The organism is Bifidobacterium sp. ESL1130, assembly GCF_058507935.1.
The window spans coordinates 1-57,671 of sequence record NZ_CP196379.1 but is presented as its reverse complement, the minus strand read 5'-3'; the positions used below and the strand labels follow the sequence as shown (position 1 = coordinate 57,671).

The 57,671-nt window shown below is 55.0% G+C and carries 35 protein-coding genes, 1 tRNA gene, 6 rRNA genes and 1 pseudogene (1 of these 43 running past the window's edge); 24 read left to right on the top strand and 19 right to left on the bottom strand.

Annotated features, from left to right (window positions below; genetic code table 11):
- Positions 1–715, bottom strand: partial view of a thioredoxin-disulfide reductase gene (trxB, locus tag ACSYSO_RS00215; RefSeq protein WP_489799873.1) — the 5' portion only. Its footprint begins 284 nt before the window's first position; 715 of the gene's 999 nt are visible here — the first part of the coding sequence; its start codon is at positions 713–715; its stop codon lies beyond the left edge, outside the window.
- A gap of 468 nt (positions 716–1,183) precedes the next feature.
- A complete protein-coding gene (locus ACSYSO_RS00210; RefSeq protein ID WP_491701779.1) occupies positions 1,184–2,497 on the bottom strand; it encodes a class E sortase in 1,314 nt (437 codons plus the stop codon).
- A gap of 932 nt (positions 2,498–3,429) precedes the next feature.
- Between ACSYSO_RS00210 and crgA the strand changes: the two genes are divergently transcribed.
- On the top strand, positions 3,430–4,143 hold the full coding sequence (crgA, locus tag ACSYSO_RS00205; RefSeq protein WP_491701778.1) for a cell division protein CrgA: 714 nt from the start codon (positions 3,430–3,432) through the stop codon (positions 4,141–4,143).
- Between the two features lie 165 nt (positions 4,144–4,308).
- On the opposite strand, the gene ACSYSO_RS00200 is transcribed toward crgA, so the two are convergent.
- The 3 genes from ACSYSO_RS00200 to ACSYSO_RS00190 form a co-directional block, all read right to left on the bottom strand.
- Positions 4,309–5,922 carry a THUMP-like domain-containing protein gene (locus ACSYSO_RS00200; RefSeq protein WP_489760827.1) on the bottom strand — a complete coding sequence of 538 codons (1,614 nt, stop codon included), beginning with the start codon at positions 5,920–5,922 and terminating at the stop codon, positions 4,309–4,311.
- 654 nt (positions 5,923–6,576) lie between these two features.
- Positions 6,577–8,808 carry a mucin-binding protein gene (locus ACSYSO_RS00195; protein WP_491701777.1) on the bottom strand — a complete coding sequence of 744 codons (2,232 nt, stop codon included), beginning with the start codon at positions 8,806–8,808 and terminating at the stop codon, positions 6,577–6,579.
- A 428-nt stretch (positions 8,809–9,236) separates the two neighbouring features.
- Complete coding sequence (locus ACSYSO_RS00190; protein WP_489760829.1) at positions 9,237–9,476, bottom strand: hypothetical protein; 240 nt, start codon at positions 9,474–9,476, stop codon at positions 9,237–9,239.
- A 284-nt stretch (positions 9,477–9,760) separates the two neighbouring features.
- Between ACSYSO_RS00190 and ACSYSO_RS00185 the strand changes: the two genes are divergently transcribed.
- A complete protein-coding gene (locus ACSYSO_RS00185) occupies positions 9,761–10,408 on the top strand; it encodes an anthranilate synthase component II (RefSeq protein WP_491701776.1) in 648 nt (215 codons plus the stop codon).
- Positions 10,409–10,512: 104 nt separating this feature from the next.
- On the opposite strand, the gene ACSYSO_RS00180 is transcribed toward ACSYSO_RS00185, so the two are convergent.
- The 4 genes from ACSYSO_RS00180 to ACSYSO_RS00165 form a co-directional block, all read right to left on the bottom strand.
- Complete coding sequence (locus ACSYSO_RS00180; protein WP_491701775.1) at positions 10,513–13,083, bottom strand: mucin-binding protein; 2,571 nt, start codon at positions 13,081–13,083, stop codon at positions 10,513–10,515.
- 80 nt (positions 13,084–13,163) lie between these two features.
- Positions 13,164–13,379, bottom strand: coding sequence for a hypothetical protein (locus ACSYSO_RS00175; protein ID WP_489799784.1), 216 nt, complete (start codon positions 13,377–13,379; stop codon positions 13,164–13,166).
- A gap of 262 nt (positions 13,380–13,641) precedes the next feature.
- Complete coding sequence (locus ACSYSO_RS00170; protein WP_491701774.1) at positions 13,642–14,298, bottom strand: ATP-binding protein; 657 nt, start codon at positions 14,296–14,298, stop codon at positions 13,642–13,644.
- 185 nt (positions 14,299–14,483) lie between these two features.
- A complete protein-coding gene (locus ACSYSO_RS00165) occupies positions 14,484–15,023 on the bottom strand; it encodes an AlbA family DNA-binding domain-containing protein (RefSeq protein WP_489760836.1) in 540 nt (179 codons plus the stop codon).
- Positions 15,024–15,271: 248 nt separating this feature from the next.
- On the opposite strand from ACSYSO_RS00165, the gene ACSYSO_RS00160 reads away from it, so the two are divergent.
- The 6 genes from ACSYSO_RS00160 to ACSYSO_RS00135 all read left to right on the top strand — a co-directional run bounded on the left by ACSYSO_RS00160 (position 15,272) and on the right by ACSYSO_RS00135 (position 20,593).
- Positions 15,272–15,415: a hypothetical protein gene (locus ACSYSO_RS00160; RefSeq protein WP_489760837.1), complete on the top strand. Its 144-nt coding sequence runs from the start codon at positions 15,272–15,274 to the stop codon at positions 15,413–15,415.
- Positions 15,416–15,556: 141 nt separating this feature from the next.
- Positions 15,557–16,543: an ABC transporter ATP-binding protein gene (locus ACSYSO_RS00155; protein WP_489760838.1), complete on the top strand. Its 987-nt coding sequence runs from the start codon at positions 15,557–15,559 to the stop codon at positions 16,541–16,543.
- A complete protein-coding gene (locus tag ACSYSO_RS00150) occupies positions 16,540–17,364 on the top strand; it encodes an ABC transporter permease (protein WP_489760839.1) in 825 nt (274 codons plus the stop codon). The genes ACSYSO_RS00155 and ACSYSO_RS00150 overlap by 4 nt, the downstream gene beginning before the upstream one ends.
- Before the next feature lie 71 nt (positions 17,365–17,435).
- Positions 17,436–18,488, top strand: a complete 1,053-nt coding sequence (locus ACSYSO_RS00145) for an alpha/beta fold hydrolase (RefSeq protein ID WP_489760840.1) — start codon at positions 17,436–17,438, stop codon at positions 18,486–18,488.
- Positions 18,489–18,683: 195 nt separating this feature from the next.
- Positions 18,684–19,949: a MalY/PatB family protein gene (locus ACSYSO_RS00140; RefSeq protein WP_489760841.1), complete on the top strand. Its 1,266-nt coding sequence runs from the start codon at positions 18,684–18,686 to the stop codon at positions 19,947–19,949.
- A gap of 59 nt (positions 19,950–20,008) precedes the next feature.
- On the top strand, positions 20,009–20,593 hold the full coding sequence (locus ACSYSO_RS00135; RefSeq protein WP_489760842.1) for an LOG family protein: 585 nt from the start codon (positions 20,009–20,011) through the stop codon (positions 20,591–20,593).
- A 230-nt stretch (positions 20,594–20,823) separates the two neighbouring features.
- On the opposite strand, the gene ACSYSO_RS00130 is transcribed toward ACSYSO_RS00135, so the two are convergent.
- From ACSYSO_RS00130 to ACSYSO_RS00115, 4 genes are all read right to left on the bottom strand, one after another.
- Positions 20,824–20,906 (bottom strand) — tRNA-Leu (locus ACSYSO_RS00130).
- A 203-nt stretch (positions 20,907–21,109) separates the two neighbouring features.
- Complete coding sequence (locus ACSYSO_RS00125; protein ID WP_489760843.1) at positions 21,110–22,465, bottom strand: bacteriocin secretion accessory protein; 1,356 nt, start codon at positions 22,463–22,465, stop codon at positions 21,110–21,112.
- A gap of 17 nt (positions 22,466–22,482) precedes the next feature.
- On the bottom strand, positions 22,483–24,636 hold the full coding sequence (locus ACSYSO_RS00120) for a peptide cleavage/export ABC transporter (RefSeq protein WP_489760844.1): 2,154 nt from the start codon (positions 24,634–24,636) through the stop codon (positions 22,483–22,485).
- Between the two features lie 62 nt (positions 24,637–24,698).
- The gene (locus ACSYSO_RS00115) at positions 24,699–25,682 is read right to left on the bottom strand and encodes a CPBP family intramembrane glutamic endopeptidase (RefSeq protein WP_489760845.1); all 984 of its coding nucleotides are present in this window, start codon (positions 25,680–25,682) and stop codon (positions 24,699–24,701) included.
- Between the two features lie 314 nt (positions 25,683–25,996).
- On the opposite strand from ACSYSO_RS00115, the gene ACSYSO_RS00110 reads away from it, so the two are divergent.
- The 5 genes from ACSYSO_RS00110 (at position 25,997) to ACSYSO_RS00090 (ending at position 29,440) form a co-directional block, all read left to right on the top strand.
- Positions 25,997–26,272, top strand: a complete 276-nt coding sequence (locus ACSYSO_RS00110) for a hypothetical protein (protein ID WP_491701773.1) — start codon at positions 25,997–25,999, stop codon at positions 26,270–26,272.
- On the top strand, positions 26,248–26,904 hold the full coding sequence (locus tag ACSYSO_RS00105; protein WP_491701772.1) for a CPBP family intramembrane glutamic endopeptidase: 657 nt from the start codon (positions 26,248–26,250) through the stop codon (positions 26,902–26,904). Before ACSYSO_RS00110 ends, ACSYSO_RS00105 begins: the two co-directional genes overlap by 25 nt.
- A 134-nt stretch (positions 26,905–27,038) precedes the next feature.
- Positions 27,039–27,683 (top strand): hypothetical protein, encoded by a 645-nt coding sequence (locus ACSYSO_RS00100; RefSeq protein WP_491701771.1) that lies wholly within the window; start codon positions 27,039–27,041, stop codon positions 27,681–27,683.
- 15 nt (positions 27,684–27,698) lie between these two features.
- Positions 27,699–28,238: a helix-turn-helix transcriptional regulator gene (locus ACSYSO_RS00095; RefSeq protein ID WP_489760848.1), complete on the top strand. Its 540-nt coding sequence runs from the start codon at positions 27,699–27,701 to the stop codon at positions 28,236–28,238.
- Positions 28,235–29,440, top strand: a complete 1,206-nt coding sequence (locus ACSYSO_RS00090) for a sensor histidine kinase (RefSeq protein WP_489760849.1) — start codon at positions 28,235–28,237, stop codon at positions 29,438–29,440. Before ACSYSO_RS00095 ends, ACSYSO_RS00090 begins: the two co-directional genes overlap by 4 nt.
- A gap of 1,040 nt (positions 29,441–30,480) precedes the next feature.
- On the opposite strand, the gene tgt is transcribed toward ACSYSO_RS00090, so the two are convergent.
- Complete coding sequence (gene tgt / locus ACSYSO_RS00085) at positions 30,481–31,917, bottom strand: tRNA guanosine(34) transglycosylase Tgt (protein ID WP_489760850.1); 1,437 nt, start codon at positions 31,915–31,917, stop codon at positions 30,481–30,483.
- 318 nt (positions 31,918–32,235) lie between these two features.
- Here tgt and ACSYSO_RS00080 point away from each other — a divergent pair, with 318 nt between their 5' ends.
- From ACSYSO_RS00080 to ACSYSO_RS00070, 3 genes are all read left to right on the top strand, one after another.
- Entirely contained in the window at positions 32,236–34,191 is a 1,956-nt protein-coding gene (locus tag ACSYSO_RS00080) for a S1C family serine protease (RefSeq protein ID WP_489760851.1), read from the top strand.
- Positions 34,192–34,505: 314 nt separating this feature from the next.
- Entirely contained in the window at positions 34,506–35,939 is a 1,434-nt protein-coding gene (locus ACSYSO_RS00075; RefSeq protein ID WP_489760868.1) for an FAD-dependent oxidoreductase, read from the top strand.
- A gap of 69 nt (positions 35,940–36,008) precedes the next feature.
- Complete coding sequence (locus tag ACSYSO_RS00070) at positions 36,009–36,773, top strand: alpha/beta hydrolase (protein ID WP_489760852.1); 765 nt, start codon at positions 36,009–36,011, stop codon at positions 36,771–36,773.
- Between the two features lie 124 nt (positions 36,774–36,897).
- Here the strand turns inward: ACSYSO_RS00070 and ACSYSO_RS00065 are convergent, their stop codons facing one another.
- Positions 36,898–38,985 carry a cation:proton antiporter gene (locus ACSYSO_RS00065; protein ID WP_489760853.1) on the bottom strand — a complete coding sequence of 696 codons (2,088 nt, stop codon included), beginning with the start codon at positions 38,983–38,985 and terminating at the stop codon, positions 36,898–36,900.
- Positions 38,986–39,343: 358 nt separating this feature from the next.
- On the opposite strand from ACSYSO_RS00065, the gene ACSYSO_RS00060 reads away from it, so the two are divergent.
- Entirely contained in the window at positions 39,344–39,826 is a 483-nt protein-coding gene (locus ACSYSO_RS00060; RefSeq protein WP_489760869.1) for a nucleoside deaminase, read from the top strand.
- Here ACSYSO_RS00060 and ACSYSO_RS00055 read toward each other — a convergent pair.
- The 3 genes from ACSYSO_RS00055 to ACSYSO_RS00045 all read right to left on the bottom strand — a co-directional run bounded on the left by ACSYSO_RS00055 (position 39,816) and on the right by ACSYSO_RS00045 (position 43,615).
- A complete protein-coding gene (locus tag ACSYSO_RS00055) occupies positions 39,816–40,625 on the bottom strand; it encodes a sulfite exporter TauE/SafE family protein (protein WP_489760854.1) in 810 nt (269 codons plus the stop codon). The two genes, ACSYSO_RS00060 and ACSYSO_RS00055, sit on opposite strands and share 11 nt — an antisense overlap.
- Complete coding sequence (gene asnB, locus ACSYSO_RS00050; protein WP_489760855.1) at positions 40,622–42,580, bottom strand: asparagine synthase (glutamine-hydrolyzing); 1,959 nt, start codon at positions 42,578–42,580, stop codon at positions 40,622–40,624. The genes ACSYSO_RS00055 and asnB overlap by 4 nt, the downstream gene beginning before the upstream one ends.
- Positions 42,581–42,856: 276 nt before the next feature.
- Complete coding sequence (locus ACSYSO_RS00045) at positions 42,857–43,615, bottom strand: Sir2 family NAD-dependent protein deacetylase (RefSeq protein WP_489760856.1); 759 nt, start codon at positions 43,613–43,615, stop codon at positions 42,857–42,859.
- Positions 43,616–44,279: 664 nt separating this feature from the next.
- Between ACSYSO_RS00045 and ACSYSO_RS00040 the strand changes: the two genes are divergently transcribed.
- The 3 genes from ACSYSO_RS00040 to rrf (ACSYSO_RS00030) all read left to right on the top strand — a co-directional run bounded on the left by ACSYSO_RS00040 (position 44,280) and on the right by rrf (ACSYSO_RS00030) (position 49,571).
- Positions 44,280–45,803 (top strand): 16S ribosomal RNA (locus tag ACSYSO_RS00040).
- 406 nt (positions 45,804–46,209) lie between these two features.
- Positions 46,210–49,284 (top strand): 23S ribosomal RNA (locus tag ACSYSO_RS00035).
- Between the two features lie 170 nt (positions 49,285–49,454).
- Positions 49,455–49,571: ribosomal RNA gene (rrf, locus tag ACSYSO_RS00030) — 5S ribosomal RNA — on the top strand.
- The 16S, 23S and 5S rRNA genes sit together here, the layout of an rRNA operon.
- A 296-nt stretch (positions 49,572–49,867) precedes the next feature.
- Here the strand turns inward: rrf (ACSYSO_RS00030) and ACSYSO_RS00025 are convergent.
- Positions 49,868–50,011 (bottom strand): annotated as a pseudogene (locus ACSYSO_RS00025) (DNA topoisomerase); the annotation flags it as partial.
- A 282-nt stretch (positions 50,012–50,293) separates the two neighbouring features.
- Here ACSYSO_RS00025 and ilvA point away from each other — a divergent pair.
- The 4 genes from ilvA (at position 50,294) to rrf (ACSYSO_RS00005) (ending at position 57,638) form a co-directional block, all read left to right on the top strand.
- Entirely contained in the window at positions 50,294–51,559 is a 1,266-nt protein-coding gene (gene ilvA, locus ACSYSO_RS00020; RefSeq protein ID WP_489760857.1) for a threonine ammonia-lyase, read from the top strand.
- Between the two features lie 788 nt (positions 51,560–52,347).
- Positions 52,348–53,870 (top strand): 16S ribosomal RNA (locus ACSYSO_RS00015).
- A gap of 406 nt (positions 53,871–54,276) precedes the next feature.
- Positions 54,277–57,351, top strand: a 23S ribosomal RNA gene (locus tag ACSYSO_RS00010).
- Between the two features lie 170 nt (positions 57,352–57,521).
- Positions 57,522–57,638: ribosomal RNA gene (gene rrf / locus ACSYSO_RS00005) — 5S ribosomal RNA — on the top strand.
- Positions 57,639–57,671 lie beyond the last annotated feature (33 nt).

Sequence of the window (57,671 nt, the reverse complement as noted above, 5' to 3'; positions counted from 1 at the left end):
TAACCGACTTGGCACTACCGTCTTCACCTTTCACTTCTTCTACTACAGAGTCAAGCATGAAGGAGAGTTTATCGTTTGCCTTGGCTCGATCTACCATGATTTTTGTAGCGCGGAACTCGCTACGACGATGAATGAGTGTAACCGATGAACCGAATCGTGTCAGGAAATCGGCGTCTGTAAATGCGCTGTCACCACCGCCAATTACAACGATAGGTTGGTCTTTAAAGAAGAAACCGTCGCACGTGGCACAATAGGAGACACCGTGCCCTGAATATTCTTTCTCTCCGGGCACACCAAGTTTGCGTACTTCAGAACCGGTGGTAACAACTACGGCACGTGCCTTATATACATCGCCCTGATCGCACGTAATGGTCTTGATGCCATCAGAAGCTGAAAAATCTACTGAGACTACATCGTCCCACACAATCTCGGCACCAAACTTTTCAGCTTGCTGTTGCATGCTGTCCATGAGATCGGGGCCCATCACTCCATCGGGAAAACCTGGATAGTTCTCCACTTCAGTGGTGTTGACGAGTTGTCCGCCAGGGGTAAGTGCGCCAGCGATGACGATAGGCTTGTATCCTGCGCGACCCAAATAGATGGCTGCGGTGTAACCTGCCGGTCCTGAGCCAATAATGACGGCATCGTGGATGCTTTCTTGGTTGGTGTCGCTCGTGGTGGTCGCGCTGTCAGCTGAGCTGTTAGTGCTGAGCATATTAGTAGAGCTGGTTAGGTCAATCATAAGGCCACCTTAACATTGTCGATAATGGGTTCTGCAAAGCTCAAGCTTTAGGCACAATCACACAGCATTTGTCAATGTTTCACGTGAAACAATGGCAAAAGAGATTACTCTGCTGTGTGCGGCCGCCGGCCGTCTGCTACTTTCGGCCGCCCGTCCATCCGTCAGAGGCGACTCGCTGCTGGCAGCCGTGCCTGCGCATGCTCTGCTTATCTTAGCGTTATGGCAAGTCGGCGCGGGATGCATCTTTTAGTGAGTCCGTCAAAGGGCATCTTGCGAAAGACAATCCTGCGAAAAGACAATCGGACAAAAAGACAATACCTCTAAAACAGAATCTCGCAAAACTGAATCCAGAAAGAGGCAGTCCTACGCAACACAGTCCAGCAAGAGGCAGTCAAGAAAGAAGCAGTCAAGCAAAACACAGTCCAGCGAAACCAAATCTAGCTAAAAAGCGACGTTGGTCATCTGTTCCAGCAGCGGCAATGTCTCGGCAGCCCATGGGAACACCCACTCAAACAGCGCTGCTCCGCCCGCGACCATGAGAATCAGTACAAGCAGTACTCGGATGAGGGTTGGCCCTGGTTGTAGCCGTGAGAGACCGCCGTAGATACTAATATCAGGCTTGCGTACAAGATGCTGCCGTATCTCACGCCTTCTCGGCCAGCGCCACACCACAGCGGCCGCCAGATAAATAACGGCATACACAGTGAGGCATGAGGTTATGAACGGTACGAGTGAATCGACAGGAAGCTTGGTTTCCATCCGTTTGCTATTGTTGTAGAACTCAATTTCACCGTTCTGATTGGTGCGAGCGAGCTCTTCTGGTATGCCGTCTGCGACTTTAGCCCAGTAGGTGAGCTTGCCGAACGCAACCCAGCGGTGGGTGGGTTTAGAGTATTTCGGTTCGCATGTGGTGAGCGTTATCATTCTCTGCGTGGGCGCCAGCATAGGGCTCCTCGGATTCGGAGCCACTACACCCACCTGATCGGGTGTTACCACGGTATGGTCGGTGTACTCGTACACATACCAGTAGTCTTTGGTGCGAATCACGATGGGGTCGCCTTCTTTGAGTTTATCAATGTCGCCCAGCGGTTGCCCGTAGCCGTTGCGATGACCGGCAGCTGCGAAATTGCCGATTTGCCCAGGCATTTGTGTCTGCGGGTAGTGTCCGATGCCGTGCTCGTTGAGTTGTGGCTTGTCGGTTCCTTCCACCACGGTTCGCATCCACTGATTGCCGAACCGTGGAATGTACACAGCGCCAATCAAATCGCCAACCTTCGGGTTGATGGGCTGCACAGGTGGCTCCCCGTCCTGCTTGCTGGCTAAGCGTTTGTTTTTGCCCTTGCTTGGGTCGCTCCATGCGGCGGATTGCATCTGCTCATCTTGCTTGTGCTGTGCTACCACACCGGTCCAGCCCATAAGCCAGACAATGTAGAGCACACATACCAGCGCCATGGTGAACAGCGTTTCGGCCACTATGCCCATAATCTGCCAGGCAGGGCCGGTTGCACGCTTGGACAGGTCGGGCCTGCGCTCCACGTACACATATTTGACTTGCTCTTGGAACGGAACTGGGTTGCCGTCCGCGTCATACAGTGGAACGGGTGCGGTCTTGGTGTCGCTGTCGTTGTTGGCCGAAGAGGCGACCTTTGAAGCAACGCTGCCTGAAGCGGCGCTATCTGCTGAGTTACCATTTACCGAGGTGCCGTTTACAGTAGCACTGCCTGATGCCGTTGAGGGAGTGGATGGATCATTCACTGGCTGTGTCGAAGACTGCTGGGGGTCCACTGATAATTGCGGTTCTACTGGCAACTGTGATTCTGCTGGATCTGTGGATGACATCGTGTCTGCCTCCCGCGGTCGCTGTTCGCTTGTGGTCTGTTTGTTCCGGTCTCCCGGTGTGCTGTGTATCGAGGCTGTGCTCTGCGCTTGGTTAACGATCGGTAAGTTGCGCTGCCTTGTGCTTGCTTCAGATGACGCAGGTTCTGTTGTTGCGCCAGAATTGCTCTCTGCTGCACTGAGAGGGGGAACGTATAAAGAACTACTTGAACTAGCGTTTTGCGCGTTCTCGGGGCTTACAGGCGTGTTTTCGGCGCTATCTGTGGCGCTATCTGCGGACTTGTCTGCTGAGGTCTGCTTGTTATTGGCATTACGTCGGAACAATGACATGTGGCGCTCGCCTGAAGTGCGCACTGACTTGCCGTGTGACGCGGCCTTATGCTTCCCGGATGCCATATGTTCGCCCCTACCTAACTTCCTCCCGTGCGTCAGGGGGAACCGATACTTGCAAGCGTATGTTAGTTGGATGTTGCATGCAGCAGCGCCTGTATGCAGCCACAAGAAATCCGGCTTCCCCTATGTCTCTACGCCCAGCCTAGCCCAAACGCACTGACATATTTCGGGTGTGTCACATTCTCTGTGCTGTAGAAGAGGTGTTGCGCACCTCTCGAGTGCGTGCTATGGCTTGTGATTTGTGCTGTAAGAGGCACACTGGCCCGAGGTAGCACGTGCTATCGCGCAGATGGTGGCGCAGTCTTGTGCCATGCGCTCGGCCGCGGCTTATCCAATGCCTGCATAAATTCCGCCGGCGTGCATCATCTGTGTTGAGACTGGTTATATTGACTCGTTCGGAAGCGTTCGAGTGCACCTACTATTATGTGTACTAGCCTATTGAATGGAGACTTAAGCTTATGGCTGACGAAGAGTTGCATGAGGACACCTCGACCTCCGCTGATGCCGTTAATTCCAACGCGGCTGAGGCCGAGAGTGCAAAGAAGAGCGCAGGCGAGGCTGTGAAGGCCAGCGAAGATCAGGCCGATGGTGCCGCGGATCAGGCGGCTGGTAAAGCGCAAGCTGATACCAAGCACGATGACGACCAACTGCGCGACAACGCCGAGTCTTCCACGGATTCTGCACAATCCGCAGCGGATGAAGGCGACGAGGTCAGCCAAGGCAAGACCGACGAGTCGGGTAAGGCTAACGCTCCGGTTGGTGATGCTAAGAAGGCTTCCAAGAAGCGCAAGTCTTCAAAGTCCGGTGACGATGACGACGATGCCGATGCCGATGACATCACGGATGAGGATCTTGACCTGCCTATGGACGAGATTGAAGCGCTGTTGAATGCCGATAGCGCCGACCGCAAGGGCATGAGCGCCCAGATGCGCCGTGTGGCTCAGCGTCAGGCTGAAAGCAGCCGCCGGGTAGAAGAGACCATCAAGAACACAAAGGCCAACCCTCGCTGGTTTGTGCCGCTGTTTGTTACGCTGCTTGTTGTTGGCCTGCTGTGGGCAGTGGTCTATTACATGACTAACAAGTACCCGATTCCTGGCCTTGGGCAGTGGAATTTGGCGGTTGCGTTTGCCATCATGATGGTCGGTTTCATCATGACGGTGGCTTGGCATTGATTTCAGTGCAGGCTGCGCGGCCATAAACGCCGCTGTGTGCTGGTGTTGACCGAATGGCACGCTGCGGCGAATGGCTGTTTCAATTGCGCCTCTCGTGGTTTTAGCTGTGAGAGGCGCAACTGTATGCTCTAGAAGTAGGCGCGTGGCATGGTCGTTAGATGCCGGTCACTGGATTTTGTGCGTTACCAGCAGTACACGCTCGCCGTCAGCTGTGGTGGTGCCGAAGATATAGATATCTCCGCCATCGCGCAGCCCTAGCTTACGCCGCAACTCAGCGGTGCTGAGCGGGAAGTTACGTACTGCAATATTGGCGTGAGTTGCGCCATTGAGAGCAGGCTTAAGCACGGTGCGTAATTCGCGCTTGCCGAGACCGCTCACGGCATCAACGGCGAAGATACGGCCAGGGAAATCCATGATGGGGCCGCTGCAGGTGGTAATGGTGCTGCTGGTAACGGCGCTGTCGTCATGAACGCTCCGGGTGGCGCGGGAGCTGGTGTTGTGTGCGGGCTGAGAATCGGTGAAGTTATTGGAGTCGTCGTAACTATCTGAATCAGCACAACTGTCTGAATCGGCAAACCCGACGAACAGGTGGCTGTTGTGGCTGATCTCCTCTATGCCATATTGCTGCGCGAGTAGGTCGAAGCAACCGGCCTTCATGATGGAAGCATTGGGTTCGTACAGGTACTGAGGTGTTGCAGTGCTGATTGAATCAGCGGTATTGGTATGAAATGGTACAGAACGCAGCGGTTCCAGCGGTTCCAGCGGTTCGCGTTGAACTGTGAACGCGAAACGCTGAGCATCATTCACGCAGCATACGCGCACAGTCTGTGCGGTCTCACGCTGACCCTCGGCAGGTGCTGTTCCAGCCGCGTCTTCTGCTTGCCTCACACGTTCATCGCGCCCGAGCACGATGAGTAATTCCTTGCACTCGTTGCCGGTGGAGACGATATGCACCTCCCGCACAGCCGTACCAAAATCGGCGACGGCTTTATGCCAGTCAAGCATGGGGGAGAGTTTGACCATCACATGCGCGGATCGCTTGAGCAACAGCGGCGCCAAAGCCACGGCGTTTGGCGTGCAGTCGGCAATGGCATAGGTGCGCGCTCCGTGGTTGTCTCTGCGGGCAGGGTCAATGAAAATAAGATCGACCGGTGCGGCCGTGCTGTCTAAATATGCCTCGGCTGAGGTATTGATTACCGTGACAGTGCCCGTAGCCGAGGCGTTGGCTTGACTTTCGGCGCGTTGCGTCTTGCCTCTTGTGCCGCCTGTAATGCTCGCATCTGCGGCCGATTGGTTTGCGGCAACATTGAGGCCGAGAGCGGCAAAATTATGTTCTGCGATTCGGCACAGCTCGGCCTGTTGCTCTACGTAAGTGGCGTTTGCAAAGCCGCGTGCCATATAGGAGAAGTCAACTCCGAATCCTCCGGTCAAATCCACCATGCGACTCTCATGGCGCTGCGGGTGTGCGCTCGCTGCCAGTCGCTGCGCCAATGCTGCTTTGTATTGGGCGGTGAATTGTGATGAGCATTGTTCCATGGCGAGATGAGGCGGGTACACGATGTCCTCGCACACGGCCCATTCGGGGAGTTTTCGCTGTGCCCGCTGCCAGCCTTCGATTTGGTTGAGTGCGAACGGCAGGTCGAGGGTTGCATCGGCGCTGGTGTCGGCATTGGAACTGGCATGGGCATGGGCGCGGGTGCGGGCATGCAAGGCTACGTCGTTCACGGGTTCGTTGCGGTGGTCATGGACGAACTGCCAGGTCGTTTCGCTGATGTGCATAGGTTTATTGTACGAGTGTTGGCGATGTCTGCTTACTGTTTATGCTGCTGTTGCAGTGTGAGTGTGAGTGTGAGTGTGAGTGTGAGTGTGAGTGTGAGTGTGTAGTTTGGGTTTGGGGCGCGCATGTAGTTTTGGGGTCGGATTTGGTTCGGGATCGCGATTGGATTCGAGCATAAGCATGAGTGTGTGGCTTGGGCATATAGTTTGGTGATGTGTGGCTGTGGCGGTAATTGGGAGGAAGTTTGGGGACTGAAAAGTGAGTTATCCACAACGAGGATGGTGGATATTGTGGATTGTGGATAAACTCTCGTCCACATTATCCACCGCCTGTAACCCCTGCAAAATGTGGACTTGTGAATAACTTTGTGGATAAGTTAGAGAGTTTTCCTCAACTTATCCCCGGGTTACACCCAACTTGTCCACAACGTTGTCCACAGATGTGGAGAACTACATGTGTGTAGTTTTGCTTGCTGGTTGTTGTGTGGGGTTGAGGAGGACTGGTAGGGAAGAGTAAGGGGTGAGCTTGCGCTGGTGGTGTGTGGGTTCGTTCTCTTGTGGTTATTGGTTGGTGTGCCGGGTTTGGGGAAGGCCCGCACTGTTGTAGTGTGGGCCTTCTGGTTATGGTTGCCGGCTGGGTTGCCGGTTGTTTAGTGGTTATTTGTTGGTTCGTTTGTTGCGTAGGTGGGTGAGCATGGCTGCTATGGCTAGGAGTGCCAGGGCGATGAGGGTGCCGAGCAATACTCCGGTGCCGCCGGTGAAGGGCATGCGGGCGATGGTCTTGTTGTAGACCACGGTCACGGTCAGGGTGCGGTCGGAAGTGTCCGGGTTGGCCGGGTCGGTTGGGGTGAAGGTGGTGGATGGGTTGTCGGTGGTGCCGTTGTGTTGGATGCCGGTGATCTCGCCCACGACCGGTGTTTTGGCGGTATACCCGTTGATAACTGGGCTGTTGACTTTGGGCATGCTGGTGGCCGGGGTGTTGCCGCTGTTGGCCTGCCATACGTATTTGCTCCAGTTGGCGGTACCGTCGATCGAGTCGTAGGCGGTGTTGTGGATTTGGTGTTGTGTCCAGGTGATGGTCTGGGTCACGTCGGCTGGTGGGGTGTCTATGGTGTTGTGGTTGAGTTTGTAGTGGATGGTGCGTGTGGTGGTTTTGGTGATGTCTTTCTCGGGGTTGGCTTGGATGTACACGTACTCGTCTTGGTCAAGGTTGTTGTCCATGTCGTAGGTGGTGTTCAATTTGAAGCTGATGGTGCGTTTGGTGCCGGCGGTGCTTGGTGCCAGTTGGGTGATGCCGTCGCTCATGCTGACAGGGTGGTTGTTGCCGCCGAGTTGCACGCTGTATTTGGTGAGCGTGTCGGTGGCGGCGCTGCCGGACAGTCCGGTGAACGTTTCGCTCAGACTGGTGACCTCGTTGCCGTCGGATGGCTGCCAGCTGGTGCCGTTGGCGGGTTGCGCGTCGCAGTCCTTGCCGCTGTCGGTGTCGGCACTGTTGACATAGCAGGGCACGGCGATGGCGTGTACGTTGAGTGTTTGTGTGGCGAGGGTGTAGAAGTAGTAGACGTCGGTGGTGCCCCAGCCGGTGCTGCTGCCTGCGGTTCCGGCTGTGACGATGTCACCGTTAACGTTGTAGGTTTTGCCGGTTTCTCCTGGGTAGGGGACGGTGAGGTTGTTGGTGGCCCATATGGTTTTGCCGGTGGTTTTGTTGGCCAGGGCGGTCAGTCCGGTCACGCTGGAGTCCGTGGTGCCCAAAGTTGTGGCTATGGTCTGCCGTTGTGCTGCGGTCAGCGTGCTGAGATCGGCGACGGTCAACGGCCGGTAGCCGGCCACATCAGCGGGCGTGGCAGGAGCGGAAGCAGTACCCTTGGTACCACTGACTGAGTTGGCTTTACCGGTCGGGTATCCGGCTTGCGCTGTAGTAGGTGAGAGTGAGCGACCGTCCGATGACAGGTAGTGAGATTTCACCACTGTTTGGCCGGAGCTTCCTGCTTGGACTGGCAAACTGGTTTCAGACCCGGCTTTACCGCTCATCGAGGTGTCGTCGAGTGCATCGATGGTGGAAGTGGTGGCCTTGTATTGGTCCGGTGTGTCGAAGCGGTACTGGATGTAGAAGTAGCTGGCGCGACGTCCGAGAACGGAATTGTAGTAGTTGACTGTGGCGTTGAGGTCGGCAGTCGGGTTTGCGCTGGAGGCAAGGGCCATATTGTCTTTGGCGTTGGCTTGCAGTTCGTCGTTGGTGAGGACAGTGTCGGCGGCCTTAATGTTCACCGCTACGAAATAGCTGTATTTGCCGTTGGCTTGATTTTGCCGAGAATAATAGGTCACGGTGGTTGGTGAGTTGGCTGCGGTCGATTTTAGAGTAGTCCAAGGTACGTTGTCGCCAGCGTCCTTCATGGGCACGAGGGACGTGCAATGGGTGGGGTCAGGCCATTCAGCAAGAGTGCCTGAGCGCCGCGATGAGGTTTGGATTTTGTTTGTAGCTGCGGAAACGAAGTAGCTTCCCTTAAAGAGCATCAAGCTGTTAGGTGTGAGGTCTTGGGTGGAGGTGAACTTATAGGCGCGGACAATGTCGGTTTTGGCGCTGACAGAGCCGGAAGTTCCAGCACTGTTTTGCAGCTGGTTGAAAACGGTGTTGTTGGGGATGCTGGTATCGAAAAGCATTGGCCTGCCTAGGAAGTAGTTTGCTGATGCTTCTTCGTAGATGTAGTTGGCCTGTTGGGTAGTGGCATCACTTGTGGCTGGAAGTTTATTGAAATGGAAGGGGTAATCGCGTCGGGTGCCGAGTGTCCCGTTGATACCGGTTTCCGGGTCATAGACGCCAATCTGAATGGTGTTATCGAAGGGCATTTTTGCTCGGATCGTATTGTCGGTCCAATTATTGAAAGTCATGCGGCTAGGGATGGAGAAGCTGAAGGTTTGCACGCCGATTGCATTTGAGGTTTTGGTTACGGAAAGAGTCAGCGAGTGCCCCCAAGTTGCATGTGATTCGTTGAACTTGATGACACCGATGGCATCTCCGTTTGCATCATTCAGTGAAGGATTTCCACCGATTTGGGTTAATTGGACTTTTGCGTCGGCTGAGCCGGAGGTTGCGATGGAAAACGGTGTGATGAGGATTTCGTTGCCAGCGACCAAATTGCTGGCGTTGACTGAAAAGGTCCCAGCGACACCGAAGTTAACGTTCTGGCTTCCGCTGAGCGTTTGCTGGGTATTGACAGGATAATCAGTGGAAGTGTTGTGTTGAAGCAGCCGAACGTTGGGGCTGGTGGCGGTGATGAGCGCACCGCGTGTGGAGATTGAGGCTGCTGGTTCAGTTCCTAACGTGCCAGGTTTGCTGGGGGGGGGGTAATCTCATTGCTATTTTGAGCTGCTGCAGCTGGAGCTTGGGATTGTGCTGAAACCTCGGTGCTGTTGCCGGCGAATGCGGCAGTGCCCGCACCGAAGGCTGCGAACAGAGTGGCCGCAGCGGCGATGCTGGCCACGAGGCGGGTGCGTGCGGACTTGGTTGTGCCGCTGGTTGCGCCTTGTCGGCGACCTGCTGTGTGAAGCATGTTCATGGGTGCGTGTCCTTCGTTCCGGTGTCGGTCCGTCCGCTGCGTGTGCCGGCATCATGCACAGTGCCATGCGCGGAAATCGTATTCGGTTATGCTGCGGTATCCGCGTAAATCACACCGCGGACACGTTCTGTAAGCAAGACTACTTGGGAATATTGACAATCTATGCATAATTACCGCATAGCTAGGTGAATGCCGCGACCACAGACTGGGCGCTGCGGCCGACGGACGGCCATAACCGGTAGGATGGAACCAGCAGACAGTTCAGCAGCAGAGCGGAGGCGGCAGTGGAACACGCACGGATTTTGGCGGTCGACAATTACGACTCATTTGTCTACACCATTGTGGGATATCTGCACACTTTGGGCGCTGAAGTGACGGTGGTTCGCAACGATGTGGACGCTGCGCAAGTGAGTCCCGAGGCGCTCGCCGACTATGATGGCGTGCTTATCTCCCCAGGTCCGGGCACTCCAGCAGAGTCGGGCGTGAGCAAAGACGCCATTCGTTCATGCGCGCAAACCGGTACTCCCATGCTCGGGGTGTGCCTGGGGTTGCAGGCGCTCGCAGAAGTGTATGGTGCCAACGTGAGCCACGCGCCCACCATTATGCATGGCAAAACGAGTGTGATTGAGCATGAGGACGGCGGCCTATTCGATGGCGTGCCGAACCCGGTCAACGAGACTCGATACCACTCCTTGGCCATTGAGCCTGAATCGCTGCCTGCTCAGTTATGTGTCACCGCGCGTGCGACGGATGATGGGACTGTGCAGGCGGTGCAGCATGAGTCGCTGCCGCTCTATGCGGTGCAATTCCACCCCGAGTCGGTGCTCAGCGAGTCAGGCTACCGCATCCTCGCGAACTGGCTGGCGATCTGTGGGCAGGAGTCCGCGGTTGATCGCTCGGCAGGTCTCGCACCGAAAGTGTTGCAGCAGTAAGATTAGTGGTGGATTGCGGTGTGCTGGGTTTGAGAAGGCCCGCACTTTTACAGTGTGGGCCTTCTGGTTATTGGTTGCCGGCTGGGTTGCCGGTTGTTTAGTGGTTATTTGTTGGCGCGTTTGTTGCGTAGGTGGGTGAGTATGGCCGCCATGGCGAGGAGTGCCAGGGCGATGAGGGTGCCGAGTAATACCCCAGAACCTCCGGTGAAGGGCATGCGTTGGACGGTCTTGTTGTAGACCACGGTTACGGTCAGAGAGCGGTCGCTGGTGTCCGGGTTAGCCGGGTCCGTTGGAGCGAACGTGGTGGATGAGTTGTCGGTGGCGCCGTTGTGTTGGATGCCGGTGATTTCACTGACGACTGGGGTTTTGGCGATATAGCCGTTGATAACTGGGCTGTTGATCTTCGGCATGGTAGTAGCCGGAGTGTTGCTGCTGCTGGCCTGCCACACGTATTTGCTCCAGTTGGCAGTACCATCGATCGAGTCATACGCAGTGTTATGGATCTGATGCTGTGTCCAGGTGATGGTCTGCACGTTGTCCGCTGGCGGAGTGTCTACGGTGTTGTGGTTGAGTTTGTAGTGGATGGTTCTGGTGGTGGTTTTAGTAATGTCTTTTTCGGGGTTGGCTTGCACATACACGTACTCGTCTTGGTCGGTGTTGTTGTCCATGTCGTAGGTGGTGTTCAGCTGGAAGTTGATGGTGCGTTTGCTGTCGGTGCCGGGGGCAAGCTGTTGCAGGCCTGCGCTGAGGCTGGCGGGGTGGTCTTTGCCACCGAGCTGCACCGTGTATTTCGCGAGAGTACTAGTGGCAGGGGTGCCGGAGAGTCCGGTGAACGTTTCTCCTAGACCAGTGTTTTCGGTGCCGTCGGACGGTTGCCAGGAGCTTCCGTTGCCGGGGGTGGCGTCGCAGTCTTTACCGCTGGTGGCGTCTGCAGAATTGGCGTAGCAGGGTACTTGCACGACGTGTACGTTGAGTTTCTGGGTGGCGAGGGTGTAGAAGTAGTAGACGTCGGTGGTGCCCCAGCCGGTGTTGCTGCCGGCTGTTCCGGCTGCGACGATGTCACCGTTAACGTTGTAGGTTTTGCCGGTTTCTCCGGGGTAGGGGACGGTCACATTGCCTGTGGCCCATACGGTTTTACCATTGTTCTTGTTGGCCAGAGCGGTGAGTCCTGCAACACTGGAGTCTGTGGTCCCGAGGGTAGAAGCGATGGTTTGCCGTTGCGCCGCGGTCAGCGAACCCAAATCAGCAACGGTCAACGGTCGGTAGCCAGCCACATTGGCAGGTGTGGCAGGAGCGGAAGCAGTACCCTTCTCCCCGGTAACCGAATTCGCCTTACCAGTAGGATTCCCGGCAGTCGCGGTGACTTGGCTCATCGACTGTCCGTTGATGTCGAGGTAGTGGGATTTCACCATGGTTTGACCGGACGAAGCGATGCTGGTCTGTGCTGTTGAGTCGGTGGTTGATTGCAACACGGTTCCGCTGTTGTTGTCGAGCAGCTGGGTGGTGGCGTGGGCTACTTTGTATGGGTCGGTCACCGAGAAGTTCGCATACGGGTAGACGTGGGTGGCGCTGTTGTGGAGCACACCGTGGTAGTAGTCGAGCGTGGCTTGCACATCGGCGTCAATGTTCACGCTGTTGGCTGCGACGTTTGCGTACAGTGTGCTGCGGGTGCTGTCTTCTATTTGCGCGTCGGTGAGGATTGTTTCGGTGTATTTGACGTATGTGACGACGAGATAGCTGCCGTCGGCTTGCGTTGAGAAGGATACGTTGCTGGTGTTCTGCGCCTGCGCCGACTGCTGGGTTTGTGCCAGCGTCAGGTTGTTTCCGGCATTGTTTATTGGTATAGAGACGGCGTTGACTTCAGGTGCGGCTGCATACAGTGAGTTCGGGTAGGATTGCACCTTGTGGGTTGCCGCGGAAACGTAGAAGGTTCCTAGGTGCATCCATGCTCTGTCTGGCATGAGGGGCTGGTCGGCAGTCAGATGGTACGACCTGATGAAATCGCTGCCTTGATCGGGCACGCCTGCTGCGCCGTTGGTGTTCTGCAATGTCAGGAACTGGGTGTCGTCGGCGATGCGGGTATGCCGCAGCTGTTCGGAGGGCCGGATGCCTTCTGCGGTGTAGTCGAACAGATAATCACCGCCCAGCATGGTTGCGTCATAGGTTGGAGCGGGGGCGTTGAAATGGATGGTGTAGGCATGTTGCACCGCGCCGGCTTGGTTTTTACCGGTGGTGAAGGTGGCATCGAACGGCATGTTGTGCATCACCGAAGCCGAGGTGGCATAGTTAAGCAGGAAGAGCAGGTTCGCTTCAAATTGGAAGGTGATGGTGCCGACACCGCCCAGGGTGTTGGTTACGTCGAGCACAATAGCTGGTCCCCAAGCGGCGGTATCTGCAAAATGTAGGTTGCCGACGGTGGTGCCGCTGCCGGTGTTGAGCGGCATGTAGCTGCCGTGCTGGAAGAAGGTGACTTTGTTGCCGGCTGGATCGGTGGTGTCTTGCGCGATGGTTGAGATGAGAATGGTGTTGCCTGTTACCAGGTCGCTGTCGTTGACGGTGAAGGTGCCTTTGGCGCCGCCACGTTGGACGGTATCTGCCTCGAAAGTTTGGTAGGTGGGCAGCGGAGTGCCTTCGGTGTTGCAGAGACGCCCGTCTGACGTGGAATGGCACAGCAATGTGACATCGGCACTGATGGCAGACCGGTCTGTGGCGCTGCGGGAGAGTACGGGTTCGGTGGAATCAGTGGTCAGCGTTCCTAGTTTGCTGGGGGGGGGGTAATTCCGTTGCTATTTTGAGCCGAGCTAGCTGTGGTTTGAGTTTGCGAGGTGGTGTTGCCGGCGAATGCGGCTGATCCCGCTGCGAACGTGGCGAGCAGGGTGGCCGCCGCGGCGATGCCGGCCACCAGGCGGGTGCGTGCGGACTTTGCGCCAGTGTGTGCGGCGCGGTTCGCCGGGGTGGGGGACATGCTCATGGTTGCGTCCTTTGCTGCGATGCTGATGGTTATTCGTTTATGCGTCTTCGTTTATGTGCTTGTGGCATCTGCAGCATAACTTCCGACCGCAAATCCCGTGCTACATCTCACAATATCCTTTAATATTGACAATTAATGCATATACTGCGAATAGAATAAGATGCTTGGCTCATACGCAACCTGCCGGCAACCAAATTCCCGTTGGTATTCCAATGTTTCTCCGTCTGCAAGCCCTAAATTGTTCGTTACTGGCGCCAATTTATCAAGCCCAATTTGGTATGTATCGCATTGATTTTGAAGCCGCGTCTTTTTCGAATGGACGGATTAAGTTCGCTCTTACGCAATCTTTGATGAGACGTGAAATTTGTGAACTACTACTTGTATCTAGTCCAAATCTAGTGCGTAAGGAAGCATTGGTGAGCTGTTTGCCGTCTACGTACCTTAAGCAGGCATGCCAGTAGCAAGCTGCCCGTTTTTCTTGGACGCTGAGATTTTTGAAAGGCATATATGTACGTATTTGCACTTCGATTGATGGGGATCCATCTGTAATCTCTCGTATCTGTGGCGATGGGAGTTGTGAGAGTTCACATGCCGTAATAATCTTGTCCCAGCCGGTGCCGGCTTCTTCGCAAAGTCCCAGTCTACGTGATAAGTGTGCAAGTTCGGGGTTTCGTGATTTTGAGGGGTCATTGACTAATCCGGAGACGGGTATTAAAGATGTGCCGGGATTGGTCATGACTATGCGGTTAGGGAAAATTTCAAGCATTGGTCCGGTGCCTTTGATTGAAAAGTCTTGATGAATTAGCATATTGGCAATTAACTCGCGTAGTGCGAGAACTGGATACCCTTGCACGGTTGTACGCAGTGCTTTATTGATGGTTTCTCGATCAGGAAGCAATGCTATGACGTAATCGACCATGGCGTCAAAGTCGGCATATCCTTTATCGAAGGTTAGCAGCCTAGCTTCGCTGGCTTTGCTGTCTTCTTCATATTTAACAATTCGAAGAGCTTTAGTGCGTAGGTCGTTAAAATCCGAAAGACGATTTGCGAAAAGAAGTGCACCAAGATTGGTGATGGAATATTGTCCACTATCTTCATGGATGATTATTCCAGCTTTTCCGAGCCCTGCGGCAGTGAGTGGGTAGAGCTACCATTCCGGATGTATGCGTGCCCGTTAAAGGAAACTGGGTATCTACTAGCAGGCATGACACGTAAGAGGTAAACACTGGTGCCTTCTAGATTGACTTTATAGAACCTGAAATCGGCATTTTTTGAGAGCGTCTGTTCGAGCCAGAGTAGAAGTTCCTGCTTGCTTTGCCCCTTTTTGCCTTGTCCCTTGGCGGTGTACGGGTTGAAGTTTGTTCCTATGATGTTGTGGGTGGTATCGTCGATACCCCACACCATGTATCCGCATTGTTCGTTGTGCAGCGCTGCTGAATTTGCCAAGGCTGATATATCGCGGCCGATCATCTCCGGCTCGTTGTAAGAGTCTTTGAACTCGACTGTTTCTGTTTCGCTGGGTAATTGGCTTAAATTCCGTATCAGCGCGCTTAAGTCTTCAGGCATGACTTCAGTATACAGTATGCAAACTACTGTCAAAGAAATTTTTGTTGGAATTTCAACGTTTTCCTGTTCTGAATCCATAAGTTGTGCATTACTGAGCAAACAAATTTGGTCTCCACTTCCGTTTAGAGCCTGTAAGAGCGCTATCTGTAAGGGTTGCATATGATGCATTAGTCAAGTTGACGTAAATGGATTTACAGTGTATTATAAAACTTGCGTTCGCTGTTTTAATACGCATAGTAAGAAGCTGTATCCAACTACCACTGGGGAAACCATGGCAGAAATATCCAATAAAACAGTACAACTCTTCTGTTGAGTGAGTGGCATTTATGGCAGAAACAGAAGAAGAACTCAGGGATTTGGCCTATCGGAAAGCGCGAAAACAGAAAATTGTACGCAGGGTAGTGCTTATTGGTGGAGGCGTTCTGGTGTTCATCATTGGTAACTGGTCTTTGCTTATGAATTTTCTGTGAGTGGCAGACTACTGGAATGCCTGCATCCGATGTCCAAATCCGGTGTGAGCGAGACGAGTCTGTCATGTATCAGTACCTGTTTGTTCCGGGAACATCTGTGGTCAGCAATCAGAGAACACACACCATCGAAAGGCCACTATCGTGACTGATTTCGCCATCAGTGCTGAGCATGTAACCGTAAAGTACGGTGATTTCGCGGCGCTCAATGACTTATCATTTGCCGCTGAACCCGGACAGATTATCGGGCTGCTTGGGCCTAACGGAGCTGGCAAATCTACATTTGTAGATGCGCTCATTGGCGCTAGGAAAGTTGCCGGCGGCCAGATTCGCACCCTCGGTCTTGATCCTATAACCCAAGCCAAAGAGTTGCGCCCCCAAATCGGCGTCGTTCTGCAAAGTGCGGGATTTCCTACTGGAATGAAGGTCAAGGATATCCTGTTCAGTTGGAAACGCTATATTCCTGCCATGTCTAAGGATGACGTGCTAGACATTGCCAAGAGGGTCAATTTGGTCTACTTGATGGACCGTCCGCTCAGTTCTTTGTCGGGCGGCGAAAGTCGTAGAGTCGACATTGCAATGGCGCTGTACGGCAATCCGCGGCTGATTGTTCTCGATGAGCCCACCACTGGTTTGGACCCCATCTCTAGGGAGAATGTCTGGGACATCATCCGTCAACAGCGCGATCAGGGTTCTACCATATTGCTCACAACGCATTATCTAGATGAGGTCGAAGCACTATCCGATTCCATTAGAGTGATCAATCACGGCCATATTACGGCTACGGGTACTGCTGAGGAACTGGCCGTGTCTGTTCCTGCTCCAAGGTTGAGCGCTGTGTCGGCGGCGCCTGAAGTACTGCAGGGTATCGAGCGGATATTGCCAGCTGACAGTGATGTGACCTATCGCCAGCACCGCTTGGAATGGCAGGCGCAAGACCCGGCCCGCGATCTGGCAGCCATATACAGTGCCAGTTTTGAGCAGCAGTGGGTCATCAACGACGTTCGTGTAGAGCCGCCGTCACTGAAGATGGCTTACGCATCATTGGTCGAAGTGGCGGACGGTGTGACCGAATCTGACCAAGTAGCAGGCAACCATGCAGTTTCAGGTGCAAAGGACAATCTTCAATGAACACCACCGTATTACCTCAATTTCATTTGCAGACTCTAAGTTTTCTGCGCAATTCCAAGTCTGTTTTCTTCACTTTGGCTTTCCCTGTGGTGCTGGCGCTCCTCTTTGGAATGGCATACAAGGACGAAAAGCTGCCGCTCGCTGGCGGTGCTCAAGTCCCGTTTCGGGATTGGATGATTGTGGGATTGACAGCTTACGTTGTCCTCATGGGAGGGTTTATCAAGGTAGCTGGCGACATCACCTCGCAGCGGGACTCTGGCTTGCTGAAGCGCATCAGGCTGAGGGGACAATCTGACAGTGCGGTGCTGCTGGGGTATGCGCTCTCGGGTTTGGTGGTGGCGTTGGTGTGCGAGGCCATCTTGCTGCTGGCAGCTATGCTTTTCCTTGGCCTTAAAGCACCAGCGAATCTTCCGGGCGCCGTATTGGTGGGGGTCGCCGGTGCGCTGCTATGCGTCGTTATTGGCGTAGCTTACTCGTCCTTCATTCCATCCGCAGATTCCTCGCAGATGATGCTGCTGGTGCCTGCCCTCATCCTCATGTTCCTCTCAGGTGTGTTTACGCCGTCTTGGCTTATCCCCTCATCGTTGCGTACGATTAGCCAGTTGTTCCCAGTCGGGTATCTAGCTGATGCCATGCGCTCCGTGTGGCTTGGTGAGGATTTTGTTCATGCCACAATGCAAGCCGATGGTATGGCGCCGGGCACGAATCAGGGACTGAACGTGCTGGTTGCCCCGGGGTTGGGTGTTTGCGCCGTCTGGTTGGCTGCCTCAATATTTGTAGCATTCAAAATGTTCCGCTGGGACGTACGAGAAGGACGCTGATACGCGAGATAATCGGGCGCGCGTTACCTGTCCGGCCCCTCCCGGGCACGGCCACACGCTAGACTGAAATCATGCAGATTCCGCTGATTGACGACGACGGCAACGCCTACGTGCAGGCCATGCGCTCGCAGGTGCTCCCTGCCTTGGAACAGTGCGGCATCGAGGGGTGGATGGAACCTGCTGCGGCTGCAGGATTGGCTCAGCCGCCCACGTCGGGGCGGTTGCACTATATGGTCTACGACGCGCAACGGTTCAACGAGCTCAACGTCCCCGGCGCTTCGGCACAATTCCGTGGGGCGGTGGTGATTGCCCACGGGTTCACTGAGTTTGCTGAGAAATATAGCGAAATGATCTGGTATTTCTTGCTCGCAGGTTTCTCTGTTTGCGTTATGGAACATCGTGGGCATGGGTATTCGCCGCGCGACGTGAGCAATCCGTCCTTGGTGTGGATCGATGACTGGCATCGGTATGTGGCCGATTTTGCGCAGTTCGCGCGCACGGTCGGCAGCGAGGCCGCGCAGGGCAGCCCCCTCTACTTGTACGCTCATTCGCTGGGTGGTGCCATCGGTACCGCGGTGATGGAACAGCATCCCGACCTGTTCGACAAGGCTGTGTTGAGTGCGCCGAGCATGTCCCCGAACTGTGGCTTGCCTAATTGGCTTGCATTCCCGTTCACCGGCGCAGCCACCAAGCTGGGGTTGGGCAAGCGGCATGCGCCCGGGCAGCACGACTACTCACCGAGCGCACCGGACAAGGGGCATGACGCTTCGGCTCCGGCTCGCGCTCGCTGGTACATGGGTTTGCGGCGCAACAACGAGCATTACCAAACCAAAGCTGCTAGCCTGGGCTACACGTTTGAGCTGCTGAAGATAGGGCGTGCGGTGCAGCGTGAGGAGGACTGTGCGAACATCGAGGCGCCGATTCTGCTGTGCCAAGCCGGCCGTGATGCGTGGGTGCACGAGGATGGGCAGTTCCGCTTCGTAGAGCGTGTGCAGGGTGGTGGTGGCCAGATTGATCTGGTGCGTTTCGACACGGCCGAGCACGAGATTTACAGCATGCCCAACGAGGTGCTGCGCGAGTATATCGACAATATTATGGACTTTCTCATCCCCGATATTGACTGATATGGTGGGCTGGTGGGCCTGCGTTGTGCTTGTCTGTTTGGCTTCTGCGTGCCCGCACCGTTCCCGCCAACTTGCTGTGGGACGCCCCAAAAAATTCGCATTGAGATATGTGAGCTGGGCTGAGCTGTGCCAGCGTTTCTCTGATAGGATAAACGCAACCAGCACCGATAACAAGGCGACGATAAGGCGGCGAACATGAGCAATTCCAACGGTTCCACAGGCACAACAGCAGGTTCCACAAGCCAGACAACATACGATTTCACCACCGTGGTGGACCGTCGAGGCAAAGATGCCGTCGCTTATGACGGGCTGGGCAACGAGCCAGGTTTCGCCCCGGAAGCTCCGCAAGAGGGCTTCGATATTATCCCTATGTGGGTGGCGGACATGAACTTCGCCACCGTGCCTACTATCCCCGAGGCCATTATCGAGCGTGCCAAGCACCCGTTCTACGGTTATTTCCGCCCCACAAGCGAATATTTCAATGCCATCATCGACTGGCAGCGCGACCGCAATGGCGTGGAAGGTCTTACTCCCGAGGCTATTGGCTATGAGAATGGTGTGATCGGTGGCCTGGTGTCTGCGCTTACTGCGTTTGCTGCTCCCGGTGATTCGGTTTTGGTGCACAGTCCTACGTATATCGGCTTCACACGTTCCATTGAAGGCAACGGTTATCACATCGTCCACTCGCCGCTCAAGCGTGATAGTGAAGGCGTGTGGCGCATGGACTTTGAGGACATGGACCGTGCGATCAAGGAGAACAACATTCATGTGGCTGTGTTCTGCAGTCCGCACAACCCTTGCGGGCGCGTGTGGGAACGTTGGGAGATTGAGCAGGCCATGGAGGTGTACCGTAAGAACGATTGCATGGTCATCTCCGACGAGATTTGGTCCGACATCATTCTTGCCGGGCATCAGCACATTCCCACTCAATCGGTGAACGATGACGCACGCAACCGTACTGTTGCGCTCTACGCACCGAGCAAGACCTTCAATTTGGCTGGATTGGTCGGTTCGTACCACATTATTTACAATTCTTATCTGCGTGACCGGGTCACCTCCAAGAGCGAGAAGGCGTTCTATAACGAGATGAATGTGCTCTCCATGCATGCGCTCATCGGTGCCTACACGCCCGAGGGCCGCCAGTGGACGGACGAATTGCGCAGCGTGCTCACCGGTAATGTTGACTATGCCACGTCTTATATCGCTGAGCATTTTGACGGCGTGGACTTCGCCAAACCGCAAGGTACCTACATTCTGCTGCTCGACTGTGAGCGTTGGTGTGCCGAGCATAGTGTGAGCATTGACGAGGTGCTGCGCCGCGCTTGGGCTGTGGGTGTTGCGGTGCAGGACGGCCGCCAGTTCAAGGTGCCGCACGGTGTGCGCATGAACTTGGCGTTACCGCTCTCTCGTGTACAGGAGGCTATGAGCCGCTTGAGCAAATATGTGTTCATTGACAAGTGAGGCAAAACGCACACCGTTCGTAGTATAAAGAGATGTAGACCACATAAGAAGGGACTGGTATGCGAGTTACGGTGTATTGCGGTGCGGCGAGTGGCAAGGATGGCAAGTATCAGGAGGCCATAGAGCGGCTGGGCGAGCAGATTGCTCAGGCCGGCGATGAACTTGTGTATGGCGGTGGCGGAGTAGGGCTGATGGGTGCTGTAGCGCGAGCGGTATATAGCCGTGGCGCTCGCGTGCATGGCATCATCCCTGAGGTGCTGCTGGATCGTGATGGCGTTGACGAAAAAACCATCACTGAGCTGGAAATCGTGCCCGATATGGATGTTCGCAAGCGCCGCCTGATGGAGGCCAGCGATGTTCTTATTGCGTTTCCTGGCGGTGCTGGAACGCTTGAGGAGATTGCGCAAGCCTTCTCATGGGCACGTATCGGACTGAACGACAGGCCCTGCGTGTTCTATGACCTTGATGGGTTCTGGCAGCCGCTGCGCCAAATGCTGCAGGACATGGTGTCGAACGGCTTCGTTTCAGATGTGGACTTTCATAAGATGCTTTTCACCACGTCGTACGACGAGATTCGAGAGTTTGCAGCCTCGTATGAGCCACCCATTCCACGCACTTACCCGAAGGCTGATTCTCAGCAATAACAGGGTGGGAGTAGCGTAAGCGGTTGTGTACGGTTGACGTGCGCAGCCCCGGCGTTTGTTGGTGACGGTGAGCTGCGCTGCAGCACGGCTGCTTGCGCCGGTGCGGACGTGTCGAGACACTGCATGATACAAGAGAACTGCGAGGGAATGCGGGGTATTGACATGCCCTATTATTTATGTAAACACGAAGTACTATGTATGATGCCAATCGCGTATCAGAACAATCAAAGTGCGAGTAGAGGGAGTTGAACCCTCACGAGCATTCGCTCACTGCCACCTGAAGACAGCGCGTCTACCATTCCGCCATACTCGCAGACAAAGAACAATTATATCGTAAATGAGGACAAGGTGCAAGGCCTGCAAGCAGCGCCGCGTGTTGCATCGTGCAATGGCGCAATCCAACCACGCGTACATGAAGGCGTCGCTTCACAACTGTATCAACGTACATGAAGCACACACATCAATGCCGTGCTTCATGGGAAGCGCACGCAAACTGCTGCGCATTCCCTAAAGTATCTACGGATGAAGCAGCTTATCTTTGTAATAGTTGAAGAACGTTTTCTGCCCGGTAACGATGACCGTAGCACCCTCAAACCCATAGCGAATACGGTCATTTTGTTCGTCGCTGGTGTTGGCGCGAGCGTGTATCTCATAGTAGTTACCCTGCTCGGTGCGCGTGGGCGAGGCAGCAATAGTGGTGATAGCACCGTCGATGATCAGTGGTTTGGCGCTGTTCTGATAGCTGGACAGGCGCACCGTCTGCCCGTTGCGGATGCTGTCAATATGCTCGACGGGCAAGTGCAGCACGATATCTAACTTAGTGGCCTTGTTAAGCGTGGGGTAGATTTGCGCCACAACGGTTCCGACCGGAATGGAATCCATCCCTTTGACTTCCGCATTGATGTGCAGCACGCCGGTACTGTTGGCTTTGACCGTGGACTTGGCATCTTGCGATTGTGTCAGCGCAATCTTGGTTTCGGTCTCAAGGCGCGTGGATGAGATGGATGACAGATCCTTGTTGACGTTGAGCAGATACTGAGCATTGAGTTCATCGATTTTGCTGCCAGCACTGGTCGCCTGCGCGGTTATGCTCGTAGATGTCTCCTGCGTTTTCAGTGTCTTGTTGGCTTGGTTCAGTTCTTGTACAGAGTTGTCGATTTCGCTGCGCAGCTGACCGGTGACCGCGCTGCGCTGCGCTGAGTCGGAGGCATTGAGCTGAGCCTGATACAGCTGGTATGTAGCGGTGAACACGTTGTCGCCTGGCAGGTTTCCGCCGTCGATGGCCTGCGCCAGCTCGTGGTAGTCATCGATCCTGGCCTGATTTTGGGCGATCTGCTGCGCGATGGCATCCCGAGTAGACCTGACGGCTTGGTTTTGGTTGGCGGTAGTCGCGTTGTCGCGGCTGTCGTCCTTGTTGATGACGGCGACTTGCGCATTGTAATTGTTGAACATATCCCAATACCCGAACTCATCGGGCGTGCTGAACGTGTTGGTTCGCTTGGTAAGACTGGATTTGAGCTGTTCTGCCGCTGCCTGTTGGCGTTTGATAGTGTCAAGCTGCTGCCGGAGCGCATTGAGCTGTACCGAGTTCTCACCATTGTCATAGGCGAGCAGGGTGTCACCTTTGTGAACGGTTTTATTCTCTTTGAGATTGTTGGTGATGATGCGCTCGCCGCTGGTCGACTGCACTTGCCCGATGGCATCAGCGGGCTCAATCTCTCCGACGGTCTTGACGGTCACCTCGGTCTTGCCGAAGAGTGAAAACACCAGAAGGCCAACGGCAAGTAAGGAGATGGGAATAATGATGAGCGTGGAGAAATTATCGTACCGACGGCGATAAAATTCTGAACTTTCAAAGATATCGGGGTTCATGCTTGGGGTCCTTCCGTTCACGATGTGAAGAGGTCGTAATATTCGCCCTTGCGATTCATCAGTTCGTCGTGAGAGCCGTGCTCGATGATGTGACCGTTGCCCAGCATCAGGACGTTCTGGCAGCGGCTGGCCACAGTCAAGCGATGGGCGATGAACACGATGGTTTTGTCGGTGAGCGCGAGCAGATTGTCGATGACTTTCTTCTCGGTGGCTACGTCTAGGTTGCTGGTGGCCTCGTCGAGAACGAGCACCGGAGTGTCGGCTAGGATAGCGCGTGCCAGCGCGATGCGTTGTTTTTGGCCGCCAGAGACGATGGTGGCGTCGCTGGTGAGCTGCGTCTGGTAGTTCATCGGCATGTGGTAGATGTCGTCCGATATTTCAGCGATCATTGCGGCCCGCTCAACGTCGTTCATCGTGGTTCCCGGCTTGGCGCCGAGCATAAGGTTGTCCAGAATGGATCCCGAGAAGATGTATGGGTCTTGCGGCAGGTAGTTGATGGTATGGCGCAGTGCCGCGCGGTCCACATTGCGCACGTCCGTACCGCCTATGGTGACGGTGCCCACGCTCGCGTCGTAGAAGTTCACCAGCAGTTTGGCGAGTGTGGTTTTCCCCGATCCACTCATGCCGACGATCGCCAGCTTCTCTCCGGGTTCAATGGTGAGGTTGATGCCGTGCAAGGTGTCTTTGCCGTATCCGAACTTGTACGAGAGATTTTCGACCACGACAGGGCCGTTGAGCGCTTCCGGGTCGTCGACGGTCTGCCGGTCGTTGGTTTCCGGCTCGACCAGGAACACCTCGTTGAGCCTGTTGTTGGCTACTTTGGCTTGCTGCAGCTTGGTTTGCAGGTTGATGATGTTGAGCAGGGGCGTGGTGAAGTAGCTCAGCAGTGTGTTGAAGGTGACGAGTTGCCCGACGCTGATTTCTCCCGCCATGACGAGCTGCGCACCGAACCAGAGCACGGCCACGTTGAGCAGCAGCTGTGCGCCGGCTTTCAGCACACTTTGCAGAGTGCTGGTTTTGGCGTAGGTGAAGGACTTGTCGAGGTAATCCACGAATTCATGATCGATTTTCTTGTAGCGGTTTTCCTCGCTTGCCAAGGATTTGACGGTTTCGATGCCGTTGATGTCTTCGATGATCGAGGAGCTGACGATGGAGTTGGCTTGCATGGTGGCGTTGTTCATCTTCTCGAAAGGCTTGACAAACGCGAAGATGATGACAGCGTAGACGGGCAGCGCCACGAGCGCCAGGAGCAGAAGTTTCTGGTTTTGGAAGCCGAGCATGGCTCCTACCACCACGACTGTGCCGGCGTCGAGGAACACCGAAATGATGGTGCTGCCCAAAGCGTCGATGATGGAATTTGCATCGGTGAACCGGGATATGATTTCACCGGTGCGGCGAGTAGAGAAGAAACTCATCGGCAGTTTGAACACGTGGCGGATGTAGGAGAGCAGCACGTCTATGGTGAGGCGCTGGCCAAGCACGGTGAGCAGATATTGCTGCGCGAAGGAGAGGACTTGCTGGATGATGTAGGCGACGACCAAGCCGATGGAGATGATGCCGAGCGTTGAGCGCAGTCGGTCGGGGATGTACGTGTCAATCAGCCCTTGCAGGTAGTAAGAGCTGACCACGTTGATGATGGTGACCAGCAGGGCCGCCAGGGTGATGTTGAGTATCAGCTTCTTGTTTTTGAAGAGCAGCGGGACGAAGCTCCACAGGCTGTTGCTCTTATCTTTGTGCGGCTTGTAGTCGGCGGCCGGTGCCATGAAGAGCGCTACGCCGGTCCACTCTTGCTCGAACTTGGCTTTCGGTTCCTCGTGGACGCCGTCGTGCGGGTCCGGATCCGCCACAATGATGCTGTCTTCCGTGGCGCCGTACACCACAACGTAGTGCATCAGTTTGCCGTCTTTGATGATGTGTGCGATGAACGGGTAGGGGACGTGGTCGTCGAAGATTTCCATGTCTACCTTGAGCGGGGTGACCTCAAAGTTGATTTTCTTCGCGGCTTCTACGATGCCCAGTGCGGTGGTGCCTTCCATATCCGTTTTCGCCAAGGTTCTGAGGTAGGCGAGCGAATAGGTGGAGCCGTAGTGCTTGGCGAGGGTGGCCAGTGCGGCCACCCCGCAGTCGCGGGAGTCTACCTGCGGCACATAGGCGTAGTGATGATCGAGCATGGTGGTCCTTTTGTTAAGACTGGTGAGATGGGATAGTCAGTATGTCAGGTAGAAGGTGTGTTTCAGATATTGAACCTGCTGAGCATGGTGAGCACGCAGTACACCAGAGTGACGATGAACAGTGGTGAGCGCCACGAGCGCCAGATGTGTTCCGGCGGTCGATGGCTTTTAATAGTTGCCTTGATGATTGAGCGTTTGACGATCATAAGAATGAGCAGCACTACTGTGGCTACTGCAGAGAGGATGTTGAGACAATCAGAAAAGGAATGGCTGGGAATTAGTGTCACCATGGAACTTAGCGTGTTGTTGAAGATGTGCAGCGCGATGGACCATGTCAGTGAATAGCAGTAGGCAATATAGCCGAACAGGAATGAGGAAGTGATGATAGCGAAAATCGGGCCGTACTGGCGCAGATTTTCCATGATAACTCCGCGGAACAGCACTTCTTCGCAGATTGGTCCTACGATGCATATGGCCAGTATGCCAGGTATGGAATATGTGATGGAATCAAGCTGGGACAGTGAGGTGGTGGGTTTCCAATGCATGGCATCGGCAATTGCTTGCACCATGGCGTCAACGACGCTGCTGAATCCACCGATGGCGAAGATAACCAAGACAAACACCGTCAGCGCCGAGGCGGTCATATTGGTGCGTGAGTGCCAGTGCAGGTGCAGTGCGGTGCCTTCTGGGGTAACGGTATTGTCGTCAACGCGCAAAGACATCGCCACGGTAAAGATGATGGCTACAGGAAGCGGGTCGGTAAGGAGCTGTACCCACGCCATCACATCTGTGCCGTCATCATTTCCGCTGAATGCAAGGACGCCAAGTATGAGGATGGCGCTGACGATGGTAGTGCCAATCAGGAAAGCGAGGGTAAAGCCTGCCTGTCTGCCGACAAGCCTGCGCGGTGTGGGAGGTCTGTGGTTGTTTGCGCTGCTGGTGGCTGAGGTTCCTGTGTTGGATTCCACGCTGAGACTCATGGCATCGGTGGCCTCAGATACCCCAGATGGAGGTTCGTTGATGCTGAGATACTTGCTCGCAGTCATGGTCATCGCTCCTTATACCACGTTTCGGTTTTGGATTACTACAGACCATAAGACCATAATCGTGCGCTGCTGGAGCGAAGGTTGACGGACTGTGTAGCCATATGTGTACAACGCCGGTATTGGTGGAAAACGATGAGGCAGTAGGGCGGAAGTGCAACTTCAGAAAATTGATTAGACATCCGTTGACGTAGTTGTGGCTGACGGCTTCAGGACCTCGTTTTTGTGATTTTCTTATGGTAAATCCGAACTACCTCGGATTCGGCAACACGAGCAGGTTCAGGAAGTTCATTATGCAAAAGTCAATGAGACGGGCCGTGAACCAGAGTGCGTTCATTGTTCTGGCATTCTCTATCATCTTCGATTTTGCGACGATTATTGGGTCGCAGTTTGCGGGGATATTGCCCAACGGCGACAGTGCAGTACTTGTGGGATGGGTAAGCATACTTGCAGATGTTGTAGCGTTGTGTTGCATCCTTGTCGTCGTCAACAATGTTGGGGCGCGCCATACTTTGCATGATGGTTATATGCTCAACGTTCGTGTTTGTTCTCGTCAAAAGATGACATTTTGGGGTTTATTTTTAGTGTGCTGATGGTGATTGCGTTTGCGGGTGTCGGTGGGCTACTCGGAAGCGGGATTGAACAAGTTTTCCGTATGTTGGGAATCGCTGCTCCGACCAGCAATGACATCCTCACGCAAAGAGGCTTAGCATCCAACGTAGCTCTTTTTGGCTCAATATCTGTTGCTCCGGTTGTGGAGGAGCTGGTATTCAGAGGTGTTGTGCTTTCCCGCCTAGAGCGGTTCGGCGGGCTTTTTGCCATAGTCACGACTTCAGCGTTATTCGGCTTGCTGCATCAGGATTTCTCGCAAGGCATGGCTGCTTTCTTTATGGGACTTGCATTTGGATGGGTGGCGAATCGCTACTCGGTTGTGTGGTCGATGGTGATGCACGCTTTTAATAACGTCGTTCTTGCCTATGGTGGCGAATGGTTGGATATGCAGATCGGTGAAAGAAACTGTACTATCGTTCAGCTGGTTTGCATGGTTGCAGCTATTGCAATTGTATGCACTGTTTTACTATGCAATCGTAAGAGTGTGAAAGCGTACCTTACTAGCAGTAAGAGTGTTGAGGTGCACCCCTATCGCTCGTGGATTGCCCCGGTATTTCTCATCTTTGCTCTGCTATCTTTGGTGACTGCTGTTATCAAGCTGTTCGTGCTGTAGGCGCGGCCTAGATTCCAGTATGTCGTTTTATGTTGTCAACAGTTGTCCACGGTTTGCGAATATTGACGGTGAGAGTGTCGTGATATCTGCTTATGTGGAATGTGCGCAACCCAATTCAAGTTTGTGGCAAAGGGATGGCGCAGATTCGACTCAAGGCGGGAGATGGTATGGAATACCGGGATACGGCGGCTGTGGTCATAGCTTATGTCATGAAATTTATGGAGCTGATCAACTTCGCAGGGGCGCTTATTACTATGGCGGTGTATCTTGCTGCGGGAGTCTTCTCGTACGAGCCGCTCATCAATAAATACTCAAAAGAGACCATACCTGCGCTGTATGGGTTTTCCATGGATCTTCCGTTTGGTGAACTTGTGCATCACGAAACACTCTTTGCCGTGGCCTCTGTGAGCGTGATTGCCATCTTTGTGGTTATGACTTGGGCTTTTCACCTGCTGTACAGAGCGTTGATGACGCTTGGAAAAGTCCGGGGCGATACCGATCAGAGAGGTGCCGTGAGCGTTACCAAGGATTTGCGATATGCGGCAAACCTCATGTTGGCGCTGTTTGTTGCCAATATCGTAATGACGGACGTGATATTGGTGTTGCAAGACCAGCATCTCGTCCCTGCTTTTTCTATTACACAGGTAAGTTACGGATGGTTGATGCTGTCTCTCGTGGTGTATGGCTTATCCAAGCATATTGGGGATACGCCGCATACTGGTGCTGACCGCGCTGATAGTCCTGACCGTGAGATTTCAGAATCGATTTATGGTGAATAGGGGTATATTGGTGCCATGAGCGAGAACACGACAGTTCCTAAGCAGGAGAGGCCCGAAGCGGCGCCACTCCAGCCGCTCCGACTTGCGATCGTAGACAACGACGGGTTCACCTTGGCCGCGTTGACCAGTTTTGTGCCCAAGGCCGTGCCGGCAAGTGTGATTCACTGGAAGACGAGCTCGCCAATTGAGGCGATGGAGAAAGCGATTGACCCGGTTACCATGCCGGACATGCCGCAGATTGCGCTCGGTGTGAGCCGGTTGAGGTGCGGCAAAACGTTTTCACCACTGGAAGAGGTCCACTTTGACAGCGCTGGAGTTGCGTATGAACGCATAACGCATGAACCTAAAACACGGCCGCGCAAGCCGATGCTGAGCGTTCACGAGTCGCGCATCATGGAGCTGCTGTCGCAAGGTTTCAAATACTCGCAAATCGCTGCTGAATTAGGCAACAGCGAATCATCCGTGCGGACCGAAGCTCGTCGCGCCGTCAAAAAGCTTGGGGCTGCTACTTTGAGTCAGGCCGTGGTGATCTGGGTGTTGGGGCAGCGGACATGACATTGCGTGCGCGGGGAGCAAGGTTGTGGGGGTTGGCCCAAGGTGCGGGATACTGGTTGCGGACCCACGCCGTCAAGGACAAGCTTGTCATTGTTGTTGCTTTAGTTGGCGCAGTTGGTGCGGTTTTGTTGAGTTTTTTCGACACTGAAACCACCACTTCTCCTTTGCGGATTGTTATCGCCATTATTTGTGCGGTATTTTTGTTGTTGTCGTTGTTTTTCCCCGTGGCTGGTGCGTCTATAGCGTTCATTCTTGCATTAATTTTCAGTGGAACGAATTATGCCTCTTCCTCATCATGGTTGGCTATTGATGTAACAAGTATGTTTATCGTCGGACTTGTCAATGAACGTCCCACAATCAAGGTTCTACCATTTTTTGCAGTTATTTTTTTCTGCACGATCGATATCATTTTTGATAAACCCAGCATAGTGGGATTAGCCCTATATGCTTTTATGTTTCTTGGGCCGTGGGCTGCTGGTGTACTGATAAGACAACAACGTGAACTTCATAGCAAGCTGCAGGTTGCGCATCAGCTTGAGATGGAAAATGCACTCTTAAAACAGCAGCAGAGAGATATCCGGCTTGCTCGCGATATCCATGATTCAGTGACCAACGAGCTGTCCTATATTATCCTGTTAAGTTCTGGTAATAACAGCAATAATGGCGAAGCATCTTTGACTGCCAGTCAGCAGCAGTTTATTAGTGATAAGGCCAAAGCAGCGCTTAACAGAGTGCATCTCATCATCTCGCTGCTTGACGGGAAAACCTCTGCACAGCAAGTGCAGTCAGCTGAGGCACCTTCTTCTTTTATGGAAGTCGTACGTGCTCTCTGCCAAAAGCAAGATGAAGCTTTGCTGCAAGCTGGGTATCAAGGCGCTTCTCGGGTCTCAGGAGATGGCAAAGAACCTCCTGAGCTGGTAGTGTCAGCAATCAGGCATGTACTGGTTGAAATCTACGTAAACATTGCGCGCCATTGCGAGCCTGATGTTGATCAATATACAGTTGTTGTCGCGTGCACAGAAGAAGCAGTGACTGTCTTCCAAACCAATACCTGCCTACATGGGGTGCACCAGGTTGCGGATGTAAGTCATGGTAAAGGACTCGCGTTGCAGCAGCAAACTGTGGAAGGGCTGGGCGGCAGTCTCAATACATCATTTGAAGACGGCACATGGATTTTGAACTGCGCTATTCCATTACCATAGACGGGCAAATCTATGTAGCCATCTGTGTACAGAATCGCAATGTTTTATTATGTGCAGTGCTGTTACGGCCTAACTTTATATAGAAGTTAAACTTCCATTTAACTTCTTGAGCGATAGCAATGATGTCATCAATGAGGAGGTTCGCACAATGCAACAGAACGATACGCGCCCACAAATGAGCAGTGAGCAGTTAGCGCAAACTGTGGGAGGTTTCTCATATTGGCCATGTTTTGAGTCCATTAAAAATCATTTTCTCTCTCTCGGATGGTGATGTCAGCAGCTTAATCATTTTCATCATAAGGGAGTAACCATGAACCAACATACCGCTATGACCGATGAAGCGCTCGCATCCTGCACAGGTGGGGTAAGAACATGTCTGCCGGTGCACGTCAACCGTCTGCGACCGCCCCATTACACAACGCTGCCGGTTAGGCCAATCCTGCTGTAGTCTAGGCGCATCCCAGGCGGCGCTCGCAGCGCAGCATCACTTATCCGGGTCGAAATATCTCCCAGTATTCCGACCCGGATTTTTCGCAAATTTATTCCGTGAGTACTTTTACTGCGTTCATCGCAAATTCCAATTTCAAAAACGTTGGAATTTAGCCGTTCTTGTTTTAGAGCTCGCGCTGAACGAGCGTAAAAGTACTCACGGAACGTTCAGCGAGGCGGGGAGTATGTATCAGCGTAAGAGCTCAGATTTTTCACAAGAAATCATTCAGTAGGGATGATTTTGGGTGTTGTTGCCGATGCCTAATATCAAGAGTGGCTATATTCCGCCATTCTCGTGTTGCGGCGCATGAGCGATTCAGGCTAAACATCCCTACTGAACAACAATGAGGTGGTGGGAAGCAGTTTGCTGACGTTGCGGTGCATGTCTGTCTGACTGCTGCCATTGTTGACGTGCATTCACTCCATGGTGCTACCGGTGCTGGCTGATTGCGCACTCGCGCAATCGCCATATAGTCACCTGACAGTCATGACTGTGAGCGTGCCTGTCAGGTGACTGTGCGATTGATTGTGTGGTCACTGTGTAACTCCACTCACCCCCTGGATCCGTTCTCGTAGTAGCGTGTCAAGGTTTCGTCGCGGAAGGCGTCGAAATACCCGCCGTCGATGGAAGCGCGGATATCATCGAGCAGTTTGATGAAGAAGTGCTCGTTGTGGATGGTGGCCAGTGTCGCCCCGTTCATCTCGCCGGCGCGCAGCAGGTGGTCCACATAGGCACGCGTGTAGTGCATGCACGTGTAGCAGGTGCAGCCCTCTTCCAGCGGTCCGAAGTCATGCTTGTGAGCGGCGCGCTTGATGTTGTAGCGACCACGCCTGGTGAAAATGGCGCCGTTGCGCCCGCAGCGGGCGGGGGAGACGCAGTCGAAGGTGTCGCCGCCGTTCTCTACGCACGCGAAAATGTCATCCACCGCAGCGATTCCTAATACGTGCCGCGGCCTGCTCTGTGGCATTTCATCGCAGATCCATGCGCAAGTGTCGCCGATGAGACGCTTCTCGATGGCACCGCCAATGCCCACACCGTCAAAGTCAAGCGAAGCAATCTCGCTTGCCGCTCGGCGTCGCAAATCCTCGTAGTTCGCGCCTTGCACCACGCCGTAGAGCGCCTGGTAAGGCTTGCCTACGCGCTCGGCAGTCAGCCGCTGATGCTCCTCAACGCACCGTCGTGCCCAGCGGAACGTGCGCTCCACCGATCGCTCCTGGTAGCCGCGCGTGTTCATGAGTGTGGTCAGCTCGTCGAAGGCAAACATGATGTCGGCACCGAGCTTGTGCTGAATGCCCATGGAAATTTCCGCGCTGAAGCGGTGTTTGTCACCGTTGAGCGGGGATTTGAACGTCACGCCGTCCTCATCCACGAACGCCAAACGTTCTTTGCCTTCGGCGATCACGTCATCGTTTTTCATGCCAGTCACGTCCATGGCCAGCGTCTTCTTGAACCCGGCACCCAGCGAGAGCACTTGGAATCCGCCGGAGTCGGTAAAGGTCGGGCCGTCCCAGTTTTCGAATCGGGCCAAGCCGCCGGCCTCGTCGAGCACGTCGGGCCCGGGGCGCTCAAAGAGATGGAAAGCGTTGGAAAGTAGCGCTTGCGCGCCCAGATCCTTCATGGTTTCAGGCAGCACACCTTTCATGGCGGCTTGCGTGGAGACCGGTATGAACGCGGGGGTGTTAATGTCGCCGTGCGGGGTGTGGATGGTGCCGGTGCGGCCATAGCGCGCCCCGCCGCGGCCCTTGCCGGAAGCGGCGTCGTCAAGCCGTGTGTGCTGCTCGAACCGGAATTCTGATCGATCTCCCGGCTGCCCGGGCTCGGCCCCGCGCGGATGCTCCAGCAGCCCGGAGGCACTGCGGCTCAAGTGAGTGGCTCTGTTGCTACGGGCTGAGGCTGTGCTATCGGTGTCATTGCTGTGCGTGGTTCTCGTCGTGCTGTTTTGCGCGCCGTCTGGTCGGGCTGATTGATGTTCGGTTGCTCTCGTCATGCCCCCACTTTAGGTGAAGCCCTGCATTGGCAGTGCACCTCAAACTACGATACTGGAGCGTGACCCACCTTGCGCCTAGTTAGAGCGTAATTCCTCCGCCTCCCGCGAACAGTGGCGTTTATGCTGCTTATTAGACTGTCAATGTAATTATGCACTGGTAAAAGCTAGGGATACGGGGGATTGCAATGAAAGGTAAATTGTTCTTTCAATGAACATTCAGGAAACCTCCAGTCTGACTATCTTTACTCGTACAGTAGAAGTGGTTATCAACGGCGCGGCTTACCGGCCGACGGCGTGCTAAACGTAAAAGGAGCAGTCATGGCTGAAGATGACAACAAGGAGAGGTTCGACGCACAGTCCGCGGCGCCCGAGCAGAATGATGCCGGCGGCAGTGACAGCGCTTCGCACAGCGGCGCGGAGAGCAGCCCGTTCTCCGGGCTGTACGGCAGTCAGTCCGATTCGAAGGACTCTGCTGGCGGCGTGCAGGCACACGATGCGCAGTCGGCTGCGAGCGAGAGCACGACTGATGCGGATGCGGCAGCGCAGGGCGTGTCCCAGAGCGGGGCGGAACAGTCCACTGAACGTATTGCTCAGCCGGCCTCGTACACCGATAATCCTTATGAGACCAACGATTTTCTAACCACGCGCGTGGATGCTTCCCCAGCTCCTCAGTATGGTGCTCAGTACAACGCTCCGTACGGTCAGCAGACGGCCCAGCCGACCACTCAGCAGTACAGCCAGCCGGAGTACGGCCAGTACGCTTACAGCCAGAACATGCCGGAGTATGGCCAGTACAGCACGGCTTATACACAGCCTGACCAGACTGCGGGCGCTGGCGGGCAGTATGGCGCTCAGTCTCAGCAAGCTCCCACAGACGGCGCAAACTTCGGTGGCGCTGCAGGGCCCGCAGGCCCGGTGGATCCGAACAATCCCAATGGTCAGCAGTTCGCTCCCGGCAATGGCGGCAACGGCTCCACGGCAACGCGGCGCAAGCTCAGCAGCAACACGGTCACGGCCATCGTCTCGGCTGTGATTACGGCGGTGCTGTGCCTTGGCATCGGTTATACGGCGCTGGTCAACGGCTGGGTGCCGATTCACAGCTCCAGCTCCATGACCGGTATCAGTTCGAACACGTCCGGTGAGGGTACGGCCACACCCAAGGGCGGCGCCGCTCCGGATTGGGTTGCCGTCTCCAAGCAGGTTTCCAACTCGGTGGTTTCCATCCAGACCCAGGTACAGGGCGGTGAGGCCAAGGGTTCCGGTGCTGTTCTGGACACTGAAGGCCACATCGTCACCAACAACCACGTCATCTCCGGCGGCCAGGACATCCAGGTCACGCTCGCCAACGGTCAGATGTACAAGGCGAAGGTGACGGGCACCGACCCCACCACCGATTTGGCGGTCATTCAGCTCGAGAACGCGCCCAAGGATCTTACTCCGGCCAAGTTCGCGAACTCCGACAAGCTTGCCGTGGGCGAGAACATCATGGCCGTGGGCAACCCGCTTGGCTATGACGACACCGCCACCACCGGCATCGTTTCGGCACTCAACCGCCCGGTGAGCGTGATGGACGACAACCAGTCGCAGGTGGTCACCAACGCTGTGCAGATCGACGCGGCCATCAACCCCGGCAACTCCGGCGGTCCTACGTTCAACGTGGCCGGTGAGGTCATCGGCATCAACTCCTCCATTGCCACGGCTTCCTCGTCGTCGCAGGGCCAGTCAGGTTCGATTGGCATCGGCTTTGCCATCCCTTCGAATCTGGTCAAGCGTATCGCTGACGAGATCGTTTCCGACGGTTCGGCCAAGCACGTCATGCTTGGTGTCACCATCAAGGACGCCACAGTCGAAGCTGACGGCATCAACCGCAGCGGTGCTCAGATCACCAAGGGTCAGAGCGGACAGGCCGTCACGCCCGGCAGCCCGGCCGCCAAGGCAGGCCTGAAGGAGGGCGATACGGTCGTGGCCTTCAACGGCAACGCTGTGGGCAGCAACTCTTCGTTGCTCGGCTTCGTGCGCGCTGCAGGGCTGAACGATAAGGTCAAGCTCACTGTGGTGCGTAGCGGCAAGACCATGGACGTAGACGTCACGCTTGACAAGGAAGAAAGCCAGGTTTCCGGCTCCAACAAGCAGGAGAACGGTCAAAACGGACAGGGCGGTCAAGGTCAAGGTCAGCAAGGTCAGGGCCAAGGCGGCAACGGTTTGGGTGGTGGCCAGGGCCAAGGCCAGGACGGCAATGGCGGTGGTCTTTTCGATCCGTTCGGCCTGTGGTAAACCAAGGTAACAGTAAGCGTAGATAGATTCGAAAACGGTAGTTGCCGCCAGACGGCACACGGTTATCTGATAGGCCCCGAGGTGATTTTGCCCGGGGCCTGCTTACATCTTGGGGGCAAGTGCGATATGGTAGAGGCATATTGTGCGCGATGAGCATCGCGTGTACGAGTATGACGTATTGATTAAGGGAGAAAGCAGTGAGTGAGGCAAGTAGCGTAGCGAATGCGAGCGGAGAAGCGGCGACGGGGCAGGCTGGCGCTGCAGCGGCTGAGGCTGAGGCGGGAGCGCAGGCTTCGACGGCGGATACTGGAGAACTGCGCATCGCTGTGGTAGGCGCTGGCCCTGCAGGAGTCTATTCTTCTGATATTTTCCTGCGTGAACTCGCCAAGCGTGGCGAAGAGCTCGGCCTGCCCACATCGGCTCGCATCGACCTGTTCGAGAAGCTGCCGGTGCCGTTTGGTTTGGTGCGCTATGGTGTGGCACCCGATCACCCGGCTATCAAGTTCATCACCGGCGCGTTGGAGAAGACGCTTGACAACCCGCGTATCCACTTGTATTGCGATGTGACGTTCGGCAAGGATCTGACGCTGGACGATGTGCTGCAGCGTTACGATGCCGTGCTGTTCGCCACGGGCGCGGTGGCCGATAAGCCGCTGTGTCTGTCGGGGGCGAACCTTGAAGGCGTGTTTGGTGCGGCACGGTTTGTGGAATGGTACGACGGCTATCCGACCGGTGCCAAGCAGTGGCCGTTGGAGGCTGAGCAGGTTGCCGTGATTGGCGGCGGCAATGTGGGTATGGATGTGGCACGTGAACTGATGCGCCGTGCCGACGATCTTAGGGAAACCACGGATATTCCTGACAACGTGTATGAGGGCATCGCGGGCAACCGGGCCAAGGAATTGCACATGTTCATTCGCCGCGGTGTGGCGCAGGCCAAGTTCTCGGTGCAGGAGCTGCGCGAGCTTGAGCAGCTGCCCGGTGTGCAGCTCATTGTGGACGACGCTGATTTCGAATTGGATGATGACACGATTGCCGAGGCGGGCACCGATAAGCTCACCCGTCAGATGGTGGAGGAGCTGTTCGCAGTGCGTGACATGGCTGAGGATATGTCCGATGGCACTGATTTCGAAGGCAATCCTGCTGACCGTAAGTACTACCTGCATTTCAACGCCGACCCTGTGGAAATTCTGGGACAGGACGGCAAAGTCTCTGCGTTGCGCGTGGAACGTACATGCACCAGCGCCGACGGTGTCATGAAACGTACGGGTGAATTCACGCAATACCCGGTGCAGTCGGTGTATCATGCCATCGGTTACCAGCCGGCGAGCGTGGACGGTGTGCCCTACGACGATCGCCGTGGTGTGTTGGCCAACCAGGACGGTCGCATCGTCACCGAAACCGGCGTGGAGACAGGTTCTGCCGCTGAGATATGCCCAAGGCTGTATGCCACCGGTTGGGCCAAGCGCGGACCGGTCGGCCTCATTGGCTCCACCAAGTCTGACGCGCTCGCCATCGTGGGCAACATGCTTGATGATTTCGCCGCTGCAGGTCATGCTGGCCAGGTGGCGCCTGACCGTGATCCGGAGTCCATCGACCGTCTTTTGGCTGAGCGTGGCATTCGACCCATTGACTTCGCTGGATGGAAGCGCGTGGATGCGTTTGAGCGTGAACAGGGTGCCCAAGAGGGGCGCGAGCACAAGAAGGTAACTGATCCTGACCAGATGCGTTCGCTGGCACACGGAGAGTGAAACAATGGTGATGCGGCCACGGGTGAGCTGAATAGCTTCCCTGCGGCCGCCGCGCAGGAGGGTACTGACATGAGCGGTTTGGACGAGGAACCAGAGGGCTTGGTGGGGCGCGAGTCGTCGGCTCTGCCGGGAAGATTCGGCGAGCCGCTGGAAGTCACACATGTGTTGACATCGCGAGGTGGTGGCAATGCGGTGCCGTCGCGTCCATTGTTCCTGTGCTTGCATGGCTGGGGCTCGAATGAGCAGGATTTGGCCGGTATCATGCGCTATGTCGCGCCCGATAACGATTTTGTCTCCTTGCGGGCACCCTTAGTGCTGCAAGCTGAGGGGGCGGGGGAGTTTGGCATGGGTTCCGGCGCGTTCAGCTGGTTCCATGACTCAGTCCCGGTGGGTGAGGATTTGGACCGCGATGCCTATGCGGCGAGCCAAGCCATTGACCGCTGGGTGGCTGAACATGTTGATCAGGGTCGCCCGGTCGTGCCTATCGGTTTTTCGCAGGGCGGTCTGCTGGCCGTGCATTTGCTGCGCATACATCCCGAACGTTACCGTGCCGCTATCTCGCTATCTGGTTTTTTGGCTCCTGGCGGTGTGCCCGGCACCGCTCCTGCGGACGACCGTTTGGCAGGGTTGAACATTCCGGTGTTCTACGGTTATGGGCAGCAGGATGCCGTGCTGCCCAAGTATGAGATGTCGGCGATGGCCGCTTGGCTTGGGGAGCACTCGTGGCCGACGGTCAAAGCATATCGTTCGCTTGACCATGCGGTGAGTCTTGAAGAGTTCTCCGACATTCGCCAGTGGCTCATTCTGCACAATCTGTCATCAGGCGTAATCTGAAACTACGGCTATGCTGCCTGCGTCGCGTCGCGTCGCGTCGCGTCGCGCCGGCATGGCACATGGCACCACAGCAGCGTAGCCGCAGATTCGTCAAGCGGATGAGGTGCCGATGGTGATGCTGCGTTTATAGCTCGGAATCTGCATCCACCTGCATCACATACACATTGCGCCGTAGCTGTTTGGCTTGAGCGCGTGTGATCTCCTCGTTTTCCAGCATGTCTTGAATGATGCCCAACTCAATGGTGTAGCTCTCGTGCCGCGCCTCCTGTACTTTGGCGGAAGCAGTGGCATTGGCCTCCAGTGTGGGGCGACTGCGTAGCGACGATTCCGTGCTGCGATAGTCCAGCAGCAAGGCCGAATAGTATGCGGTCAGCGCTGTGCTACCGCCCATGGCTTCTGAGATACGGTTGATGACGTACTCCACGGCCTCAATCTGGATGTCGTGGACATACTTATAGATTTCATCTTCCGTCAGCATTGGGGCCGTGCGTCGTATCTTGCTGTTGAGCCTGTGCATAACGAGCTTGAACCTGTGCCAGTTGGCACGTATACGTCCGAGTATCTTAGCTACCAGGCGGCTGCCGGTCTTTTTGGCCTTCCGATTTTCGGTGTGGCGCAGCGAGTTCATGATCTGATCCATCATGCGCTCACATGCCTCGATCTGCAGGTTGCGCACATGCTCGCTGAGCGAGGTGTCGGCTTTGACTTGTGCAAGGCGGTTTTTAATGTAGTCTTTCTCCCAACGCAATGCTTCGATCTGCAGGTCTTGGAATTTCTCAGCGTCAATGGTGCCAGTGCGCTGTTTCAACCTAGTGATGCGCTTGTTGTAGGAGTCGATAACGGGCAGCACGATGCGCCGGTTTTCCGACGTTACACCGCTGGACAGCTCCTCCACGGTGCGCTTGAGCACGGTGATGGTGACGTTGGCCAGTTTGGCCGCACCGTCGTCAGAGCTTTTGTTAGGCGCCAGCAGGGGGAGGAGGAAGTTCGCCAGCAGCAGCGTGACGATGATGACGCCCGAGGCGATGAAGATGAGTTCCGAGCGTAGGGGGAACAGCTCACCGGTGTCAATGACGAACGGGATGGTGAACATCAGCGAGAGCGTGATGGTGCCTTTGGCTCCGCCGAAGGTCATGATGGCGGCGCTACGCCAACGGTGGCCGTCCATCTTCTTGCGCTTGCCGGTGGCTGGGTCCTTCGAAGTGCCCACCATCACCGCCACCCACAGGAAGCGCAGTGCGAGCACGACTGCCGAGACAAGCAGAATCAGTTCCAGCAGTGTGCCGTTTGATACCGCTTGGTCTTCCCAACTGGCACGGATGGTATCGGGCAGTTGCATGCCGAGCAGAATGAACACGGTGCCGTTCAGGCTGAATGAGACCACGGACCATACGCTGTTGGAGACGATGTTGGTACGTGCCGTGTTCGGGCTGATGCCGGTACGGTCAAAGTGCACAAAGAGGCCGAATGCCACTACGGCAAGTATGCCGGACACGTGCGCGACTTCATCGGCTACCGAGTAGACGAGGAAGGGGAGGAACAGTTCCATGAGAATGCGGCTGGTGGTGGTTTCCCACCCGGCTGCACGTACCGCTTCAAAGAGTTTGTTCGTCAGGAATGCGGCTACGACTCCTATGATGGCTCCGCCGACGAAGGAGACCACGAAATTTCCTGCTGCATCGGCAAAGGAGAATGAGCCGGTCACAGCGGCCAAAATCGAGAACTGGAAGCCCACTACGCCCGAGGCATCGTTGAACAGGGATTCTCCGGAAAGGATGCCTTTTTGCCGTTCGGTCAGTGATGCTTCATGGCTCAATGACGAGACTGCCACTGCGTCTGTGGGCCCAAGTGCCGCTCCCAAGGCGAATGCTGCGGCCAAAGGGATGCCCGGCCATGCCCAGTGCAGTACGAATCCAATGACTGCCATGGTTATCAGTGCCAGTCCGATCGCGAGTTCCAGCGACGGCTTCAGTGTTTTAATCAACGTCTGCTTGTTGATCTGGTGCGCTTCCAGGTACAGCAGAGGCGCGATGAACAACACCATGAATAGAGATGGGTTGAGTTTCACCACGGGGAACGAGGGCAGGAACGTAAGTGCAACGCCGAGTGCTATTTGTACCAACGGCGTTGAGATACGGGGAATGAAGCGGCTCACGAAAGACGAGAGCACCACCGCCCCCAAGATGGACAGGATCAGTTCGAGTATTTCCATATATTGCTCCCCGTTGACTGTATTCGTGATGTTGTGCTGACAGCATATTGGCACGCTTCGCCACGGTACGTGCGTAGGCGCACCGTACACTGGTGTGTCCGCGTTTTATACTGGCTTTTCATAGGTCTCCTCCCATTATAAAGGATTGTTCTTTCCGTCTTATGTCTATTATTTGCCCTTCTACATTTTCTTTGGGCGGACATGCGTATTTTCTTGGGAGACGATCGCGTTAATGTTCGCCGAACCCTGTCGTTACCGCTAGACTACCCGTATGAGCGATTCTCTTCAGCCTGCTGCGATTTCCACGACCGCAAAGACCACTAAGCCTGTCCGAGGTACAAGCGGTTTCACATCGGCTATGCATCGGGCTCTGAGTTTGGCTGAAGACGCACAAGCCGCCGGCGAAGTGCCTGTGGGAGCGGTGGTGTTAGATGCCGCAGGCGAGATTATCGGTGAGGGGCGGAACCGTCGTGAGACCAGCGGCGACCCTCTGTCTCATGCTGAGGTAGAAGCGTTGCGTCAAGCAGCTGTATCTCGTTGTGCAGCGTCCGCCGATACCTGCGGCACAGGCACCACTGCTTCGTGGAACTTGTCGGATTGCACGTTGGTAGTCACTCTTGAGCCGTGTCCCATGTGTGCAGGTGCTGCACTTCAAGCGCACATCGGCCGCATTGTGTTTGGCGCTTGGGACGAGAAACTGGGGGCCTGCGGGTCAGTATGGGACATTCCGCGTGACCCGCACATCGGCTCACGACCTCAGGTGTTTGGAGGGGTATGCGAGTCCGAGTGTGCTGCAGCATTGCAGGACTTCTTCTCGGCTCGCCGTCGTGTTACTTCCTAGGCAGCTTCGGGCCAATGCCCGGCGTAATTTTCAGCGCGGTCCACACACATCTCAGCAGTATTATGCACAGGTAGGCCGCCAGCAAGTAAGATCCTGTGCGAGCTGACACCATTGTGGCAAGATGAGTGCCGATTGGTGCTGCTATGGCTGCCACAATTCCAATGAACAGTCCTTTTCTTACGTCAACCAAATGCCGCTTCCAATTGGAGAGGGTGCCGGTGATGGAACTGGGGAACATGGCCAGCAATGACGTGCCTCGAGCCACTAGGTCTGAAGCACCGAACAGCAGTGAGAGGGCAGGCACTGCAACAGCGCCTCCACCTACTCCCAGCAGAGCTGACAGCATACCGATGATTACGCCGAGCACTATGAGACTGACTGCCGTGCCTGTGCTCATGGTGATGCTCGAGTCGCGAGAAGGCGTATACACGAGTTGCGAAATCACCACGAAGAACAGGAATGCCACGTATACCCAGCGCAGCAACAGTTCTGATAGACGCGAGAGCAGCCAACTGCCGATGAGTGATCCGATTACCGTGCCGCACACCATGAGCAGCGCTGCCAACCAGTCCACATGCCCGTCTGCAGCGTACGAGATCACGCCGGATATGGACATCGGAATGATGGAAGCAAGCGATGTAGCCGCCGCGTGCCGCTGCGTCATGCCGATCCACACCATCGCCGGCACAACAATTGATCCACCGCCAATACCGAACAGGCCTGAGAGTACGCCTGCCAGAAGGCCCACCGCCACCATCACAATGGTGCGCTTCACTGTGGCAATTGGCATACGGCTCATATCAGCGTTCCGTTTTCCGTAAAGCGTTGCACATCCGGCTGCAAGCGTTCGTACTTGCGTCGGGTTTGTGCAAAATCAACGAAGAAAAGCTTGTACCAGGTCAGGAAGGTAAAGATATTCCATATCTGACGTCTGGCATCCCTCACGCCGTCAAAGTTTTCCTGCAGCAGTTTTAGGATTGCCTGCTGATCGAAGAACTGAGCGACCCAATCCTCGTTGAACAGTGCACGAATCTGACTGCAGTACTTCTCTTGTCTCAGCCAAGATTTGATGGGCACCGGGAAGCCGAGCTTGCGTCGGTTGGCACACTCATCGGGCAGGCGCCGGTTGGCAGCCCTGCGGAAGATGTCTTTCGAGTCATGATTGTTGATGAGTTTGCTTGAGGGGATGCCGTTCGCCAGTTCCGCCACTTCGCGGTCGAGGTATGGCACACGCAATTCGAGCGAATGCGCCATGGAAATCTTGTCGGCCTTCTGCAGGATGTCGCTGAGCATGAAGTGGTGCAGGTCGATGTACTGCATCTGTTTCACATCTTCGGCACCAGCGACCTTGTCGAAGTCGCGTTGGTATAGGTCTTGTGCGGTTGGACCGTTGCGATAGGCCGGCTTCAGCACTGCATCAGCCTGCTCGCCGGTAAAGATGGTGGGCTGGTCCAGATCATAGATGTATGACTGACCGGCATAGTATTCCCGCGGTTCGGCGGTCTGCGTGTACATTTGCGTGCGCCCCGGGAAGTTCGGCATCTTTTTGAGCGCGCTGGCCACGGCCTTGCGTGCTGGGGCGGGCAGTTTGTGCATGGCGCTCGCCGCGCTTCGCAGTGTTTTGTTGTTGGTATGAATGCCGTAGTTGACGTACCCGGCAAACAGCTCGTCCGCACCTTCTCCGGAGAGCACTACGGTTACCTTCTTGCGCGCCAGCCGGCATAGGTACCACAGCGGTACCACCGAGGGGTTGGCATCAGGCTCGTCGAGGTGGTATTGCATCTCGGCGAAATCTCGGAACGCTTCGTCTCCGTCAACGCTGCCTTGGTTGAAATTCAGCCCTTCGCTCTCGGCCAGCAGCTTGGCGTTGCTGGCTTCGTCGTAGGGGCCTTCGTCGAAGTTGATGGTGAAGACTTCCTCCGGTTTGAGCACGGTGGTGATGTAGCTTGAATCCACACCTTCTGAGAGGAAACTGCCCACGGGTACGTCGGCTACGCGGTGCGCTTCCACGGACTCGGTGATGGTGTCATCGATTTCGGCGATGATTTCTTCGTCGCTGCGGCTGTAGTCGATGGCATAGGTGGCATCCCAGAATTCATGCGTGTGCATGGTGCCGTCGTGGTATTCGAACCAGTGCCCGGCGGGGAAGCGGTATACACCCTTGAAGAATGTCTCCTCGAGATCGTTGTACTGGTTCATCAGGAACGGTTTGACGGCCGTCTGGTTGAGTTCCTTCTTGAAATGCGGGTGTACCAGGAACGATTTGATTTCCGATCCTGCGATGAAGGTGCCGTCTTGGTTGTAGTAGTACAGGGGTTTGATGCCGAAGTGGTCGCGTGCTCCGAACATGCTTTTCTTGTTGTCATCCCAAATCAGGAAGGCGAACATGCCGCGCACCCTGCTCAGCAGCTGATCCATGCCCCATTCCTCATACCCGTGCAGCAGCACTTCGGTATCGGCTTTGGTGCGGAAGGTGTGCCCTGCGGCAATGAGTTCTTTGCGTAGTGTTTGGTAGTTGTATATCTCGCCGTTGAAGGTGATGAGTATGGATTCGTCTTCGTTGAAGATTGGTTGTTTGCCGCCTGCGAGGTCGATGACGCTCAGACGTCGGAATCCCATGGCGGTGGTGTCGTTGGTGTAGAAGCCGCTGCCTGACTCGTTGGGTCCGCGGTGCGCGATCATACGCATCATGGATTGAATCGTTACGTCTTTATCTACAATCGTTGGGTCACAAAACGCCACAATACCGCACATGCGCTCCTCCAGTCTGACAGCCCTTGTCTGTCGTTCAGCCCCAATGGCCCCTGGGCAGTTTCGTTGATGCTGTGAACGGTCGGGCTAATTGCCGCCGTAGATTTCCAAGAATAGCTACAACCGTGGGCTAATGGTGCAGCGATTTCGTGCTATGGAATACCGTATCTTGCTATACTATTTCATCTTTACAACGCGCTTGATGAGGGCACTGTTTCTTGAATTCATAAAGATTCTGGGTGATTCTCCAATATGTTCGCATGGTACATATCCTGATTTTCACTCAGAGGATTCCTGAATCGTTCGTTCAACCAATTCCGGCAGCGCTTGTGCGATGTCGTCGTGTATCAATGAGGTGGCGATTCGGTCATACTGGGTGCGCCCCATGTTCATGATGGTCACTGGAACTCCGGCCTGCGCAGCGATTGGTGCCAGGCTTGCAGCGGGGAACACTTCTAAAGTCGAACCGATTACCCAGAATTCGTCCGCTTTCGCTACAGCTGCACTGGCGTGTTCCATCGCCCCTTCGGGCAGCATTTCCCCGAAATACACCACGTCGGTTTTGATGATTCCGTTGCAGGGCATGTTGCCGCTATAGGGAAGTCTGCGGTGGCAGTGCGGGTCTGGTTCCTCGTCCAGCATTGCCATGATGTCTGCTGTCCGGTATTGTGCGTGGCACTTCATGCAGTGCGAGGTTCCGATGCTGCCGTGCAGATTGACGATGATGTCGCTTGAGTTGCCTGCTTTCTCGTGCAACGCATCGAAATTCTGCGTGGCCAGCAGGGTCAGCATGCCTGCCTCCTCCAGCTTCACTAGGGAGCGGTGTGCTGCCCCGGGTTCTGCATTCCACACTGGCGAGGCTTTCTGCCAGGCCCAAGAGTATTGGCGCTGCTTGGTGTCACTGAGGAATGTGTCGATGTCGTATACGCTCATCTGTTCGGGGTGCTTGGTCCATACCCCCTCCGGTCCGCGAAAGTCCGGTATGCCTGCAGAGGTCGATATCCCTGCGCCTGTCAATACGGCAATGTGTTTGCTCATATCTTCAAGTTTATAGCAGGTTCGTCGCAGACAGGTGAGCGGTAAGTATTGGCGTAAGTCAGCGGCTTGAATGTTTGAGGACGTAGAGAGACATATATAGGGAGAAGACATAGGTGCATGGGTGTGCTGTGCCTAAAAGGTTGATGGTGTGAAGCAGAAAGAGGACATATTAGGTACATGGTGTGCTGGGCTTTCGGGGCGAAGATGGGGGAGTGGCTATACAACACGCCGATGAACGCCTAATTTTCGAGCTTGATTCGGGAAATATTGCGGCTAAACTAGGTCATGGAAGGCATAAAAGCCGGTTTTCGACACGCCGAGAGAACCCCTGAATTTCAAGGGTCTCGCGGCATTCTTGCGTACCCGACTTGCGCAAAGTCAAGAACTCGCGTATATTTATCTCTTGCTGCTCATCACAACAGCTTCTCTCCAAGAGATGATGTTGAGTTGGTGTGGTGGTGGTTTGAGAACTCAAGAGTGTGTCTGTACTACTTTATTTTTTGTTTTGATTGCCAGTCCGATGTCTGCCTTGCTGTTGTGGTGGGGTCACCGAGGGGTGTTAATTGATGTCGGGGTTTTTTGGTGAGGGACGTTTCCTTCCTTAAGGAAACGGACTGTCAATTTATTATTTGGAGAGCTTGTAAAAGGCTTTTTCACGAATTTTTTTGTGGAGGGTTCGATTCTGGCTCAGGATGAACGCTGGCGGCGTGCTTAACACATGCAAGTCGAACGGGATCCATGGTGCTTGCACTATGGTGAGAGTGGCGAACGGGAGAGTAATGCGTGACCAACCTGCCCTGTACTTTGGAATAGCTTCTGGAAACGGGTGGTAATGCCGAATGTTCCACATGATCGCATGTGATTGTGGGAAAGGGTTTACCGGTATGGGATGGGGTCGCGTCCTATCAGCTTGTTGGCGGGGTAATGGCCCACCAAGGCTTTGACGGGTAGCCGGCCTGAGAGGGTGACCGGCCTCATTGGGACTGAGATACGGCCCAGACTCCTACGGGAGGCAGCAGTGGGGAATATTGCACAATGGGCGAAAGCCTGATGCAGCGACGCCGCGTGCGGGATGAAGGCCTTCGGGTTGTAAACCGCTTTTGTTAGGGAGCAAGCGAGAGTGAGTGTACCTTTCGAATAAGCACCGGCTAACTACGTGCCAGCAGCCGCGGTAATACGTAGGGTGCAAGCGTTATCCGGATTTATTGGGCGTAAAGAGCTCGTAGGCGGTTTGTCGCGTCTGGTGTGAAAGTCCATCGCTTAACGGTGGATCTGCGCCGGGTACGGGCAGGCTAGAGTGCAGTAGGGGAGACTGGAATTCCCGGTGTAACGGTGGAATGTGTAGATATCGGGAAGAACACCAATGGCGAAGGCAGGTCTCTGGGCTGTTACTGACGCTGAGGAGCGAAAGCGTGGGGAGCGAACAGGATTAGATACCCTGGTAGTCCACGCCGTAAACGGTGGATGCTGGATGTGGGGCCCATTCCACGGGTTCCGTGTCGGAGCTAACGCGTTAAGCATCCCGCCTGGGGAGTACGGCCGCAAGGCTAAAACTCAAAGAAATTGACGGGGGCCCGCACAAGCGGCGGAGCATGCGGATTAATTCGATGCAACGCGAAGAACCTTACCTGGGCTTGACATGTTCCTGACCGCCTCAGAGATGGGGTTTCCCTTCGGGGCAGGTTCACAGGTGGTGCATGGTCGTCGTCAGCTCGTGTCGTGAGATGTTGGGTTAAGTCCCGCAACGAGCGCAACCCTCGCCTTGTGTTGCCAGCACGTTATGGTGGGAACTCGCAAGGGACCGCCGGGGTTAACTCGGAGGAAGGTGGGGATGACGTCAGATCATCATGCCCCTTACGTCCAGGGCTTCACGCATGCTACAATGGCCGGTACAACGGGATGCGACATGGTGACATGAAGCGGATCCCTTAAAACCGGTCTCAGTTCGGATTGGAGTCTGCAACTCGACTCCATGAAGGCGGAGTCGCTAGTAATCGCAGATCAGCAACGCTGCGGTGAATGCGTTCCCGGGCCTTGTACACACCGCCCGTCAAGTCATGAAAGTGGGCAGCACCCGAAGCCGGTGTCCTAACCCTTGTGGAAGGAGCCGTCTAAGGTGAGGCTCGTGATTGGGACTAAGTCGTAACAAGGTAGCCGTACCGGAAGGTGCGGCTGGATCACCTCCTTTCTACGGAGAATTCAGGTCACTGTTTGGTGGCCGGTGTCGGCCTGCCGGTGGATAGTCCGCTGGTTGGGTCTTGCTGGTGTGGAAAAGATCAGAGCGTTTATAGAGATATTGTGGTTGGGCATGCTTTTGGGTTCCCGGACTGTCACCCCAGATTTGTTTCTGGTGCGGTTCGTGCCTTCTGGCTGGGTGATCATGGTTTGTGGTTGTCTGGTTGGTTGTGTGTGGTGGTTTGAGAACTGGATAGTGGACGCGAGCAAGCAAGATGTTTCTTGTTTGTTTTGTTAGATGCAATTTTTGATTGAACTCTTATTTGAGTTCGGTCGATCGTTTTGTGATCATTATGTGACGATGTGTTGTCTAGGTGTTACATGGCAGGTGCGCGTGGCTGGGTTTTATGCCTGGTGAGTGTGTTGCTTGTTATGGCGTATGGTGGATGCCTTGGCAGACAGTACCGATGAAGGACGTTGTAGGCTGCGATAAGCCTCGGGGAGCCGCCAAACGGGCTTTGATCCGAGGATTTCCGAATGGGGAAACCCACCGGCCGTTATGGGTCGGTACCTGCCGGTTTTGCCGGTGTGGAGGGGACGCAGGGAAGTGAAACATCTCAGTACCTGTAGGAAAAGATATTCCGTGAGTAGTGGCGAGCGAAAGCGGAGGAGACCAAACCTTGTATGTGTGATAGCCGTCAGGTGTTGCGTATGAGGGGTTGTGGGAGCATGTGTCCAAGTGCTGACGAGCTTGGCGGGTGAATGTGAACGTGGTAGGTGAACAGGATTGAATTCCTGGCCGTAGAGGGTGATGGCCCCGTAGCCGAAGGCGCGTTCCTGCTTGATTGTGTTTCCCAAGTAGCACGGTCCACGAGGAATTCCGTGTGAATCTGCCCAGACCGTTGGGTGAGTCTAAATATATCTGTCTGACCGATAGTGAACGAGTACCGTGAGGGAAAGGTGAAAAGTACCCCGGGAGGGGAGTGAAATAGTTTCTGAAACCGTGCGCTTACAAACCGTCGGAGCCTTCTTTGTGGGGTGACGGCGTGCCTATCGAAAAATGAGTCTACGAGTCAGTGGCATGTGGCGAGGCTAACCCGTGTGGGGAAGCCGTAGCGAAAGCGAGTGTGAATAGCGCGTTGAGTCGCGTGTCCTGGACCCGAAGCGGGATGATCTAGCCCTGAGCAGGTTGAAGCACGGGTAAGACCGTGTGGAGGACCGCACCCACCTAGGTTGAAAACTGGGGGGATGACTTGGGGTTAGGGGTGAAAGGCCAATCAAATTCCGTGATAGCTGGTTCTCTCCGAAATGCATTTAGGTGCAGCGTCGTGTTAATTGCCTCCAGGGGGTAGAGCTACTGGATGCTTGCGGGCCCGTATTGGGTACCAATAGCAACCAAACTCCGAATACCTGTGAGGTGTATCGCGGCAGTGAGTCGGCGGGGGATAAGCTCCGTCGTCGAAAGGGAAACAGCCCAGATCGTCGTCTAAGGTCCCTAAGCGTGTGCTAAGTGGGAAAGGATGTGGAGTCGCATCGACAGCCAGGAGGTTGGCTCAGAAGCAGCCATCCTTGAAAGAGTGCGTAACAGCTCACTGGTCTAGTGGTTCCGCGCCGACAATGTAGCGGGGCTTAAGCACACCACCGAAGACGCGGCAGTATTTTTGTACTGGGTAGGAGAGCGTTCCGTTCTGGGGTGAAGCGGCGGTGTAAACCTGTCGTGGACTGGGCGGAAGTGAGAATGTAGACATGAGTAGCGAGAGACGGGTGAGGATCCCGTCCGCTGGATGACCAAGGGTTCCGGGGCCACGTTCATCGTCCCCGGGTGAGTCGGGTCCTAAGGCGAGGCCGACAGGCGTAGTCGAATGGATGAACGGGTTGATATTCCCGTACCGGTGCACAACCGACAGATCCGAAAGTTAGATGCTAACCTCCATGTGTGTGGATCTTGCCCTTCGGGGTTGGTGAAGCGTGTGTGTTGGGACCCTCTTTCCGGTAGGGTAGCACAGGAGTGACGTGATGGGTAAGCCGGCTGCGGAGGTGGTTTTCCGTGGTTAAGCGTGTGGCCTGTCCCCTAGGCAAATCCGGGGGGCGTGAAGGGTGAGGCGTGATGATGGGTCCCGTTGGGGACGAATCCGGTGGTTCCTGTTGCCAAGAAAAGCTTCGGTGTGAGGGTGTGTTCCGCCCGTACCGTAAACCGACACAGGTGGTCAGGTAGAGTATACCAAAGCGATCGAGCGAATCCTGGTCAAGGAACTCGGCAAATTACTCCCGTGCCTTCGGTATAAGGGAGACCCCTTCGTGTGAAGCCATTTACTGGTAGAGCGTTGGGGGGTGGCACAGACCAGGGGGTAGCGACTGTTTACCAAAAACACAGGTGCATGCGAAGACGTAAGTCGCTGTATATGCACTGACGCCTGCCCGGTGCCGGAAGGTTAAGAGGATCCGTCATCCCTCTTCGGAGGGGGCAGCGGTGAATTTAAGCCCCGGTAAACGGCGGTGGTAACTATAACCATCCTAAGGTAGCGAAATTCCTTGTCGGGTAAGTTCCGACCTGCACGAATGGCGTAACGACTTCCCCACTGTCTCGACCAGGAGCTCGGCGAAATTGCAGTACGAGTAAAGATGCTCGTTAAGCGCAGAAGGACGAAAAGACCCCGGGACCTTTACTATACCTTGGTATTGGCATTAGGTGAGGACTGTGTAGCATAGGCGGGAGACGTTGAAGCTGTGGCGCTAGTCATGGTGGAGTCGCAAGGTGAAATACCGCTCTGTTTTTATTTGATGTCTAACCTCGACGCGTTATCCGTGTCAGGGACAGTGCCTGGCGGGTAGTTTAACTGGGGCGGTTGCCTCCTAAAGAGTAACGGAGGCGCCCAAAGGTTCCCTCAGCCCGGTTGGCAATCGGGTGTTGAGTGTAATCGCACAAGGGAGCTTGACTGCGAGACCGACGGGTCGAGCAGGGACGAAAGTCGGGGATAGTGATCCGGTGCCGGCGTACGGACGCGGCATCGCTCAACGGATAAAAGGTACCCCGGGGATAACAGGCTGATCATTCCCAAGAGTCCATATCGACGGGATGGTTTGGCACCTCGATGTCGGCTCGTCGCATCCTGGGGCTGTAGCAGGTCCCAAGGGTTCGGCCGTTCGCCGATTAAAGCGGCACGCGAGCTGGGTTCAGAACGTCGTGAGACAGTTTGGTCTCTATCCTCTGCGCTCGTTGGAATCTTGAGGAGACCTGCCCATAGTACGAGAGGACCTGGGTGGACAAACCTCTGGTATGCCGGTTGTCACGCCAGTGGCATGGCCGGTTAGCTACGTTTGGAAGGGATAACCGCTGAAAGCATCTAAGCGGGAAGCCTGCTCCAAGATTAGGATTCCGTGCGCCCTTTGAGGCGTTGGAGACCCCATGCTAGATGACATGGTTGATAGGCCGGACGTGGAAGCCCTGTGAGGGGTGGAGCTGACCGGTACTAATGGTCGAATGGTAATACACTTTTCTCTTCTCTTTGGAGAGGGGTTGGCGTGTGTTCTGCGTGTATTGTTGATGGCATCACGGAGTGTGGTGGTCATGAAACGTGTGGTTGTGTCTGATTCGCGTCTGCTTTCCGGTTCCCAAACCGTCACGGTTGCCCCATGCTTTCGGGTGTGGTGATAGTTGAAGATTTGTGGTGGTCATAGCCCAGGGGAAACGCCCGGTCCCATTTCGAACCCGGTAGCTAAGGCCTGGCACGGCGATGGTACTGCACTCGGGAGGGTGTGGGAGAGTAGCGCACCGCCACATTACTTTTCTGTGAGGGGTAGGGACTTCGGTTTCCTGCCCCTTTCGTTTTTGTGTTCCGCAGCGCACGGGTGGTAGAAAATCTGCAGCAAACCCAAAAGGTAAATCTGACATAACAAACCTTATCGGTATGGAAGCATGTTCGCGTAGACAGAAGCTCAAGCCTCTTCATCGTAAGGGTGTTGCTTCAATACGAATGGTTATGTGCGAAAGGCTTGCTAAGTTCGTGAGCATGTACATACGTTGAGAACACTGCGTAGCTCTGCTCTTTCACCTGCTGACATGCGGTTTGACCACTTTGTGATGAAACCGTTCTCATACAAACCTTGCGCAGCCCGCATGGTCTGGCGTGAACTCATGGAAAGACGGTTGCCGGCAGCCTGCTGCATGGTGGAAGTAGTAAACGACGGCACCGGACGACGACGATACGGCTTCGACTCCATCAGAATATGGCGGTCTGGGTCTGTACCAGTGCTTACGACGCATTTGCTCCAGTCTGCGAGCACGTCCGTTCATGTCCCTGCTCGATTCTTGACAATAGACGCACTCATCTCGGCATGTGTAAGAACTACTACAACGCATCTGCAGCGCATCAATGATGCATCGTCTTTCTCGACATACTGTTTCCTGGCACACTGACGCGTCAGAAACCATCGAACACTATGATCTGTCCAATATGTGACAGCGATTGCACATTTGCCCTGTGCTGTGTGGATAATAACAGCATGGATACTCATGAACTTCAGCAGTATGTCAACGCAGATCACGCAGCAGATCTCGAGGCGGCCGAACAACGTCTGAGTGGTACAGTGCGGCATACGCCCACCATGCACTCCGACGCTTTGAGCAGCCGCAATGGGTTTGAAGTAGCGATGAAGCTCGAAAACCTTCAAGAGACCGGATCGTTCAAGATTCGCGGAGCATATAACAAGATTGCCGCTTTGGCTGATTCTGAACTAGAAAAGGGATTGGTAACTGCTTCTGCAGGCAATCATGCGCAAGGAGTCGCTTTCGCCGCCAAAGAGCGTGGCGCACAAGCTACCATCGTCATGCCTCGAGCAACTCCACCCCTCAAGGTAGATGCCACTAAAGCCTACGGCGCACACGTAGTGTTGCACGGTGAAAACTTTGATGAAAGCTCGGCGTACGCTCAGCAGCTTTCAACGGATAAGAAGATGACATTCGTACATCCGTTCGACGACTATGAAGTGCTGACCGGCCAGGGAACCATCGCTTTGGAAATTCTCCATGACAAGCCAGAAGTGACCGATATTGTAGTTCCGCTCGGCGGCGGAGGTTTAGGCTCCGGTATAGCCATGGCTGTGAAGACCTTCCGCCCAGATGTGCGCGTGATAGGTGCGATACCTGAACAGTCACCTGCCTGGAGACTGTCGCTCGATGCGGGAAGCGTGGTTCCTGCAGCTTCGGTGAACACTGCTGCCGAAGGTGTGGCTGTGAAACGTCCCGGAGATTTGACCTTTGCGCTGTTGTCGCGATATATCGATGACTTGGTTACTGTCAGTGAGGCTGAAATTTCGCAGATGATTCTGCTGATGTTGGAAAAACACAAGTTGGTGGTCGAGGCTGCAGGAGCAGTATCTCTGGCGGCGCTTGAACATCTGCAGGATGAATCCGAGGCCTTCAGGTCTGCTCAAGGAGAACATGTGGTGGTTCCGATCGTCTCGGGAGGCAACATCGATACCGTCACCATTGGCGCTGTAATTCAGCGGGGCATGATTTCGCGCGGTCGCATCATGCAGTTTGCGGTGGATTTGCCGGATGTGCCAGGGCAACTGGTCAAGGTAGCTTCCATACTCGCCGAACAGCGTGCCAACGTTATCGAGCTCAACCACGACCAGTTCAAGGCTTCTGGGCACTATCGCAATGGTGTGCTTCTTGAAGTGACCGTGGAAACGAACGGACCTGAGCATATTGAACGTATCTTGGCTGCCTTGCGTGGGCAGGGATTGCAGGTTCAGCAGACGTACTAAACCTCAAGGGGGTACGAGTGGCGGGCGCGCGGTTATCCGATGCGCCCGCTTTTGCGTATTGTGCGATGTGATGAGTGCTGGCAAGTATGGGAATGCACGGGATAACGAGCCCGAGTGTAAAGGGAGACGAGTGCACGATGTGCAGGTCGACAAAGCTATGAACGGGAATACGCACACGGTTGTGCGTGGGAGGTAGAGGGAGATAAGACCAACGGTGCAGGAAGGCTCACTCGTATAGGACGGGTGGTTTCTGAACGCCGATTGGCAGAAGAAACAGATAAACGGCGCTCGCGTGCTGGGTATTGGTCTGCTATGAGAAGGTAGATGCCTCGCGACACGCCGAAGGACGAGAATTCTGAAGGTATTTTGGCTAATTTTTTGAAGTAATTAGGCAGCAGTACTGTGCAGAAAGGGGTAGAAAACGCAGTTTTCGACACGCCGAGAGAATGGCGGAATTCCAACGAATAAAGGCATACTTTTCATGCGCAACTTGCAAAAGTAGCCAACCCCGTGTAAGTTACTTACTTGCTGCCCGACAGCGACAACAAATCTTCGAGATTGCTTGAAGTTGTTGGTGTGGTGGTGGTTTGAGAACTCAAGAGTGTGTCTGTACTACTTTATTTTTTGTTTTGATTGCCAGTCCGATGTCTGCCTTGCTGTTGTGGTGGGGTCACCGAGGGGTGTTAATTGATGTCGGGGTTTTTTGGTGAGGGACGTTTCCTTCCTTAAGGAAACGGACTGTCAATTTATTATTTGGAGAGCTTGTAAAAGGCTTTTTCACGAATTTTTTTGTGGAGGGTTCGATTCTGGCTCAGGATGAACGCTGGCGGCGTGCTTAACACATGCAAGTCGAACGGGATCCATGGTGCTTGCACTATGGTGAGAGTGGCGAACGGGAGAGTAATGCGTGACCAACCTGCCCTGTACTTTGGAATAGCTTCTGGAAACGGGTGGTAATGCCGAATGTTCCACATGATCGCATGTGATTGTGGGAAAGGGTTTACCGGTATGGGATGGGGTCGCGTCCTATCAGCTTGTTGGCGGGGTAATGGCCCACCAAGGCTTTGACGGGTAGCCGGCCTGAGAGGGTGACCGGCCTCATTGGGACTGAGATACGGCCCAGACTCCTACGGGAGGCAGCAGTGGGGAATATTGCACAATGGGCGAAAGCCTGATGCAGCGACGCCGCGTGCGGGATGAAGGCCTTCGGGTTGTAAACCGCTTTTGTTAGGGAGCAAGCGAGAGTGAGTGTACCTTTCGAATAAGCACCGGCTAACTACGTGCCAGCAGCCGCGGTAATACGTAGGGTGCAAGCGTTATCCGGATTTATTGGGCGTAAAGAGCTCGTAGGCGGTTTGTCGCGTCTGGTGTGAAAGTCCATCGCTTAACGGTGGATTTGCGCCGGGTACGGGCAGGCTAGAGTGCAGTAGGGGAGACTGGAATTCCCGGTGTAACGGTGGAATGTGTAGATATCGGGAAGAACACCAATGGCGAAGGCAGGTCTCTGGGCTGTTACTGACGCTGAGGAGCGAAAGCGTGGGGAGCGAACAGGATTAGATACCCTGGTAGTCCACGCCGTAAACGGTGGATGCTGGATGTGGGGCCCATTCCACGGGTTCCGTGTCGGAGCTAACGCGTTAAGCATCCCGCCTGGGGAGTACGGCCGCAAGGCTAAAACTCAAAGAAATTGACGGGGGCCCGCACAAGCGGCGGAGCATGCGGATTAATTCGATGCAACGCGAAGAACCTTACCTGGGCTTGACATGTTCCTGACCGCCTCAGAGATGGGGTTTCCCTTCGGGGCAGGTTCACAGGTGGTGCATGGTCGTCGTCAGCTCGTGTCGTGAGATGTTGGGTTAAGTCCCGCAACGAGCGCAACCCTCGCCTTGTGTTGCCAGCACGTTATGGTGGGAACTCGCAAGGGACCGCCGGGGTTAACTCGGAGGAAGGTGGGGATGACGTCAGATCATCATGCCCCTTACGTCCAGGGCTTCACGCATGCTACAATGGCCGGTACAACGGGATGCGACATGGTGACATGAAGCGGATCCTTAAAACCGGTCTCAGTTCGGATTGGAGTCTGCAACTCGACTCCATGAAGGCGGAGTCGCTAGTAATCGCAGATCAGCAACGCTGCGGTGAATGCGTTCCCGGGCCTTGTACACACCGCCCGTCAAGTCATGAAAGTGGGCAGCACCCGAAGCCGGTGTCCTAACCCTTGTGGAAGGAGCCGTCTAAGGTGAGGCTCGTGATTGGGACTAAGTCGTAACAAGGTAGCCGTACCGGAAGGTGCGGCTGGATCACCTCCTTTCTACGGAGAATTCAGGTCACTGTTTGGTGGCCGGTGTCGGCCTGCCGGTGGATAGTCCGCTGGTTGGGTCTTGCTGGTGTGGAAAAGATCAGAGCGTTTATAGAGATATTGTGGTTGGGCATGCTTTTGGGTTCCCGGACTGTCACCCCAGATTTGTTTCTGGTGCGGTTCGTGCCTTCTGGCTGGGTGATCATGGTTTGTGGTTGTCTGGTTGGTTGTGTGTGGTGGTTTGAGAACTGGATAGTGGACGCGAGCAAGCAAGATGTTTCTTGTTTGTTTTGTTAGATGCAATTTTTGATTGAACTCTTATTTGAGTTCGGTCGATCGTTTTGTGATCATTATGTGACGATGTGTTGTCTAGGTGTTACATGGCAGGTGCGCGTGGCTGGGTTTTATGCCTGGTGAGTGTGTTGCTTGTTATGGCGTATGGTGGATGCCTTGGCAGACAGTACCGATGAAGGACGTTGTAGGCTGCGATAAGCCTCGGGGAGCCGCCAAACGGGCTTTGATCCGAGGATTTCCGAATGGGGAAACCCACCGGCCGTTATGGGTCGGTACCTGCCGGTTTTGCCGGTGTGGAGGGGACGCAGGGAAGTGAAACATCTCAGTACCTGTAGGAAAAGATATTCCGTGAGTAGTGGCGAGCGAAAGCGGAGGAGACCAAACCTTGTATGTGTGATAGCCGTCAGGTGTTGCGTATGAGGGGTTGTGGGAGCATGTGTCCAAGTGCTGACGAGCTTGGCGGGTGAATGTGAACGTGGTAGGTGAACAGGATTGAATTCCTGGCCGTAGAGGGTGATGGCCCCGTAGCCGAAGGCGCGTTCCTGCTTGATTGTGTTTCCCAAGTAGCACGGTCCACGAGGAATTCCGTGTGAATCTGCCCAGACCGTTGGGTGAGTCTAAATATATCTGTCTGACCGATAGTGAACGAGTACCGTGAGGGAAAGGTGAAAAGTACCCCGGGAGGGGAGTGAAATAGTTTCTGAAACCGTGCGCTTACAAACCGTCGGAGCCTTCTTTGTGGGGTGACGGCGTGCCTATCGAAAAATGAGTCTACGAGTCAGTGGCATGTGGCGAGGCTAACCCGTGTGGGGAAGCCGTAGCGAAAGCGAGTGTGAATAGCGCGTTGAGTCGCGTGTCCTGGACCCGAAGCGGGATGATCTAGCCCTGAGCAGGTTGAAGCACGGGTAAGACCGTGTGGAGGACCGCACCCACCTAGGTTGAAAACTGGGGGGATGACTTGGGGTTAGGGGTGAAAGGCCAATCAAATTCCGTGATAGCTGGTTCTCTCCGAAATGCATTTAGGTGCAGCGTCGTGTTAATTGCCTCCAGGGGGTAGAGCTACTGGATGCTTGCGGGCCCGTATTGGGTACCAATAGCAACCAAACTCCGAATACCTGTGAGGTGTATCGCGGCAGTGAGTCGGCGGGGGATAAGCTCCGTCGTCGAAAGGGAAACAGCCCAGATCGTCGTCTAAGGTCCCTAAGCGTGTGCTAAGTGGGAAAGGATGTGGAGTCGCATCGACAGCCAGGAGGTTGGCTCAGAAGCAGCCATCCTTGAAAGAGTGCGTAACAGCTCACTGGTCTAGTGGTTCCGCGCCGACAATGTAGCGGGGCTTAAGCACACCACCGAAGACGCGGCAGTATTTTTGTACTGGGTAGGAGAGCGTTCCGTTCTGGGGTGAAGCGGCGGTGTAAACCTGTCGTGGACTGGGCGGAAGTGAGAATGTAGACATGAGTAGCGAGAGACGGGTGAGGATCCCGTCCGCTGGATGACCAAGGGTTCCGGGGCCACGTTCATCGTCCCCGGGTGAGTCGGGTCCTAAGGCGAGGCCGACAGGCGTAGTCGAATGGATGAACGGGTTGATATTCCCGTACCGGTGCACAACCGACAGATCCGAAAGTTAGATGCTAACCTCCATGTGTGTGGATCTTGCCCTTCGGGGTTGGTGAAGCGTGTGTGTTGGGACCCTCTTTCCGGTAGGGTAGCACAGGAGTGACGTGATGGGTAAGCCGGCTGCGGAGGTGGTTTTCCGTGGTTAAGCGTGTGGCCTGTCCCCTAGGCAAATCCGGGGGGCGTGAAGGGTGAGGCGTGATGATGGGTCCCGTTGGGGACGAATCCGGTGGTTCCTGTTGCCAAGAAAAGCTTCGGTGTGAGGGTGTGTTCCGCCCGTACCGTAAACCGACACAGGTGGTCAGGTAGAGTATACCAAAGCGATCGAGCGAATCCTGGTCAAGGAACTCGGCAAATTACTCCCGTGCCTTCGGTATAAGGGAGACCCCTTCGTGTGAAGCCATTTACTGGTAGAGCGTTGGGGGGTGGCACAGACCAGGGGGTAGCGACTGTTTACCAAAAACACAGGTGCATGCGAAGACGTAAGTCGCTGTATATGCACTGACGCCTGCCCGGTGCCGGAAGGTTAAGAGGATCCGTCATCCCTCTTCGGAGGGGGCAGCGGTGAATTTAAGCCCCGGTAAACGGCGGTGGTAACTATAACCATCCTAAGGTAGCGAAATTCCTTGTCGGGTAAGTTCCGACCTGCACGAATGGCGTAACGACTTCCCCACTGTCTCGACCAGGAGCTCGGCGAAATTGCAGTACGAGTAAAGATGCTCGTTAAGCGCAGAAGGACGAAAAGACCCCGGGACCTTTACTATACCTTGGTATTGGCATTAGGTGAGGACTGTGTAGCATAGGCGGGAGACGTTGAAGCTGTGGCGCTAGTCATGGTGGAGTCGCAAGGTGAAATACCGCTCTGTTTTTATTTGATGTCTAACCTCGACGCGTTATCCGTGTCAGGGACAGTGCCTGGCGGGTAGTTTAACTGGGGCGGTTGCCTCCTAAAGAGTAACGGAGGCGCCCAAAGGTTCCCTCAGCCCGGTTGGCAATCGGGTGTTGAGTGTAATCGCACAAGGGAGCTTGACTGCGAGACCGACGGGTCGAGCAGGGACGAAAGTCGGGGATAGTGATCCGGTGCCGGCGTACGGACGCGGCATCGCTCAACGGATAAAAGGTACCCCGGGGATAACAGGCTGATCATTCCCAAGAGTCCATATCGACGGGATGGTTTGGCACCTCGATGTCGGCTCGTCGCATCCTGGGGCTGTAGCAGGTCCCAAGGGTTCGGCCGTTCGCCGATTAAAGCGGCACGCGAGCTGGGTTCAGAACGTCGTGAGACAGTTTGGTCTCTATCCTCTGCGCTCGTTGGAATCTTGAGGAGACCTGCCCATAGTACGAGAGGACCTGGGTGGACAAACCTCTGGTATGCCGGTTGTCACGCCAGTGGCATGGCCGGTTAGCTACGTTTGGAAGGGATAACCGCTGAAAGCATCTAAGCGGGAAGCCTGCTCCAAGATTAGGATTCCGTGCGCCCTTTGAGGCGTTGGAGACCCCATGCTAGATGACATGGTTGATAGGCCGGACGTGGAAGCCCTGTGAGGGGTGGAGCTGACCGGTACTAATGGTCGAATGGTAATACACTTTTCTCTTCTCTTTGGAGAGGGGTTGGCGTGTGTTCTGCGTGTATTGTTGATGGCATCACGGAGTGTGGTGGTCATGAAACGTGTGGTTGTGTCTGATTCGCGTCTGCTTTCCGGTTCCCAAACCGTCACGGTTGCCCCATGCTTTCGGGTGTGGTGATAGTTGAAGATTTGTGGTGGTCATAGCCCAGGGGAAACGCCCGGTCCCATTTCGAACCCGGTAGCTAAGGCCTGGCACGGCGATGGTACTGCACTCGGGAGGGTGTGGGAGAGTAGCGCACCGCCACATTACTTTTCTGTGAGGGGTAGGGACTTCGGTTTC

What these genes read in the sequence shown, in the direction of transcription:
- crgA (WP_491701778.1), top strand. Translation starts at nt 3,430, where the DNA reads ATGGCTGACGAAGAGTTGCATGAGGACACCTCGACCTCCGCTGATGCC.
- ACSYSO_RS00200 (WP_489760827.1), bottom strand. Translation starts at nt 5,922, where the DNA reads ATGCACATCAGCGAAACGACCTGGCAGTTCGTCCATGACCACCGCAAC.
- ACSYSO_RS00195 (WP_491701777.1), bottom strand. Translation starts at nt 8,808, where the DNA reads ATGACTTTCAATAATTGGACCGACAATACGATCCGAGCAAAAATGCCC.
- ACSYSO_RS00190 (WP_489760829.1), bottom strand. Translation starts at nt 9,476, where the DNA reads ATGAACATGCTTCACACAGCAGGTCGCCGACAAGGCGCAACCAGCGGC.
- ACSYSO_RS00175 (WP_489799784.1), bottom strand. Translation starts at nt 13,379, where the DNA reads ATGAGCATGTCCCCCACCCCGGCGAACCGCGCCGCACACACTGGCGCA.
- ACSYSO_RS00170 (WP_491701774.1), bottom strand. Translation starts at nt 14,298, where the DNA reads ATGGTCGATTACGTCATAGCATTGCTTCCTGATCGAGAAACCATCAAT.
- ACSYSO_RS00165 (WP_489760836.1), bottom strand. Translation starts at nt 15,023, where the DNA reads ATGGATTCAGAACAGGAAAACGTTGAAATTCCAACAAAAATTTCTTTG.
- ACSYSO_RS00160 (WP_489760837.1), top strand. Translation starts at nt 15,272, where the DNA reads ATGGCAGAAACAGAAGAAGAACTCAGGGATTTGGCCTATCGGAAAGCG.
- ACSYSO_RS00150 (WP_489760839.1), top strand. Translation starts at nt 16,540, where the DNA reads ATGAACACCACCGTATTACCTCAATTTCATTTGCAGACTCTAAGTTTT.
- ACSYSO_RS00145 (WP_489760840.1), top strand. Translation starts at nt 17,436, where the DNA reads ATGCAGATTCCGCTGATTGACGACGACGGCAACGCCTACGTGCAGGCC.
- ACSYSO_RS00140 (WP_489760841.1), top strand. Translation starts at nt 18,684, where the DNA reads ATGAGCAATTCCAACGGTTCCACAGGCACAACAGCAGGTTCCACAAGC.
- ACSYSO_RS00135 (WP_489760842.1), top strand. Translation starts at nt 20,009, where the DNA reads ATGCGAGTTACGGTGTATTGCGGTGCGGCGAGTGGCAAGGATGGCAAG.
- ACSYSO_RS00125 (WP_489760843.1), bottom strand. Translation starts at nt 22,465, where the DNA reads ATGAACCCCGATATCTTTGAAAGTTCAGAATTTTATCGCCGTCGGTAC.
- ACSYSO_RS00120 (WP_489760844.1), bottom strand. Translation starts at nt 24,636, where the DNA reads ATGCTCGATCATCACTACGCCTATGTGCCGCAGGTAGACTCCCGCGAC.
- ACSYSO_RS00115 (WP_489760845.1), bottom strand. Translation starts at nt 25,682, where the DNA reads ATGACTGCGAGCAAGTATCTCAGCATCAACGAACCTCCATCTGGGGTA.
- ACSYSO_RS00100 (WP_491701771.1), top strand. Translation starts at nt 27,039, where the DNA reads ATGGCGCAGATTCGACTCAAGGCGGGAGATGGTATGGAATACCGGGAT.
- ACSYSO_RS00095 (WP_489760848.1), top strand. Translation starts at nt 27,699, where the DNA reads ATGAGCGAGAACACGACAGTTCCTAAGCAGGAGAGGCCCGAAGCGGCG.
- ACSYSO_RS00090 (WP_489760849.1), top strand. Translation starts at nt 28,235, where the DNA reads ATGACATTGCGTGCGCGGGGAGCAAGGTTGTGGGGGTTGGCCCAAGGT.
- tgt (WP_489760850.1), bottom strand. Translation starts at nt 31,917, where the DNA reads ATGACGAGAGCAACCGAACATCAATCAGCCCGACCAGACGGCGCGCAA.
- ACSYSO_RS00080 (WP_489760851.1), top strand. Translation starts at nt 32,236, where the DNA reads ATGGCTGAAGATGACAACAAGGAGAGGTTCGACGCACAGTCCGCGGCG.
- ACSYSO_RS00070 (WP_489760852.1), top strand. Translation starts at nt 36,009, where the DNA reads ATGAGCGGTTTGGACGAGGAACCAGAGGGCTTGGTGGGGCGCGAGTCG.
- ACSYSO_RS00065 (WP_489760853.1), bottom strand. Translation starts at nt 38,985, where the DNA reads ATGGAAATACTCGAACTGATCCTGTCCATCTTGGGGGCGGTGGTGCTC.
- ACSYSO_RS00060 (WP_489760869.1), top strand. Translation starts at nt 39,344, where the DNA reads ATGCATCGGGCTCTGAGTTTGGCTGAAGACGCACAAGCCGCCGGCGAA.
- ACSYSO_RS00055 (WP_489760854.1), bottom strand. Translation starts at nt 40,625, where the DNA reads ATGAGCCGTATGCCAATTGCCACAGTGAAGCGCACCATTGTGATGGTG.
- asnB (WP_489760855.1), bottom strand. Translation starts at nt 42,580, where the DNA reads ATGTGCGGTATTGTGGCGTTTTGTGACCCAACGATTGTAGATAAAGAC.
- ACSYSO_RS00045 (WP_489760856.1), bottom strand. Translation starts at nt 43,615, where the DNA reads ATGAGCAAACACATTGCCGTATTGACAGGCGCAGGGATATCGACCTCT.
- ilvA (WP_489760857.1), top strand. Translation starts at nt 50,294, where the DNA reads ATGGATACTCATGAACTTCAGCAGTATGTCAACGCAGATCACGCAGCA.